Genomic DNA, 55570 nt, shown 5'->3' with positions numbered 1-55570 from the left:
CGACACCGTCCGCGACGCGTGGGGCGGGTCGAGCGGGCAGTCGGCTGACTGACCCGGCCACCCGGCCGCACGCGTCGGCGGAACCGACCGGAACCGACTCCTTTTCGGCGCCGCCGCCCCTCCGGTCGGCCAGTGATAGGAGTCGTCGTCTCGCGCGCCGACCGCGCGTCCGAACACATCGGCGAGCGACTGCTCGCCGCCGACTGGACCGCCCGCGAGGACGAGGACCGCCCCGACGCCGACGGCGGCGGGACGTACCACCGGACGAGCGTCGCGGGCGAGTCGTTCGAACTCCGCGCGTTCGACGACATGCACATCCACCTCGACGACCCGACGCCCGCCTTCTCCGAGCGGCCCGACTACCTCGTGTTCGTCTCGCGGCACTCGGGCGACACCGGGCCGCTCCTCACGTGCCACTTCACGGGCAACTTCGGCGACGCGGAGTACGGCGGCTCCGACCGCTCGTTCGCGCCGGCCTGTCCGGGCGTCCAGCGCGCGCTGGTCGCGGGGTTCGACGAGCACGCGCCCGACGGCTACGGCGTCGCGGTCGAGTGCACCCACCACGGCCCGACGGAACTGTCCGTCCCCTCGCTGTTCGCGGAACTCGGCAGCGACGACGACCAGTGGGACGACCCCGCGGGCGCGGCGGCGGTGGCGCGGGCGGTGCTCGACCTGCCGGAGCGAGGTGCGACCCCGGCGGCGGGCGACCCGGACGACCCGCGCCACCTCGTGGGGCTGGGCGGCGGCCACTACGCCCCGCGGTTCGAGCGCGTGCTCCGCGAGACGGCGTGGGGCGTCGGCCACGTCGCCTCCGACTGGCAGTTGGAGGAACTGGGCCACCCCGGGGAGCACGCCGACGCGCTGGCGGCGGCGTTCGACGCCAGCGACGCCCGGTTCGCGCTCGTGGAGGGGGAGACCGACCGCCCGGCGCTCGAACGCGCGCTCGCCGACCTGGGCTACCGCGTCGTGAGCGAGACGTGGGTCCGCGCGGTCGACGACCGGCCGCTCGACCTGGTTTCGGAGCTAGAGGCCGACCTCCGGCCGGTCGACGAGGGCCTCCGGTTCGGGGCCGTCCGATCCGAGGCGTACGCCGTCGTCGACCTGCCGGACGACCTGCTCGCGGCGGCACACGGCGTCGACCCCGAGCGGGCGCGCGCGGCGGTCGCCGACCGGGCGGTGGCGTTCGAGACGCGCGAGAACGGCACCCAGGCGGTGGGTCGGGCGGCGTTCCCCGACACGGGGACGGACGGCGCGGACGGGACGGGGAGGACCGACGCCCCCGACGCGGCGGGCACGTACGACGACCTGATCGACGCGCTCGCGGCCCTCCTCCGCGAGACGCACGACGAGGTGGAGCGGCGGCCGGACGCGGTGGTGGCGCGGACCGCGGCGTTCGACCCGGAGAAGGCGGCGACGCTGGGCGTCCCGGAGGGACCGGCGTTCGGCGCGCTCGCGGGCGGCGAGTCGGTCGAGGTGAACGGCGAGACGGTGCCGCCGACCGCCGTCGAGAGCGAGCGAGTGGAGGAATTCCCGGTCTGAGGTGCCGACGAGCCGGACGAGTCCGTCTGACGCTCGTCGGACACAATGGGGAACAATAATAACGTCCGGTTCGTTAACGCGGTCATACTATGGACTCTATCGTCGAGGACGCGATCGAGGAGGCCGAGGGGGAGGGCGAGCCACAAACGGCCAACGGGGCCGCGACGAACGCGACGGACGGGCAGTCGGCGGGCGCGTCGGCGCCCGCGGAGTCGGGCAAGATGACGGACGAACAGCTCCGGGACGTCCTCGAGGACCTCCAGACCAACATCACCGTGGTGGGCTGTGGCGGCGCGGGCGGCAACACGGTCAACCGGATGTCCGAGGAGGGGATCCACGGCGCGGCGCTCGTCGCGGCCAACACCGACGTCCAGCACCTCGTCAACATCGAGGCCGACACCAAGATCCTGATGGGCCAAGAGAAGACGAAGGGCCGCGGCGCGGGGTCGCTCCCGCAGGTGGGCGAGGAGGCGGCCATCGAGTCGCAAGACGAGATCCGCGAGTCCATCTCCGGGTCGGACATGGTGTTCGTCACCGCCGGTCTCGGCGGCGGCACCGGCACCGGCTCCGCCCCCGTCGTCGCCAAGGCCGCCCGCGACATCGGCGCGCTCACCATCGCCATCGTCACCACGCCGTTCACCGCGGAGGGGGAGGTCCGCCGGACGAACGCCGAGGCGGGGCTCGAACGCCTCCGCGACGTCGCCGACACGGTGATCGTCGTCCCGAACGACCGCCTCCTCGACGCGGTCGGCAAACTCCCCGTCAAGCAGGCGTTCAAGATCTCCGACGAGGTGTTGATGCGCTCGGTGAAGGGGATCACCGAACTGATCACCAAGCCCGGCCTCGTCAACCTCGACTTCGCCGACGTGCGCACCGTCATGGAGAAGGGGGGCGTCGCGATGATCGGTCTCGGCGAGTCCGACTCCGACACCAAGGCCCAGGAGTCCGTCCAGTCGGCGCTCCGCTCCCCCTTGCTCGACGTGGACATCTCGGGGGCCAACTCCGCGCTCGTCAACGTCACCGGCGGGTCGGACATGAGCATCGAGGAGGCGGAGGGCGTCGTCGAGGAGATCTACGACCGGATCGACCCGGACGCGCGGATCATCTGGGGCACCTCGATCGACGAGGAGCTGGAGGGCCAGATGCGCACGATGATCGTCGTCACGGGCGTCGACTCGCCGCAGATCTACGGCCGGAACGAGGCCGCCCAAGAGCAGGCGGAGGACAACCTCGAAGACATCGACTACGTCAACTGAACTGACCCCGGCCTCCCGGCCGACTCGCGTCCTCGGCGCTCCCGTTTCTCTTATATACTATTACGCACTACTTACCAGGTAGTGATGCCCACGTTCCGGTCGGCAGTCGCGCTCGCCCTCGTCGTGGTGGTGGTCGCGAGCGGCGTCACCGCCGGCGTGACCCCCGCGGCGGTGACCATCCCCGGGGACGACCGCGTCGCCTCGCCCCCGTCGGGCGGGGGGCACGGGAACGGGAACGGTCCCGACGGGACCGGACCGCCCGGTCACGCCGGTTCGGAGGACGGCGACGACGACGACGAGGACGATGAGTCCGGCGAGGACGCGGACGACGGCGGAACCTCCGAGGAGGCCGGAGCGGGAGGGGGGTCCGGCGACGGGGGCGAAGGGAACCCCGACGGCGAGACGAACGGGAAGAGCGCGGAGGAGACGGCCGCGTCATCCGGGGCTGACGGATCCGACGGGGCCGCCGGATCGAGCGGAGCGTCCGCCGGGGTCGGGACCGAGGCGGACGACGGGGAGGGGAGCGACGACTCACCGGGTGGCGGGCCGCCCGCCGACGCGGAACACACCGGCAACGGGGCGAACCCGGAGAGGGGGCCGCCGTCCGACGGAGAGGACGGTGGCGAAGCGGACGGCGACGAGGAGGCCGGAGGGGCGAAGGCCGACGACCGACCGGGTCGGGGACCGCCCGCGAATCCCGGGAACCGGGGGGACGGCGCGCCCGAGAACGGCGAGGACGACGCGGCGGGCGAGGACGACGACCGGCCGGGACGAGGGCCGCCCGCGGACCGCGGTAACGCGTCGGCTGGCCCGCCGGCGCGGGCGAACGCCTCCGGGTCCGCGAACGCGTCGACACCCGGTCGCGGCCCCCCGACGTGGGCAAACGCCTCCGAGTCCGCGAACGCGTCGGTGTCGAACGCCACCGCGGGGACGCCCGCGCGGGTGAACGTCTCGGGCGCGCGGACCGACGACGTGGGCGTGAACGCGCTGACGGTGACCACGCGGACGAACGAGTCGTACGCGCTCAACGTCACGACCAGCGACCGCTCGCCGGCCGACGCGCCGGAGTTCGACGCCTCGCCCGAGGCGCGCGACGGGTCGACCACGACCGTCGGGCACGTCCGCGTGAACCACACGGTGCCGGACACCAACATCTCCGGGGTCGACTTCGACTTCACCGTGAACGCCTCCCGACTCGCGGCGGCGAACGCCTCGCCCGAGAACGTCGCGCTCTACCGGTTCCACGACGGCGAGTGGGCCGAACTGAACACGACACTGGTCGGGGAGGTGGACGAGGGGAACCGGACGGTGTACGCGTTCGTGGCGCACTCGCCCGGCCTCTCGGACTTCGTGATCGGCGCCAAGCGCGCGGAGTTTCGACTCGCGGACGCGCTCGTGAGCGCCGACCGGGTGACCGTCGGCGACACGGTGACGACGCGCGTCCGGATCCGGAACGTCGGCGGGGCGGACGGCACGTTCTCGGCCAACCTGCTGGTGAACGGCACGGTGGTCGACGACCGAACCGTGACCGTCGCCGCCGACGGGACCCGGCAGGTCTCGTTCGAGCGGCCGTTCGCCGCCGCCGGCACGTACGCGGTCCGGGTGAACGACCTCCGCGCGGGCGAGGTGCGCGTGCTCACGGCGGAGTCGCGGACCGAAAGCGAGAACGGAACGACGGCGGTGACCGCCGGGACGCCGACGGGGACGGACCCCGGCACCGACGCCCGCACAGACGGCGCGACGGCGACGACGGCGCCCGGGTTCGGCCCGGCCGTCGCGGTGGTCTCACTCCTCGTCGGCTGTGTCGTCGCCCGCCGCCGGCGGCGGGGGTAGCCGGAGTTCGACGTACCCGCCGTCGGCGGCCCGGGGGAACGCGAGTTCGCCGCCACACCGGTCGGCGACCCAGTGGGCGAGCCAGAGACCCAGGCCACTGCCGTGGTCGAGGTCGGTCTCGTGCCCGCGTTCGATCACGTCGCGTTCGTACTCGGGGATGCCCGGTCCGTCGTCGCGCACCCCGATCCGGACCCGGTCGCGGTCCCCGTCGGCGGCGTCGACAGCGTGAACCGTCACCGTCACGGTCGGCGCGTCGCCCGCGTGGACGCAGGCGTTCTCGACGAGTTCCTCGACCGCCTCGCCGACCGCCGGGCGCGCCATCGCCACCGCCGATTCGGCGTCGACCGCCACCGTCGCGTCCGGGTGGTCGGCGGCGACCGCTTCGGCCGCCGCGCGGACGACGCCGTCGACACGGGTCGGCTCGGGGTCGTCGTCGTCCGCGAGTGCGGCTTGGACCCGCCCGGCCGTCTCGGCGAGTTCCTCCAGCCGCCGACCCGCGGCCGCCCCCCGCTCGGCCCAGTCGGCGGCCGTCGCGTCGCCGGTCTCGCGGACCATGTCGAACGCGCTGAGAACCACGTTCAGTCGGTTGCGGAGGTTGTGTCTGAGCACGCGGTTGAGCACCTCCAGCCGCTGTTCGCTCGCCTGGAGCGCACGCTCGCGCGCCGCGAGATCCGCCGCGAGCGTCCCGAACCCGTCGCCGATCCGCTCCCACTCCTCGCCCGCCGCGAGGTCGAGTCGACGGTCGTACTCGCCGGCCGACAGCGCCTCGAACCCGTCGAGCAGCCGACCGGTCTGTCTGAGGTTGACCGTGTACTCCCAGTAGGCGAACCCGACCGCGATCAGGACCAAGAGGAGGATACTCGCGGCCTGTGTGAGCGCGAGCTGTCGGAGCGTCGCGTTGAGCGCCGCCCGACTCCGCTCGACCCGGACCTCCCACCCCGTGCGCTCGACGGTCGCGGTCGCGACGATGCCGTCGCCCGTGCCGCCGCCGTCGTACAGCGTCCGCTCGCCCGCGGTGACGGTGACCGACAGCGAACTCGTGTCGAGCGGGCGGAGCGCCACGAACGCGCCCCGCTCGGTCAGCGGGTACGTCACAACGACCGCGCCGTCGACCCGGCCGTCGCCGTCGAACACCGGGGCGGTGAGCCTGACGTAGTGGCTGGCCTCGCCGAACACCGACCCGGTCGCCGCCTCCGGTGGGGAGATACACAGGTCGCCGGTCCGGAGGGTCCGTCCGACGCACGCGCCGTCGGAGACGTCCGCGCTGACCATCCGCTCGCGTCCCGTCTCGCTGTACGGTCCCGCGACCATCACCACCGTGCCGGCGTCGTCGACGACCGCGCCGTGTTGGAACTCCCGGCGCGAGGTGAGCGCGTCGAGCGCCCGCCGCGTCGCGTTCGGGTCGTCGAGGCGCATCTCCCCCGCGTAGCTCCCCACGCGGTCCATCTCGCTGAACAGTTCCTCGTCGATCTGTTCGGCGGAGATGGCCGCCGTCTCCGAGACCGACTCGCGCGTGCTCTCGACCTGCTGGTGTTTGTACGCCTCCAGCCCCCCGTACGCCACGAGGCTGAGACCCACCGTCACCACCAGCAGGAGCACCGCGAACTTGGTCCGGAGCTTCACGGCCACCCGTGTCCGACCGACCGGGATAACGGTTCGCCCCCGAGTCTCACGCCTGAATCGCGCGCCGGAGCGCCGGCGTCGCGCGACGACCCGCGACGGCCGGCGTCGGGCCCGACAGCAACAGATATAGAAGGTCCCGCACAGTACCTCCGCCAATATGGACGTCAAGTACGACCTGAACAGCTACGTGCGGGTGCTCAAGCTCGCGAGCACACCGGCGTGGGGGGAGTTCTCGCAGATCGCCAAGATCGCGGGTGCCGGCATCTTCCTCGTCGGATTCCTCGGATTCGTCATCTTCGTCGTCATGACGCTGCTCCAGGGGGTGATCTGAGGTGACCATCTTCTCGGTCAAGACGACAGCGAGCCAAGAGCGGACCGTCGCCGACATGATCGCCAGCAAGGAGGAGCCGACCATCCACGCGGTGCTCGCGCCCGACCAGTTGACGAGCTACGTGATGGTCGAGGCGGACGACGACGCCGCGATCCGGCGCGTACTCGACGAAGTGCCCCACGCCCGGGGGTTGGTCGAGGGCCCCGACGGCGTAGCCGGCCGGTCGTCGATGACCGAGGTGGAGCACTTCCTCTCGCCGACGCCCGACGTGGAGGGGATCGCCGAGGGGGACATCGTCGAACTCATCGCCGGCCCGTTCAAAGGCGAGAAGGCGCAGGTCCAGCGGATCGACGAGGGGAAAGACCAGGTCACGGTCGAACTGTACGAGGCGACCGTCCCCATCCCCGTGACGGTGCGTGGCGACCAGATCCGCGTGCTCGACTCCGAGGAGCGGTGAGCGGGCGACCCGCTCCCCGTTCGCTCCGCTCGCGAGGGTAGCGAAAGCGGCCGTTCGACCCCCGACGGCCGCGGGTCAGCGGTCCGCGTCGACCCGTGCGCGCACCGCGTCGAGGTCGGCTTCAGCCTCCACGGCCGCCCGCACCCGTTCGCGCTCGCGGACCGCGTCCGCGTCGGCGTCGTACGCGCGGACGAACTCCGCGCGGGTGTGTTCGTCGAGCGCGTGACGGATGGCGAAGTAGCCCTCCGGGACGACCGCCCCGCACACCCGACACTCGTGGCCGTCGTGGTCGAGCGTCTGGTGGACGACGGTCTCCTCGACGGCGTCGAACGTCGCGTCACAGCCGGCGATGCCGCAGGCCCACCCGGACACGGACGGGGCAACGGCGGACGCTCGCAAAAGCGTTTCCGCCGTCCGGGGGCTCGGACCGCCGGCGGGCGGCCGGGCCGCCCGACCTCCCGGAAACGCAACCCCTAACAGCGACCTACCACTCGATCAGATCGTGAGTGACGGCCGAACGCGCGTGGACATGCACACGAAGGTACTCGACGAGCGCGTCGTCGACCGGGCGCGCGCGTCGGGCATCGACGTGCTGGTGTACGCGCCCCACTTCACGCGACTGCCCGACATCCGCGAACGCGCCGAGCGGTTCTCGACGGACGACCTGACGGTCGTGCCGGCGCGGGAGGTGTTCACCGGCGACTGGAGCAACCGTAGACACCTGCTCGCGGTCGGACTCTCCGACCCGGTGCCCGACTTCATCACCTTCGAGGGAGCGCTCGCGGAGTTCGAACGCCAGGGGGCGGCGGTGGTCGTCCCCCACCCGGAGTACCTCAACGTGAGTCTCACCCGCGCGGAGGTGGGGGCGTACCGCGATAGACTCCACGGGGTCGAGACACGCAACGCGAAACTGTTCGCCAGACAGAACGACCGGGCGCTCCGGATCGCCGAGGCGTTCGACATCCCGGGGGTCGCCTCGTCGTACGCGCACCTCCGCGGGACCATCGGGGCCGCGTGGACGGAGTTCCCCGGTCTCGACCCGACCGAGAGCGCTCTCGTCGACGCGCTCCGTTCGCGCACGGAGCGCTCCGCGGTCGTCCGGAGCGACCCGGCGACGCGGGTCCGCAGGCTCGCCGAGTTCGGCTACCTCGGCGTCGAGAACACGTACGGCAAACTCGACCGCCTGTTCCTCTCGGGGATGGAGCCGACCCACCCCCGCCACATCGCCTACGACGGTCGGTTCGACCGCGTCGCGGTGTACTGACCCGTCGACTCGCGTACGGTTGTAGCGCCGGTCCCGCCGGTCCGTCCTACCCGCCGAGGAGCCTCGCGAGTCCGGGGTCGAGCGCGCCCGTACTCAGGTCGACGACGTAGACGTGGACCGCCGCGAGGACGGCCACCTCCAGGAGCGTGATCACGACGGTCACCACGTCGGCTAAGTCGCTGCTCGTGGCGACGCCGACGGGGAGGTCGTACTCGCGGCTCGCCACCGGGTAGAACAGCGCGATGCCGCGCTTGCTCCCCACCACGTCGAGGACGTAGTGGGTAGCGACGCCGACCCAGACGAACTGGAGGTTGCCGAAGTAGACGGGGTAGGCGACGAACACGCCGAGCACCGGGAGGTTGTGGAGCGTCTTGCGGTGTCTGCCGAACGCGGTGTCGACGTCGGGGAACAGCGCGCCGAGGACGACCGGTACCGACAGCCGGGCTATCTCGACGAACGTCTCGGCGCCGCCGCTGGGTTCGAGGACGTACCCCAACCCCACCGCCAGAAGCACCGCGTTCAGTACGTGTCCCCGCTTGTTCATGCGCGTCGGCTCACCGCCCGTCGGTCGGCCACGCGCCGCCCAAACGCTTTCGGTTCGGTTACCCGCGGTCCGTCCGCGACGCGACGGCCTCGCGCAGGTCAGACAGCGCCCGCCGGGCGATCCGCTCTTTGATCTCGACTCTGCTCCCGTCGAACTCGTAGCGACTCACGTCCGTCCGGCTCTCGCCGCTACCCCACTCGCCGCGGTAGGCGACGCCGACGTACACCGTCCCGACGGGTTTCTCGTCGCTGCCGCCGTCGGGTCCCGCGACGCCGGTGGTCGCGACGCCCCACGTCGTCCCCGCGGTGTCGCGGACGCCCGACGCCATCGCCCGCGCGACGGGTTCCGACACCGCGCCCGCGGTATCGAGCGTCTCGCGGGGAACCGCGAGTTCCGTCAGCTTCGCGTCGTACGAGTAGGTCACCACCGAGCGGTCGAAGTAGTCGCTCGACCCCGGCACGTCGGTGAGAAGCGACCCGACCAGCCCGCCGGTACACGACTCGGCGACCGCGACCGTTCCGCCCGCCGACCGGAGCGCGTCGCCGACGCGCTCCTCTACCGGCGGGTCCGCGGCGAACTCGCGCATGGTGTGGTCGGGCTACGGCCGCCTCCCGCAAGAACCTGTCCGGTCGCGGCGGCCGCGCTACACATCGGGCGCTCGACGCGCTCGCGCCGTCTCTCGACCGGCTCGCCGTCGGCGCGGTCCGGGTGGGATGACGCGGGTGTGGGTCCGGGACGGGGGAGCGGTCGCTCGGAGGCGTCGAGATCGTTCGTATCGGATAGATCACCTCCTGGTTTCGGTGGCTGTGAGGCCGACTCTCGGGCGGCACGCTCCGTCGCGCGCCCGGACGAAACACCCACGTACCAGCGACCCACGAGACGTGACATGGAGTACGAGCGGCCGCAGTTCTACCACGTGATGCAGTACGCCGCGGACGCCGACGGGGACGTGATCGACATGGTGTCGGGCAACCCCGACTGGGAGCCGCCGGCGGCGCTCCGCGACGGCCTCCGCGAGTACGCCGACGCCGACCCGGCCGACTTCCAGTACCCCCCGAGCGAGGGGCTGGTCGACCTCCGCGCGGAGATAGCCGACCGCCGGAACGTCGACCCCGAGCGGGTGGTCGTCACCAACGGGACGGGCGAGGCCAACTACCTCGCGATGGCGGGCGCGCTCGACCGCGATGCGGGCGACGAGGTGCTGCTCACCGACCCCGTCTACCCGTACTACCCGGGGAAGGCGTCGATGCTCGGTGCCGAGACGACGCTGGTGCCGACCGAACGCGACGGCTCGCTCGACCCCGAGCGGTTCCGCGAGGCGGCGAGCGACGACACCGCGCTGATCGTGGTCAACACGCCGAACAACCCGACGGGAACGGTGTACGACCGGGAGACGATGCGCGCGCTCGCCGACCTGGCCGAGGAGGTGGACGCCACCCTTCTGGCCGACGAGGTGTACGACCACTTCGACTTCACCGGCGGCTTCGAGTCCGCGCTCACCCTCGACTCCGACCGGACCATCGTGACGACGGGCTACTCGAAGTCGATGGCGATCACCGGGTTCCGGGTGGGGTACGCCGTCTTCCCCGAGGACCTCGTGGGGTCGGCGAAGACCCGGCACATGCTCGTCAACGTCGCCACCTCCCGGCCCGCCCAGTACGCCGTGTTGCGGGCGCTCCGGGGGACGGACGCCGACTACTACGCCGGCGCGCGCGAGTTGCTGTCCCAGCGCGTGGAGACGTTCACGGACGCGCTCGACGCCGCGGGCGCGGAGTACACCAGCCCCGACGGCGCGTTCTACGTGCTCGCGCGGTTCGACGGCTTCCCCGGAACGATGGCGAACGCCGAGCGACTGGTCGACGAGGCGGGCGTCGCGGGCATGCCCGGCGAGACGTTCGGCACCACCCGCTCCGAGTGGCTCCGGTTCGCGCTCGTCACGCCCCGCGTGGAGGAGGCGGCCGCGCGGCTGACCGACTACTTCGGCTGAGCCGCCCCGCCGTCCCGACCGCTCGCCTTCCTCTCACGCCGGAGGGCGACCGCGACCAACGGATAGACAAGCGCGCACACCGACCCCCACCTATGAGCGACATCGACGTCGAGGCGGTCGACGACATCGACGACGCTGACGACGCTGACGACGCCGACGACGGCGCGCCGTCCGGCGCCGACCCCGCGGACGACGAGGCGGCGACCGCCCTCGACGTGACGCCGGCGGCGGCCGCGGACGCCCCCGAGTACGTCCTCTACGGCGGGAAGGGCGGCGTCGGCAAGACGACGTGTGCGGCGGCGACCGCGCTCGCGAGCGCCGCCGGGGGGACCGCGACGCTGGTGGTGTCGACCGACCCCGCCCACTCGCTGTCGGACACGCTCGAAGTCGACGTGCCCGCCCACCCCTCGCGGGTCCGCGAGGACGTCCCGCTGTACGCCGCCGAGATAGACCCCGACGAGGCGATGGGCGAGGGGGTGTTCGGCGGGGGCGCGGCCGACACACCCGGCGAGGCGGACGGTCCCGGCGCGGGGGCGGCCGGCGAGAACCCGCTCGGGGGGCTGGGCGGGATGGGCGAGGCGATGGAGGACTCGCCGATGGCCGGGATGCTCGGCGGGACGATGCCCGGCGCGGACGAGGCGGCGGCGATGCGACAGCTGCTCGAACACCTCGACGACCCCCGGTTCGACCGGGTCGTCGTCGACACGGCACCCACGGGACACACCCTGCGGCTGCTCCAGTTGCCCGAGATGCTCGACTCGATGGTCGGCCGGCTGATGTCGATGCGCCAGCGCTTCTCGGGGATGATGGACGGCCTGAAGGGGATGGTCGGGATGGGCGGCGGCGGCGAGGCGGACGTCGACCTCGACGAACTGAAAGACCGGATCGAGCGGCTCCGCGCGACGTTACAGGACCCCGAGCGGACCGACTTCCGCGTGGTGATGGTGCCCGAGGGGATGAGCGTCGTCGAGTCCGAACGGCTGGTCGAACGCCTCGACGAGTTCTCCATCCCCGTCTCGACGCTGGTGGTCAACCGGGTGATGGAGGACCCCGCTGAGGTCGCGGGGTCGGACATCGACGACGAGTGGGTCGTCCGCCCGAACCTCGACGACTGCGAGTTCTGCCGGCGGCGGTGGGAGGTCCAACAGGACGCGCTCTCGCGGGCGACCGACCTGTTCCGCGGGCGCGCGGTGAAACGCGTCCCGCTGCTCGCGGACGACGTGCGGGGCGAACGCGCCCTGCGGGTCGTCGCCGCCTGTCTCGCCTAAGAGCGGAAGAAGCCTCAGGAGTCGTCTTCGCGGCTCGTCGCCTCCGCTCCCGCCAACTCGGCCGCGGTCGCCCGCGCGGACGCGACGCGGCCGTCCGCCGCGTCGTCGCCGGTTCCCTCGATTGAGTCGAGCAGGCGCACGACGTGGCCCGCGCGCTCGCGTACCACCTCGCGGGACGCCGCCCGCTCGTGGAGGTCCCGCGCCACCGCTTCCGCCTCGCCGAGGTACGCGCTCGACTCGCGGTTCACCGGGCGTTCCGCCGTCGCCGCCAGGTCGCGGTACATCGACTCGACCCGCTCGTCGACGCTCGCGTCCCCGTCCGCGCGCTCCGCCCCCGACTCCGCCGCGTCCGCGTCGGACGCCCCGTCCGTCCCGCTGTCGTCGCTCACGGCCGGATCAGGTGAACGTCCGCACCAGCCCCCACACCTTGTCGGAGAGGGAGGCGGGGAGGTGCCGGACGAGTTCCGCCGCCCTCGCCACCGGACCGACCGGGTAGCGGGCGGCGGGTTTGGTCGCGCTCGCGGCGTTGACGACGTCGCTCGCGACGCGCTCGGGCGTCACCGAACCGGGTGCGCCCGCACCGATCGAGTCGTAGTCGTCGTACATGTCGTAGAACGCGTCGTACGCGCCCGAGCGGTCGAGTTCGTCCATCTCGTCGTCCGCGCGCTCGGCGAACGGGGTGTCGACCGGGCCGGGTTCGACCAGCGACACCGTGATGCCGTACTCGCGAACCTCGTTGCGCAGCGCGTCGGTCATGGCTTCGAGCGCGTGTTTCGACCCCGAGTACACCCCCTCGCCGGGCACGGCGAGGCGGCCGACGGCGCTGGAGACGTTGACGATGGCGCCGTTCTCGCGCCGGCGCATCGCGGGCAGCACCGCCCGGGTGAGTCGGTGGGGACCGTACACGTTGGTCTCGAACTGGTCGCGGACCGCCTCCGTGGGTACGTCCTCGATGGGACCCCGCTGGCTGTAGCCCGCGTTGTTGACCAGACAGTCGATCCGCCCCTCCTCGTCGAGGATCCGGTCGACGACCCGCTCGACGTCGCCGTCGTCGGTCACGTCGAGCGTCGCGATCCGACAGCCGTCGCGGTCGCCGAGCGTCTCGACGTCCGCCGGGTTGCGCGCCGTCGCGTACACCGTCCACTCCTCGTCGAGGAACGCCTTCGCCGTCGCGCGGCCGATCCCCGACGAACAACCGGTGATGAGGACAGTCCGTTCCATGGTCGCCCCTCAAGCGCATCGGTGTTAACTCCCGCGTCACGCGACGCCGACCCGGCGTCAGTCGTCGCCGTCGGCTCCCTCGCCGGCCCCGCTGTCGTGTTCGGTCTCGGTCCCGCGGACCGCGGCCTTCGCCTCGTCGGCGTACGCGTCCGCCCGGCGGGTCGGCTCCGGGAGCTTGTACCCCCCGCAGAGCGCGCCGACCAGCCTCACGGTCGTCGCCGCGCTCACCCGGTGGCCGGGACTGACGTACAGCGGGTTGATCACCGGTCGCGAGTCGTACTGCCGCGACTGGTAGGCGTGGCCGATGACGGTCCCCGCGACGCCGTTTCGCTCCTCGGCGGTGCCCGGTCGGGGCTCGACCCGGCCGTCGGCTTCAACGGGGGTGCGCCAGCCCGCCGGCCGGCCGTCCACGTCCTCGCGAGGGGTGCCACAGAGCAGGCTCTTGGCCACCCCGACGGCGGGCGCGTCGAGCGTCGCGCCCATGTGGGTCGCCAGCCCCGCCTGCCGGTAGTGGATCCGTCCGCTGCCGTCGAAGACGTACAGGTCCGGATCCGACTCCAGCGCCGCCAGCGCGTCGAGGATCGGCCCGCCCTCGCGGAAGGAGAGCAGGCCGGGAACGTAGGGGATCGACAGCGGCGAGACGGCGTACGTCCGCTCGACCACCCGGTCGCCGCGAGTGACGACCACCGCCGACACCGCGCGGTCGTCGAGGAACGCCTGGTCGACGCCCGCGACCAGGGGGGCGTCCGCGGGCGGGTCGTCGGCGAGCGTCACCGCCGCGGGGTCGAACGGCAGGTCGTCGTCGAAGACGGCGTCGGCCGCGATCCGGCGCTGGAGCGCCTCCATCTCTCCGCGGTCGAGTTCGGGGTCGGGGACGAACGCCGGGTGGGCGGGTTCGGGCATCTAGAACCGGCCGCGGCCGGGTCCCATCCCGCCGCCCCCGCCGCCCCCGCCGAACCGGAGCGACTCGGGCGCGTTCCGCTCGCCGCTCACGACCACACCGTACGCCATGCCGATGCCCAACCCCGCGAGGTGCGCCCAGTTGGCGGCGTTGCCGCCGCCCGGCGCGACCGAGAAACCCCACAGCACCGAGAAGGCCGCGAACCCGAGCGTGAGCACCCACAGCGGCATCGGGATCACGAAGTAGAGGTACACCTTGAGGTTGGGGCGGAGCACCGTCAACAGCCCCATGATGGCCATGATCGCGCCCGACGCGCCGAGGACGCCCGTCGTGGTTCCGGGCGCGAGGACCGCGCCGGCGCCGACCTGCGCCAGTCCCGCGAGCACGCCCGCGACGAGAAACAGCGCGGTGAAGCGCTTGAACCCGAGGCGACGCTCGACGACCGGGCCGAAGAAGTACAGCGCGACGCTGTTGAACAGGATGTGTGTGAACCCGCCGTGTGAGAACACCGAGGTGAGCCACGTCCAGACGTACAGCGGGTGCTCGCTCGAGAGGACGAACGCCGCGCTCCACAACGGGTCGCGGGTTCCGATCCCGAGGAGGAACGGGAACACCAGCGTCTGAAACAGGAACGTCACCCACATCGCGCCGAGGAAGACGTACGTCATGTTCCCGCGGAAGAAGCCGATGGCGCCGCCGGTCGACGTCTCCCGCTGGATGCGCGACTTCACGCGCGAGGCCGCCCCGCCGTCCGACCCCGACCCCTCGACGGAGTCGTCGAACCCGGAGTCGAACACGCCGCCCGGGTCGTTCCAGTCGCCGAGCCCCGGACAGTCGTGGTTCTCCGGGAGGCGGTGTTCGGCGCAGAACGTCTGGCCGCACCGGCGGCACTGGTACGGCATGTTCTCGTACTCACCGCACTCCGCGCACTTCGCCATTACACGCCCTTACCGCGGGCCGGTTATATGGCTTCGCCCCGCGGGCACGGGGGCTGTCGTGTCGGTTCCGCCGGTCTCACGCCCGGGCGTCGCCCGCGGCGTCGTCGGCGCCGGTCTCGGCGTCGGCGTCGGTCTCCGCGGCGGGGTCGAAGTTGGTCGGCACGACCGTCAGGTGACGTACGCCGAGCGAGGATCCTTTGGCTGCCATACTCGTCCCGTACTCGTCGTCCCACCGACTAAAAATTACCCATGCGCATAATTCATCCCGTGAAGGGTGGAGTATACTCGGCGATAATGTCCGGGACCCGCGTGAGGGCTGGGGCGACTACGCGAACTCCTCGTCGTACAGCTGTTGGGCGTGTTCGATCGCGTCCTTGGCGGACTGGGCGTCCTCCCAGCCCTCGGTGGCGACCTCCTTGCCCTCCTCGAGGTTCTTGTACGTCTCGAAGAACTCCTCGATCTCCGCTTTGGTCTGGTCGGTGAGGTCGCCGACGTCGTGGACGTGGTCGTACCGTGGGTCCTCGACGGGCACCGCGACCACCTTGTCGTCCTGTTCGCCGTCGTCGTCCATCTTCATCATGGCGACGGGGCGGGCCTCGACGATACAGCCCGGGAACGTCTGGTCTTTCACCAGAACGAGCACGTCGAACGGGTCGCCGTCGTCGTAGTAGGTCCGCGGCATGAACCCGTAGTCGGAGGGGTAGTGGACGTTCGAGTGGAGCACCCGGTCGAGGACGACGCCGGGGATGTCCTTGTCGTACTCGTACTTGTTCCGCTCGCCCTTCAGACACTCCACGACCGCGTAAATCTCGTCGGGAGCGTCCGGCCCGGTCTCCAAGTCTTCCCAGAGATTCGTCATGCGTCCGTGAGTTGCCCGAATCCGGGCAAAGTCCTTTCGGCATCGTCCGACGGTGGGTTTATGATCGGGCAGACCGTACGCTATCCGAGGGTAGACGACCGCCCGTCGACGCGGCCGGGCCTCGGCGAACGTCCCGTTCCGGCGGAAACGCGGCTCCGATAGCTCGTTCGACACCTTTTATCTACGAAACGTGAGCGGTCCGTTAACAAGGGTTAAATAGACGGATGACATTCGTCTATACATACCATGTCAGAGGCACAAAGTAAAACGGACGGCGCGGGGGCGGCTCGCGACCTGACGGCGTTCCAGCAGAACATCCTCGTCATCCTCTCGGAGGAGGCGATGTACGGGCTGGCGATCAAACGCGAACTGGAGAGCTACTACGACGCCGAGGTCAACCACGGTCGGCTCTACCCCAACCTCGACGACCTGGTCGAGATGGGACTGGTCGAGAAGAGCGAACTGGACAAGCGGACCAACCAGTACGCGCTGACCGAGGAGGGCCGCCGGACGGTCCTCGACCGCATCGACTGGATGCTCTCGAAGTACGTCACCGACGACGAGCGCGCGAGCGACGTCCGCGAGCGTCTCGACGCGTAAGTCGGCGACGGGGCGAGAGGACCGGGTCGACAACGCCGCCGCGCTCAACTGGGAAACGGGGTGTCGGCGGCCGCGAAGAGGTGTCGGAGCGAGGCGTCGACCGCCTCGCGCTGTTCTTCGGAGGGCCACGCGTTCCGTGGGTAGTACTCCGTCAGGAACTCCGACAGCTCGTCGGCTCTCGCCTCCTCGACCGGGCGCGCGTAGTGGTTGCTCATGAACTCCGCGAACGCGCGCGCGTTCGCCGTGTGGGGTTCGCCGTGTTCCTCCGCGACCCGTTCGACGAGCGCCGCGTTGTGTCGTTCGACCTCGGTCCAGTCGTCGGGGTCGCCCGCCCCCGACAGCGGCCGCTCGACCGCTCGCGCGGTGTCGTCGATGCGGTCGACCCGGGCGGTCCCCCCTTCGACCCACTCCTCGGGGTGGAGGACCAGCGTGTCGTCCGCCTCGCGGACGCGCGCGACGAACCCGTGGTCGGCGAGTCGCTCGTCGCGGTCGGCGCGGTAGGCGGCGGCCTCGCCGTCGTCGACGGCCCGCCGCGCCAGCCGCGTGAGCCGTTCGGCCGCCTCGACGACCGCCTCGGGCAGTTCCGGCTCCGGCTCCGACTCCGAGTCCGAGTCCGATTCTCCCGCCGTACCGGCGTCCGCGCCGGCCGCGGGGTGGTCGTCCGGTCGCGCTCCGTCGGTGTCGATATCGACGTCGGTGTCGTCAGGCGTCATCGAGTGCCTCGTTCGCCAGTTCGTCGGCGCGGTCGTTTATCTCCCTCGGGACGTGTTCGAGGCTCCAGCGGTCGAACCCCTCCAGGAGTTCCCTCGCGCGAACCCGGCGCTCGCGGAGTCGCGGCTCGTTGACGTTCCACTCGCCGCGGACCTGCTTGACGACCAGTTGGGAGTCGCCGCGCACGTCCGCCTCCGAGAGGCCGTAGTCGCGGGCGGCTTCGAGCGCGCGGACGAGCGCCTCGTACTCCGCTTGGTTGTTCGTGGTGCGGCCGAGCGTCTCGTTGCCGTCGGCGACGACGCCGTCGCTGGTGACGATGGCCCACCCGACGGCCGCGGGACCGGGGTTGCCGCGCGAGGCACCGTCGAAGTAGACGTGCCCGCGGCCCCCGCCCTCCCGTATCAGCCCCGTCAGCCGCGTCGGGTCGCCGCCCTGTATCACGACCTTGTCGTCGTACGCGACGGCGACGGCGCCGTCGGACTCCGCGCGCCACCGCTCGTGGTCGGTGTTTCCGTCGCCCACGGCGACCCCCGCGGCCTCCAACCGTTCGCGGGCGGCCGCCGGGTCGCAGTCGATGACCGGCATGCACGCCCGTCGGCAGCGGGGGGGCGAAAGGGTTCCGTTCAGGTGGGGACCGGGCAAACTTTAAAGCATCTACACACAGACATGAGCCCTGCGATGACACGGCCCACCCGCCAGCGGGACGGACGCACGCGACGAGAGGGGGAGCAGTCGGAGTCGGCCGAGGACCTCGACCCCGAGGAGATAGACGAGGAGGAGCTCCGGCGGACCGCGGACGGGGAACTCATTCACGAACCAACCGGGCTGATCCTCGAGGAGGACAACGTCGACCGGGGGCCGGAGTGGCGGGCGTTCAACCACTCCGAGCGCCAGTCGAAGTCCCGCGTCGGCGCTCCGGTGACGGAGACGATGCACGACAAGGGGCTGACCACCACCATCGACTGGAAGGACAAAGACGCCTACGGGCGTTCCCTCTCCTCGGAGAAGCGCTCGCAGATGCACCGCCTGCGGAAGTGGCAGGAACGCATCCGCACCAAGGACGCCGGCGAGCGCAACCTCCAGTTCGCGCTCTCGGAGATCGACCGCATGGCGAGCGCCCTCGGCGTCCCCCGCTCCGTACGCGAGGTCGCCTCCGTGATCTATCGACGCGCGCTCGACGAGGACCTCATCCGCGGCCGCTCCATCGAGGGCGTCGCCACCTCCACGCTGTACGCCGCCTGTCGGAAGGAGGGGATCCCCCGCTCGCTCGAAGAGATCGCCGAAGTGTCGCGCGTCGAGCGCAAGGAGATCGGCCGGACCTACCGCTACGTCTCCCAGGAACTCGGCTTGGAGATGAAGCCGGTCGACCCGAAGAAGTACGTCCCCCGGTTCAGTTCCGAACTCGGTCTCGGCGAGGAGGTCCAGTCGAAGGCCGCGGAGATCATCGAGACCACCGCCGAGCAGGGGCTGTTGTCGGGGAAGTCGCCGACGGGGTTCGCCGCGGCGGCCATCTACGCGGCATCGTTGCTGTGTAACGAGAAGAAGACCCAACGCGAGGTCGCCGACGTCGCGCAGGTGACCGAGGTCACCATCCGCAACCGCTACCAGGAGCAGATCGAGGCGATGGGTATCCACGGGTAGGCGTCTCCTCGGGCCGTACCCCGGTCCCCGCGCCCCGCGACGCCGACAGCCCGTTTTCGCCCTCCAGTACGTCCCGCTCGCGTTCGTCCGTCCGGCCACCCGAGCGTCTCGCGTCCCCAGCGACGGCGGGCGGGAACGCGCGCGTCGGCGCGACCCGTCCCGCCCGGCGACGGGTCGGACCGCGAGAGGCTGACCGCTCCCGGCGGCCGATTCGGCGCGTGGGCCGCTCACGGCGCGTACTCCTCGGCGTCCTCCGGTTCCCGATCGGCGTCGCGAGCGTCGTCGCGGAGTGGCCCGCTGTCGGACCGCCGATTCGCGCGCGCCTGCGACCGCGCGGGGAACGTTCATGGGTCCGTAGCCGCTAGAGACGCCCGATGAAGCTGGACGACTACGTGGAGTTCGAGGAGAACGAGCGGGCCGAGCGCCGCCGTCTCGCCAGCGAGAAGTCCTACGAACTCGTCGACCACCTCGAGTCGTTCCAGCACCGCTTCGAGGAGGCCACCAGCGGCGACGCGCTGTTCGGGTCGGTCTCCCCCTCCATCTTCGTCGGCACGTCGAACTACCCGGACGTGTCGACGGGCATCCTCTCGCCCGTCGGCCGGGAGGGCGACGCCGACCGCTTCGAGACCAGCGCCGCGTGGTACGACGAGCGGGTGTCAATCTCCGACGTGTTCGACCGCCGAACCTCGCTGCTGAACTCCAACCGCCCGGCGGAGGTGACCGAGGTGGCCGACGCGTGGGACGGCTTCCTCGGTACCCAGCGCGAAGTCGCCATCGCCGACCGCCCGGTCGACGTGGAGATCGGACTCGACGACGGGCCGACCCTCGACTTCGACGTGACCGACGACGACGTCGCCACGCCCACGGGTCCGCGGGCGCGCGCCCGGTCGGCCGAACTCGCCGAGAACCCTCACGTTCCGCGACCGATCAAGAAGACGCTGGAGGACGACGACTGGAACGCACAGGGCGCGATGACGTACCTCTACCGCCGCGGGTTCGACGTGTACGACATCAACTCGGTGCTGTCGGCGGGCGCGCTCGGACGCGGCGAGAACCGCCGGCTGGTGCCGACGCGGTGGTCGATCACCGCCGTCGACGACACCGTCGGGAAGTTCCTCCGCGGGACCGTGCGCGACGCCCCCAGCGTGGACTCGGTGGAGGTGTGGCGCAACGAGTATCTCGGCAACGCGTTCTGGGTCGTGCTCGCGCCGGGCGACTGGGAGTACGAACTCGTCGAGATGAAGGCGCCCGGCAGCATCTGGAACCCCGACCCCGAGGTGGGGGTGGCGATGTCGAGCGCCCACGAGAACCGCGAGGGCCGGACGGGCTACGTCGATGAGACCGCGGGAGCGTACTACGCCGCGCGGTTCGGCGCCTTGGAACACCTCTCCGAGCGGGGCCGGCAGGCGAAGGTGCTCGTCCTCCGGCACGTCTCGGACGACTACTGGGGACCGGTGGGCGTCTGGCAGGTGCGGGAGGCGGTCCGCAACGCGTTCGAGGGCGAACACGGCGAGGCGGAGACGCTCGGCGCCGCCGTCCGCGAGGTGGCCGACCACCTCCCCGTCTCGCTCGGCCGCCTCCGGTCGAAGTCGACGATGGTCGCGGGCCTCCAGTCGAGCCTCTCGGACTTCGCGACGGGGCGACCCTGAGACGGGATACGGCGCGGCGGGCCGACCCCGAACGGGCGGGGAGCTAAAGAGCTATACCTCCCCGCCGACTCGCGTCGGGTGTGTCCTCCCCGCTCCTCTTCGGCGCCGTCCCCGGCGGTCCGGAACTGCTGATCATCCTGGTGGTCGTCGTCCTGCTCCTCGGGCTACCCGCCGTCGCCGTCCTCGTGGTGGGCGGCGCGCTCGGCTTCTCGCTCTCGCGCGACCGCGAGGAGCGCACGGACGGCCGGTCGGCGGCGGCCGACCCCGACCGGGTCGACGAACTCGAACGCCAACTCGCCGAGACGCGCGCGGAACTCGAAGAGCTCCGCGAGGAGCGCTCGGCGGACACCGGCGCCGACTCCGACCTCGGGGCGGGGGGAGTCGACGGCGCGGACGACCGCCCCGACCGGCGGTAGGGGCAGGGGCGGGTCGAACTACAGGTCGGCGTACGCGGCGTCGACCATCTCGCCGGTCTCGGCGACGATCCCGTCCATCGCTTCGGCGTCCGTATCGAGTCCGAGCAGTCGCGCGATCCGCATGATGCTGACGTGGTACACCGTCTGGACGCCCGGCTCCTCCTCCCAGACGACGACGTTACACGCGAACAGCGCGCCGATCCGGCCGTCGGTGGCGTCGAGCGCGCGGTCGGCCATCTCCGGGTTGCACGCGCCGAGCACGTAGTAGGGGTCGCGGTCGGCGTCCACCTTCTCGTTGAGCAGTTCGGAGGGGGAGAACTCGACGGGGACGCCGAACCCGTGGTCGAGGAACGTCTCGCGGACGTGTTCGACCGCCTCCTCGTGGTCGAGTTCGAGCGTCGCGCGCTTCTCTCCGTAGTCGCCCGCGGCGACCGCGTCGGGGTCGATGGGGAGCGTCACGACTCGGGGTTCGGGACAGCGAGACAAAAGAGTACGTCCGCGGGGCGGGACGCGCGCCCGGGTCGGCCGCCCCGGCTCACTCCGCGGTCTTCACCGGGCCGGTCCCGACGACGCCCTCGACGGCCTCCGTGAACGACTGGCGGGTGTCGAAGTACGTCTCGTCCACCTCGTCGAGCACCGCGTCGAGGTGGCGGGGACCCTCCGGCGTCCGGATCGTCGCGTCGCCCTCCTTGGCGAGCACGCGTGACTTCTCCTGTGGCCACGTCAGCCGCGAGGCCACGCGGGCGAGCGGGGCGCCCTCGACGGCGGGTCCCTCGCCGAGTTCGACGGCGGGCTCCTCCTCCGCTTCCTCCTCGGATTCGTCGTCGGCCATGCGCGCGGCTTCGAAACCGCCGGGGGTAACGCTTTCGACCGCGCGCGGACGCGCCCGTCCTCCCGCCTGTCACGCCGGCTCGGACGACCCGGCCGACCGCCGACGCGGCCGCGAGCCGGGGCGTCGGGGCGCGACGCGCCGGTGTCTGACGCGCGTCTGACGCACCGTTTTGTGCGTCGGTTCCATACCGCTCCCCATGACCAGTCTCGCGGAGGCGTACGAGGGGCAGATGGGGGAGTACGCGAGCCTCCGGCGGCTGTATCTCGGCGTGGGGCTGTTCCTGTTCGGGACGCTGCTCGTCCTCGTGGGCATCGGCGTCGCGGCGACGGAGGCGGGGACGGAGGCGCTTGGACTCACCCGCGCGCGCGAGGTGGGCATCGCGCTCGGGGGGTTGGGCGTGCCCGCCGTCTTCCTCGGCATCTTCTCGGTGCTCCCCGCCGACCGGCGGACGCGCGCGGCGGCGGTCGTCGGCGCGGGCGTCGGCGTGCTCGGCGTCGCGCTGTTCGTCCACGCGTACCCGTGTCACATCTCCGGGTCGAACTGCGGCGAGCCGTACCTCACGCTCCCGACCATCGGCGTCTACTTCCTCGGCGTCATCACCACCTTCTGGTGTCTGTTCGTCGGCGTCGCCAACTTCAAGTCGCGCAACGACCCCGGCGGCACGGTCAAACTGGAGGTGACCCGCGAGGGCGAGACGCGGGTGGTCGAGGTGCCGGAGTCGTCGCTCGGCGGCGCGAAAGGGGGGCTCGGTGGCATCGGCGGCGTCGGCTTCCTCGGCGGGACGCCCGACGGCGATATCGAGACCCAGACCAACGACGAAAGCGGGGGGTGGCCCGACGCCGACCGGACGCGGGGGGACGCGACGGCGAGCGACGGCGGCGCGACGGCCGACGACGTCCGCCCGCTCCGCGACGAGGGGACCGGCGCGGGGTCGCCGTCCCGCGAGGCTCCCGGGCCGGCCGGGCCTGGCGACCGGCGGAACGACCGCGCGGCCGGCGACGCCGGCGGCGACCGCCCGGCGAACGCCGGCGACGCCTACTGCGGGAGCTGTGCGCACTTCCAGTACGTCCGCACCGACGACGGGATGCAGCCGTACTGCGGTCTCCACGACGAGGTGATGGAGGACATGGACGCGTGCGACGAGTGGACGCCCCGGTAGCGGGAGGCGCATTCTCACCCCGCTCGACGCTCCGATAGCTCACAGCCGCCGGAGCGTCGCTCGCACGTCGTCCCAGTGGCTCCCCGTCCAGAAGCACTGCCCGCAGTCGACGCACCGCCAGACGGGCGCGTCGCCCTCGTCGGGGGCGTAGTCGGGGCGGGGGTCGCCCGCGTCGACCGGTTCGAGCCGTCCGTTACACGCCCCACACCGGGTCGGGCGGGCCGCCGGCGTCAGGTCGAACCCGGCGTCGCGGAGTTCGCGCAACTGGCCCTCGACGTCGCGTTCGGTCACGACCACCGCCCCCGGCGTCGACGCCGCGAGCGCCCGGTCGCGCGTCACCAGCCGCCGGCCCTCCGCGGCCGCCAGGTCCCGCAGGCGGTCGTCGTCCTCCACGCCGTCGTCGAGGGCGTACGCCGCGTCGTAGCCGCAGACCCGGAGGTACGTCGCCAGCTTCCCGAGCATCGCGTCGAGCAACAGCGGCTCCCGGTTGGCCGGGTCGACGGCCCCGCTCATCTCAGCCGTCGACACCGAGGAAGGCGCGAACCCCGTCGGCGTCGCGCGCATTGAGCACGTCCGCGGGTTCGGCCCACCCGCGCCTGGCGGTGTGGACGCCGTAGCGGACGTTGTCGAACTCCGCGGGCGTGTGGGCGTCCGTATTGATCGTTATCGTCGCGCCCGCCTCGACGGCGGCGCGGACGGCCTCGCCGTGCAAGTCGAGGCGCGCGGGGTTGGCGTTCACTTCGAGCGCGGTCCCGGCGTCGGCGGCGGCCGCCGCGAGCCGCTGGAAGTCCACGTCGAGACCGGGCCGTTCGTTGATCAGCCGGCCGGTCGGGTGGCCGAGGACGTCGACCTCGGGGTGTTCGACGGCTCGAACCAGCCGGTCGGTCGCCTCTCCCTGTCCGAGCGCGGCGTGCGGCGACGCGACCACGACGTCGAGCTCCGCGAGCAGGCCGTCGTCGGTGGTGAGGTCGCCGTCGGCGTCGACGTTGGCTTCGACGCCGTGGAACACGGCGATGTCGGCGTCGGCGCGGACCCGTTCGACCTCCTCCATCTGCTCGCGAACCTCCGCGTCCGACAGCCCCGTGTTCCCGAACACGCCCGGTCCTTCGACGTGGTCGGTGACGGCGTGGTAGTCGTAGCCGCGTTCGGCGGCGGCGGCGACCATCTCCGCGGCGGTGTTCGCGCCGTCGGACCACTCGGTGTGGGTGTGGAGGTCGCCGCGTATCTCGTCCTCCTCGAGAAGGTCCGGGAGGGAACCCTCGTCCGCGGCCGCCAGTTCGCCGGCGTCCTCGCGTATCTCCGGGGGGAACACCGGCAGGTCGAGCGGCTCGTACATCTCCGCCTCCGTGGCGCCGCCGAGGCGCTCGCCCGCGCGCTGGTCGGCGTCCGCCTCGTCGACGCCCGAAACGTCGAAGATGCCGTACTCGTTGAGCTTGAGTCCGCGGTCGATGGCGCGGTTGCGCACCGCGAGGTTGTGCGCCTTCGACCCCGTGAAGTACTGGAGGGCGGCGCCGAACTCCTCGGGGACGACCACCCGGAGGTCGACGCGGACGCCGCTCGCGCGGACGCTCGCCTTCTGGTCGCCCGCCTCGATGGTGTCGTCGGCGGCCGGCCAGTCGGTGAACGCGTCGACGACCGCCGCGCCCTCGTCGCTGGCGGCGAGTACGTCCACGTCGCCGATCGTGTCGCGCCACCGCCGGATCGACCCGGCGACCTCCGCGCGTTCGACGGCGTCGACCCCCCGCACCAGCCCCAGCGCGTCGTCCGCGAGCGGGAGCGCGTCGCCCAGCCGCTGTCGCTCGCCCGCCTGCTGGGCGAACGCGACGTTCTCGCGGATGCTCTCCTCGGTCTTCTCGCCGAACCCCTTCACCTCGCGGATCCGGCCCGCCTCGGCGGCCTCGCGCAACTCGTCGAGCGTCGTCACCCCGAGCTCCTCGTACAGCGTCCCGGCGGTCTTCGGGCCGACGCCCTCGACGCGCGTGAGCGCCGCCATGTCGACCGGCAGTTCCGCCCGTAGCTCCTCCAACTCCGCGATCTCGCCGGTCTCGACGTACTCGACGATCTTCACGGCGATCGCCTCGCCCACGCGGTCGATCCGCTCGACGGCCTCGCTCCCCTCGGCCGCGAGGCCCTCGACCGCGCCGGGGTACTCGCGGACGTTCTCGGCCGCGCGACGGTACGTGTTCGGTTTGTACTCCTCGCCGTTCGCCTCCAGCAGGTCGGCGTACTCCTCCAAGAGGGCGGCGACCTCGGCGTTCTGCATCGTCCGACCGAACGGGTGCGGGCGACTTAGAAGGAACGCCCGTTCGGTTCGCGCGCCGGCCCGTCGTCGGTCGTCCGGGTCGCGCCGCCCCGTGACCGTCCGACTGGCGGTCCCTGTCGAGGGCACGCCCTCGGCGTCGGTCACCACGGGGTGAGCCGGTGAGCCGGCGGGTCAGCGCCCGCCGCGCCCCCGGCCGCCGGACTCCTCCCGCCCGAGCGCCTTCTTGAGGAAGTTCATCCAGCGCTTCTGGTCCATCGCCTCCTGTCGAGTGGCCTCGTCCTCGACGCTGGCGGACCCGAGCTGTTCGAGCGCGTCGAGCGCCCGGTCGATGCCGATGATGCTGTCGGCCAGCCGCTCGCCCTCCGCGAACGCCACCTCGTTCTCCTCGATGCGTTCGAGCCGCTCGCGCCGCTCGCGCCGGAGGTTGCGCTTGGCCCGCTCGACCCGGTCGCGCTCGCCCTCGGGTACGGTGTCGCGGCGCTTGATCTCGAAGACGAACTCCCGGAGGTCGATCTCCTCGCCCTGCACCGTGATCCGGTCGGGGATGTCCGCGCCGATGGTCGCACCCTCCTTGTTGACGCGTTCGAGGAGCTGCTTGCGCTGGTACTCTCGCACGCTCGTCCGCGGGTACGTCCGGGACCGCCTTGCCTCCTTCGTTGCGCCGGTCGCCCCGTGGTCGCGCGACCGACGGACAGCCACGCACGCCGGCGTCCCCCGCGCGTTCGCGTCCGGCGCGCCCCGCAGAACCATTATAATCGTTCGTTACCTTTACGCCGGCATGTACGACGAGGACGACCTCGCGTCGATCCGGGAGGCGCACGACGCGTGGGAGACCGGGACGGCCGCCGGCGCGTCCGACGACCCCGACGAGCGGAAGGGGCGGTTCGCCACCGTCTCGGGGCTGGAGGTCGACCGCCTGTACACGCCCGCCGACGTGGCGGACCTCGACTACGAGGCGGACCTGGGGTTCCCGGGCGAGGAGCCGTACACCCGCGGCCCGTACCCGACGATGTACCGCGGGCGGGCGTGGACGATGCGCCAGTTCGCGGGGTTCGGCACGGCCGAGGAGACGAACGAGCGCTTCCGGTACCTGGTCGAGGAGGGCCAGACCGGTCTCTCGACGGCGTTCGACATGCCCAGCCTGATGGGGCTGGACTCGGACGACCCGCTCGCGGACGGCGAGGTGGGGCGGGAGGGGGTCGCCGTCGACAGCCTGCGCGACGTGGAGATCCTGTTCGACGGCATCGACATCGCGGAGGTGTCCACTTCGTTTACGATCAACCCGAGCGCGCCCGTGATCTACGCGATGTACGTCGCGCTCGCGGACGAACGGGGCGTCCCGCGCGAGCGACTCCGCGGCACCCTCCAGAACGACATGCTCAAGGAGTTCATCGCCCAGAAGGAGTGGGTGATCCCCCCCGAACCGTCGCTCGACCTGGTGACCGACACCGTCGAGTTCGCGGTCCGGGAGACGCCGAAGTTCTACCCCGTCTCGGTGTCGGGCTACCACATCCGCGAGGCGGGGTCGACCGCGGTACAGGAGCTCGCGTTCACGCTCGCCGACGGGTTCGCGTACGTCGAGGACGCCCGCGAGCGGGGGCTGGCGGTCGACGAGGTGGCGCCGCAGCTCTCCTTCTTCTTCAACTCGCACAACTCGCTGCTCGAGGAGGTAGCGAAGTTCCGCGCCGCCCGCCGCGTGTACGCCCGGCTGATGGGCGAGTGGTACGGCGCCGAGCGGCCCGCCTCGAAGCGGCTCAAGTTCCACACCCAGACCGCGGGCCAGTCGCTGACCGCCCAGCAGCCGCTCAACAACGTCGTTCGGGTGACGATCCAGGCGCTCGCGGGCGTCCTCGGCGGCACCCAGAGCCTCCACACCAACTCGTTCGACGAGGCGCTCGCGCTCCCGAGCGAGGAGGCGGTCCGGGTGGCGCTACGGACCCAGCAGATCATCGCCGAGGAGTCGGGCGTCGCCGACACGGTCGACCCGCTCGCGGGGTCGTTCGCGGTGGAGGCGCTGACCGACGAGGTGGACGAGAAGGCGACGGCGTACCTCGAAACGATCCGGGAGATGGGCGACGGCTCCGTGCGGGCGGGCGTGCTCGCCGGCATCGAGGACGGCTACTTCGACCGCGAGATACGCGGGGCCGCCTACGACTACCAGCGGCGCGTCGAGTCGGGCGAGGAGGTGGTCGTCGGCGTCAACCGGTACGCGGTCGACGACGACCCCGAGCGGGAGCTTCACCGGGTCGACGAGACGGCCCAACGGCGGCAGCGCGAGCGGCTGGCGGCGGTGAAGGCGGAGCGGGACGACGCGGCGGTCGAGGCGGCGCTGTCGGAGCTCGCGGCCGCCGTCGAGGCGGGGGAGAACGCCGTCCCCGCTCTCGTCGACGCCGCGAAGGCGTACGCCACCATGGGCGAGATGATGGACGTGTTCGCCTCGCGGTTCGGCACGTACCGCGAGCGGGCCGGGACGGCGCTGTGACCGGCTCGCGACCCCGGGGAGCGCGTGGCGCCGTCGGTCCCGGTCCCCCGGCGGTCTCGGGGACGTCGACGGGTCCCGGTGGACTTACGTTCGTGGTGGCTGTCTTCCGCACGACGATGGAGGGGGTGTTGTGGTACGTACTGACCGGGACCCGCGGCGGTGCCAACCGGGTCCGAATCTTGCGTGCCATCGACGACCGTCCCCGGAACGCCAACCGACTGGCGGACGAGCTCGACCTCGATTACACCACCGTCAGACACCACCTCGACGTCCTCTGTGACAACGACGTCCTCGCGAAGCAGGGCGACGACTACGGCGCGGTCTACCTCCCGACCGACCGCGCCAGACACCACTGGGAGACGGTCGAGGAGATCATGGAGGCGCTCGAGTGAACGGAGACGAAGTTCGGAGAGAGTTTGGAAAGGCTATAAGCGACCCCGCGGGCTACCGGAGGGTGAGCACAGACGCATGGTGGTGAGTTCGTGGCTGTACGTGACGTGGGCGGCGGCCGCCGTCAACATCGCCCTCCTGTCGAGTCTCACGTACGTCTGGGGGCGCAACTGGCTCCAGTTCCACTCGAAACACACGCTGGGGCTGGCCGGCTTCGCGGTCTGTCTGCTCGCGGAGAACGCCACCGCGCTCTACCTCTTCTACTGGCACCCGCTGGTCAGCGAGTGGATCGCGGCGCAGGCGCCGGTCGCGCACCTCGTCATCGGGGGACTGCGCGTCCTCGAACTCGTCGCGCTCGCCTTCCTCGTCTGGGTGACGTGGGACTGAGTCTCGATCGGCAACAATCGTTATCTTTCGCGAGCCAGTAGCCGTCTCCCGGTCGATGCTACGGAACACGGAGACGACGAGTCGCGCGGGTCGCGCTGCATGGTCGACAGTCCCGTTGCCGGTCCCGTCGGACGGCGAGGTGAGCGCCGGTGGCTGACCGGACGGCGGTCGCTAACCCGGCTCCGCTGGGGCTGGTCGGCTTCGGGCTGACGACGGTGCTGTTGAGCCTGGTCAACGCCGGCGTGTTCGGCGCCGACCTGGAGATGCTGGTGATCCCGATGGCCATCGCGTTCGGCGGGACGATCCAACTGATGGCGGGCGCGATGGAGTTCCGCACGGGCAACACGTTCGGGATGACGGCGTTCACGAGCTACGGCGCGTTCTGGTGGTGGTTCGCGCTCCTGCTCCTCTTCCAGAACAACGGCTGGATACCCGAGGTGAGCGCGCAGGCGCTCGGGGTCGCGCTGATCATGTGGGGCGTGTTCACGACGTACATGTGGGTCGGCACGTTCAAACTCAACTGGGGGCTGTTCAGCGTGTTCCTCACGCTGGCGCTCACGTTCTTCCTGCTCGGGTTCGGCGACTTCCTGGGTGTCGGCGTCGTCGTCACGCTCGGCGGGTGGGTCGGTATCCTCACCGGCCTGCTCGCGATGTACGTGAGTTTCGCCGAGGTGACGAACTGGACGTGGGGACGGGACGTGCTCCCGTTGGGCGGGACGCCGTACGAGGGCTGACCCGCTCGGACCGCCCCGCGGTCGAACCCCCCGGGTCGACGCTCGCGAGCGAGCGCGGACGACACCGCGGCGTCCGGCGGGCCGGGTCACACACCGCCGCCGGTCGCCGCGAACCGACGCGCACCCGGTCGGTCTGCGGCCGCCCGACTCCCCGGATGGCCGCCGAACAGCGGCGGCGAACCCCAGCGAGAATCGCAAGACGGGGCGGCGTCGCCCGGAGTTGAAAGATTTATGATGCAGGATCGGGATACCGTAGACGAGCTATGTCTGATGATAACGGGGAGCTAGAGGCACGGCTGGAGGAGCAGGAGGAGTTCGAGCCGCCGGCCGCGTTCGTCGAGCAGGCGAACGTCTCGGATTCGGACATCTACGACGAGTTCGAGGAGAACTGGCCCGACTGCTGGGAGCGGGCCGCCTCGATGCTCGACTGGACCGACGACTACGACCAAGTGCTCGACGCCGAGAACCCGCCCTTCTACGAGTGGTTCACCGGCGGCGAGTTGAACGCCTCCGCCAACTGCCTCGACCGGCACCTCGAAGAGCGCGGCGACCAGCCCGCCATCGAGTGGGTCGGCGAACCCACCGACGAGGAGAACGTCACCCTCACCTACCGCGACCTGTACGAACGGGTCAACGAGTGTGCGGCGGCGCTCCGCGAGATGGGCGTCGGCGAGGACGACGTGGTGACGATGTACATGCCGATGATCCCCCAACTCCCCGTCGCCATGCTCGCGTGCGCCCGCATCGGCGCCCCCCACAGCGTCGTCTTCGCGGGCTTCTCCGCGGAGGCGCTCGCCACCCGCATGAACGCGGCCGACTCGGAGTACCTCGTCACCTGCGACGGCTACTACCGCCGCGGCGACCCCCTCGACCACCTCTCGAAAGCAAACGAGGGGCTCGATTCCGTGGAGCACGAGACGACGACCGTCGTGGTCGACCGCCTCGGCGACGACGGCCACGGCCACGAGTTGGACGACTCCCAACACGACTGGGACGACCTGTTGGCCGACCACGAGGGCGCGGAGATAGACCCCGTCGACCGCGACGCCGAGGACATGCTGTTCTTGATGTACACGTCCGGTACCACCGGCGAACCCAAGGGGGTGAAACACACCACGGCGGGGTATCTCTCGTGGGTGACGTGGACCTCACACTCGGTGCTCGACATCAAGCCCGAGGACACGTACTTCTGTTCGGCGGACATCGGCTGGATCACCGGCCACAGCTACATCGTCTACGGGCCGCTCTCACTGGGGACGACGACGATGATGTACGAGGGGACGCCCGACCACCCCGACCGCAACCGGCTGTGGGAGATCATCGAGGAGTACGAGGCGACCCAACTGTACACGGCACCCACGGCGATCCGGTCGTTCATGAAGTGGGGCCACCAGTACCCCGACGACCACGACCTGTCGAGTCTCCGTCTGCTCGGCACCGTGGGCGAACCGATCAACCCGCGGGCGTGGAAGTGGTACTACCAGCACATCGGCGACGAGGAGTGTCCCGTCGTCGACACCTGGTGGCAGACCGAAACCGGCGGGCACATGATCACGACGCTCCCCGGGGTCGGGAAGATGAAGCCCGGGTCCGCGGGACCGGCGCTCCCCGGACTCGACGCACAGATCGTCGACACGAACGGCGAGGCGGTCGACCCGGGTCGGGCGGGTCACCTCACGGTCCAGAAGCCGTGGCCGGGGATGTTGCGGACGCTGTACAACAACGACGAACGGTTCGTCGACGAGTACTGGCGGGAGTACTCCGACACGGACTCCGAGGACATGGCCGACTGGGTGTACTTCCCCGAGGACGGCGCGAAGGTCGACGACGACGGCTACATCACGGTATTGGGTCGCGTCGACGACGTGCTCAACGTCTCGGGCCACCGCCTCGGCACCATGGAGATCGAATCGGCCATCGTCGGCGTCGAGGGCGTCGCGGAGGCGGCCGTGGTCGGCGGCGACCACGAGGTGAAAGGCGAAGCCGTCTACGCGTACGTCATCGTCGAGGACGGCCAGGCGGAGTCCGACGAGTTCCGCGACGAGATCGTCACCGCAGTCGAAGACGCGATCGGACCGATCGCACGGCCGGAAGCGGTCGTGTTCACCCCTGAACTGCCGAAGACGCGCTCGGGAAAGATCATGCGCCGGCTCCTGGAGGACATCGCCAACGGCGACGACATCGGCGACACCTCCACGCTGCGCAACCCCGAAGTCGTCGAGGACATCAAGACGACGCTCGACGAGGAGTAGCCGCCGCGGCCGTCCTCCCCGCCCCGTTCGCGTCGCCTTCCCGTTCGGGCACGGTCGGCGCCGGTCAGAGGTACGCCGCGTCCCACCGGGTGGGTTTGCGCCGGTTGTCGCACGACTCACACTGGACGCGGTCCATCGAGTCGACGCTGACGGTCAGCGACTCGCAGTTGCCGCAGGCGTAGCCGTACCGCTCGGTTCGGTCCGTGTCGAGGTACGTCGCGTAGAAGGGGGCGAGCGACGCGCGTTGCCCCTCGTCGTACGCCACGTACACCGTCGTCCCGTCGTCGCCGGTCCGCGTCTCGGTTGCCGGCCGTCCGTCGCCCCCGGGGAGTTTCGTGTACGTGCGCTCGCGGAACGCCTCGCCGCCGATGTCGACCTCGCGTTCGCGCGTCCGTTCGAACCCCTCCTCCTCGTAGAAGCCGGTGCCGCTCTCGTTCGCGACCAGGACGCGCCCCTCGATGCGGTCGACCCCCCTGTCGAGCAGGTCGGTCTCCGCCCGGCCGAGCAGGTCCGTCCCGGTCCCCCGCCCGCGGGCGTCGGGGGCGACGTGGAGCCAGTCGATGGTGCCGGTCGGCCGCTCGCCGTCGACGTAGTACGCCTGGACGAACCCCACCGCGTCGCCGTCGTCGGCAGCGACCAGGAACACCGCGTCGTCGTCCGCGAGGTCGTCGGCGAGTCCGTCCGCGTCGTACCACGACTCCACGGCGTCGTCGATCAGGTCGGCCGAGAGCACGTGGCCGTACGACGCGTCGAGCGACGCGCGCGCTACCTCGCGGATCCCGACGACGTCGTCCGTCGTGGCCGTTCGGATCTCCATACCCCCCGTTGGCGTCGAGACCCCTAAATCGTGAGGGTTGTTCACAGTGACCAAGACAGGCGTTTCCGCGTCGGTGCCCGAGCGGGACCGTGACCGAGACGCTCTGTTTCGACATGTACGGGACGCTGTGTGACACGAGCAGCGTGCGGGACGCGCTACGCCGGGAACTCGACGCGTCGGAGGCGCTCGTCGGGAAACTCGACGGAACGTGGCGGGACAAACAGCTCCAGTACTCGTATCAGGCCGCGCTGATGGACGCCTACCGGCCGTTCGGCGAGGTCACCGCGGACGCACTCGCGTACGCGCTTGACCAGTGGGGTGTGGCGACCGACGAGTCGACGCGCGGGACGCTGCTGGCCGCGTACGACCGCCTCGACCCGTATCCGGACGCCGTCGAGACGCTCGACCGACTCTCGGAGGCGGGCCACGAGGTGACCGTGCTGTCGAACGGCGACCCGGAGATGCTGTCGGCGCTCGCGTCGAACGCCGGGCTGGACGACCACCTCGACCGGATCGTCAGCGCCGACGAGGCGTCGACGTTCAAGCCGGACCCCGCGGTGTACGACGCCGCCGCCGAGCGGGCGGACCGCCCGCTCGGGGACTGTCGGCTCGTCTCGGGTAACGCGTGGGACGTGGCGGGCGCGAGCGCCGCAGGGATGGCGACGGCGTGGGTGAACCGCGGCGGCGACCCCTTCGAGCGTGTCGGGGGCGAGCCGTCGCTCGAAGTCGACGCGCTCGCGGGCGTCGCGGACGAACTCGCCTGACCCGCCCGCGTCGTTCCGCCCTGCCGCGGCCGTCGCCCCGCCACCCGTCCGTCAAGTCGAAGACCACCGAGAACGGTACCCTTCGTATGAGCCACGAGCCCGACCCCGAACGGACCCCCGACGACCCGCAGGCGCTCGTCAACCAGCTGGTCGAACTACAGGTCCTCCGCGAGCGGGCGGACGGCCAACTCCGCAGGCGACCGGAGTTCCAGCGCGCGTACGACACCTACTGTGACGTCTACCTCGACGCCGACGACGAGGAGTTCCGCGACGGCGTCGCCGACGCGTTCTGGCTCGACCCCGAGGAGGCGGAAGCGCGCATCGAGGAGTTCGGCGCCACCCGCGAGGAACTCGCCGCGTTCCTCGCGCTCCGGTCGTTCCTCGACGACGACCCCGACCAGGTCGAACTCGCGACGATGGCGAACCTCGTCGTCGGCGCGCACCCGCCGTCGCCCGTCCCCGACGTGTTGACCGAACTCGACGACGAGACGTACGAACCGTACCTCGACGCCCACCCCGACGCCGTCGTCTTCGCGTGGAAGCGCAACTGCGCGCCGTGTGACGTGATGAAGGAGGAACTCGACGACGTGCTCGCCGCCGTCCCGGACGGACACGACGTCGCCGGCGTCGACGGCGAACTCTCGGCGGGCTTCCGTTCGACGTACGAACTCACGGCCGCGCCGTCGGTGCTCTGTTTCCGCGGCGGCGAGTTGGCCGAGAGCGCCGAGGGCCGACAGCGACCGGACGACGTGGCGGCGCTCGTCGACCGGGTGTACGGCGGCGACGCCGCGGAGTAAGGCGGGACGCTCGTCGCGTCGACGGGGCGGGGTCGTCGCGTGGGGGAGCCGCGCGCTACTCGTCGACCGCGTGCGGGTCGTCCAGCCGGCGCGAGAGGTACACCACGCCCGCGAGCGGCACGCCGAGCATCGTCGCTACGGTCACGCCGCCGTACGCCGCAAAGCCGACGGGCGTCGGGGGGAGCGCGAGCACGCCGAACAGGTGCGGCGCGGTCATCCCCTCGACGAACACGCCGACCAGCGCGCCGCCGACGACGCCGACGCCGACGAGCAAGCAGTACAGCGCCACCACCAGCCGCGGTCCGTCGAAGCCGCGCTCCGCCTCCCGGCCGGGACCGCCGTCGGTGTCGCTCACGTCCCGGGTTCGGCAGGTCCGCGAATATGGCTTGCGATGGCGCCGTTCGACCGCTCCCCGCTTGCCGCTCCCGCCCGCCGGCGCGCGGCGGAGCGACGGGCCTTTGCCGTTCGGGTGCCGAGCGTCCACATGGACGACACTGACCTCCTCGGTCTCATCCTCGGCGGGGTCGCGATGTTGATGTTCACGACGGGTCTCGTCCTCGTCCTCCAGTAGCGCGGCCCGCGCTCGCCGGCTCACCGCCCCCGCTCGGGGTCGGTTCCCGCCTCCGAACGGGTCGAGTAGTCGGCCGGCGGCGAGCGGCGTGGTCCCGCCGAGCGGCTACGCGGACAGCGTGTACGGCGTCTCGCCGGCCGTCGGAACGCGGCGGGTGGACCGAAACGTGCGTCACACGAACGAACGCGCTTCACGAGCCGCGCCCGTCGCGGACCGGTGACGAGTCGGGAGGCAGAAACGAGAACGAAGACGGAACGGGAACGGGGAGCGCGTCGGGCCGGTCGGACTACTCGTCGTCGGCGTCGACTTTGCCGCCGTCGGTCACGGCGTCGCCCTCCTCGCCGCCGTCGGCGAGGGCGGTCTCGCGCCGCTGTTCGAACCAGGCCCACTCGGCCGTGTTGAGGTTCTTCTCGGCGAGGTTCCACGGGTCGCCGGAGCTGACGCGGGTGCCCTCGACCCACGAGGTGGCGATGTTGTAGACGAAGATGAGCCCGCCGACGAACAGCAGCGCGGCGCCGACGGTGGCGATCCGGTGGAGGGTGGCGAACTCCGGCAGGTACGTCGCGTACCGCCGGGGCATGCCGCCGTAGCCGAGCAACACCATCGCGAAGAACGTCAGGTTGGTGCCGACCATCCACAGCCAGAAGTGCGCCTTCGCCAGCCGGCGCTGGTACCAGCGGCCGGTGACCAGCGGGAACCAGTAGTAGATGCCCGCCATCCCGGCGAACGTGATGGCGCCCATCACGATGTAGTGGAAGTGGCCGACCACGTAGTAGGTGTCGTGGAGCACCAGGTCGACGGGGACCGACGCGAGGAACACGCCCGTCACCCCGCCGATGATGAAGTTGGAGACGAAGCCGATACAGTACAGCATCGGCGTCGTCAGCCTGAGCTTCCCGTTCCACATCGTCGTGATCCAGTTGAACGTCTTGACGGCGCTGGGGATCGCGATCGCCAGCGACACCGCCATGAAGCTCGCGCGCAGCCGCGGGTCGATCCCCGTCGAGAACATGTGGTGTGCCCAGACGCCGAACGAGAGCACGCCGATCGCGAGCGTCGAGTAGACGACGAACTTGAAGCCGAACAGTTTCCGGCCGGCGAACCGCGGGAGGACGTAGCTGACGATCCCCATCGGCGGCAACACGAGGATGTACACCTCGGGGTGGCCGAAGAACCAAAACAGGTGCTGCCAGAGGATGGGGTCGCCCCCGCCGACGACGAAGAACGTGGTGCCGAGGTTCCGGTCGAGCAGCAGCATCACCAGCGCGCTCCCCAGCAGGGGGAACGCGAACAAGATTAGTCCCGACTGGGTGAGGATCGTCCACGAGAAGATGTCGAGGTTCGCCCAGGTGACGTCCTCGGAGCGTTCGGTGAAGATGGTCGCGATGAAGTTGATCGCACCCATCGTCGCGGAGACGCCCGTGAGGTGAAGTCCCAGGAGCATCAGGTCGACGCCGACGTTCGACTGGTTACCCGCGCCGACCCCCGCCGACAGCGGGGTGTACATCGTCCACGCCGTCTGGGCGGGGATGACGTCCGGGAGGGGGAAGAAGCCCGCCCAGATGAGCAGCGCGCCCGGCGGGAGCAGCCAGAAGGCGATGGCGTTGATCCGCGGGAACGCCATGTCGTCGGCGTCGATGATCAGCGGGACCAGGTAGTTCGCGAACGCCGCGATGATCGGCGTCCCGAACAGGAACAGCATCGTGATCCCGTGGCTGGTGAGAAGCGAGTTGTAGAACGTCGCCGACCCCAGCAGGTCGAGCGAGGCGTCGTTGCTGGGGGTCCACAGTTCCGCACGCATCAACATCACCATCGTCCCGCCGACCACGAACGCTATCAGGGCGTACGTCCCGTAGAGGAGACCGATGTCCTTGTGGTCGACCGTCGTGAACCACCGGATGATCCCGGACGGTTTCTCCTGGGAGACGTAGCCGGACTCGCCCGCCGTCCCGCCGGCGCCCAGCGGGGTGTACGACCGCCAGTCCTCGACTCGAGCGAGGAAGACGGCCACGCCCAACAGGAGTGCCCCCATGAGCACCGTGAGCAGTAGTTGACCGGTTACCTGCATGGCTGATGGTTCGGGCGTGGAAGCACAAGAAAGGTTCGGGTTGCCGGCCCGGCGAAATCGCTACTCGGCGCGGCTGTCGTCGTCGGTCTCGTCGTCGCTCGGAGCCTCGCCCTCCTCGCCGACCGCCGTCTCGTCCGTCTCCTCGGAGCCGTCCTCGCCGCTCCCCGCCTCCGTCTCGGTCGGGGTTCCCGCGTCCGCGTCCTCGGTGGGCGCCTCGCCGTCGCCGTCGTCGGCCTCGGCGCCGTCGTCCGCCGAGACGTCCTTCGCCGCTTCGGTCTCCTCGGTCGCCTCGTCTTGGACCGTCCCCTCGGCCGCCTCGCCGAGTTCGGCCGCCGACTCGTCGCGGTCGGACGCCTCGCCGTCGACCTGTTCGTCGAGCGTCTCGGCCGTGTCGGCGTCCGTCTCCGTCTCCTCCTCGCCGGCGTCCTTCGGGGGGGCCGGCTCGACCGTCTCGTCCGCTCCCCGGCCGTAGTCGGCGGGCTCCTCCTCCTGTTCGGCCGTGGCGGACTCGTCGTCCTCGACCGTCTCCTCGGCGGGTTCGCTCTCGCGCTCCTCCTGTTCGACGTGACGGTCGAAGCTCGACCGCGCCTCCTCGCGGGTCGGCGCGTTGTCCATCGCCGCCTGCCCCTGGAAGAACACCTCCGAGCGCTGCTCGTCGCCCGCGATGGCCTTCCCGGAGACGTACGTCAACAGCGCCAGCGCGACGAACGGCATGAGGTGGAGCCCGAGCGTGATGAGGAAACCCAACCTGTCGAGACCGGGGAACGGCTCGGCGATCACGAACACCCCGACGAAGATGAGGATGATCACCAACGGGATGACGTTGACAGTCAGGTCGAGGAGCGTCTCCCTGTCGAAGATCTGCGCCATTGGGCGATCCTCGGACGGGCCGGGCAAAATACCTTGTTGATCCGTCCCGTTCCGCCCGTCTCGCCCGTCTCGCCCGCCGCGGGGCCTGCCTCGCCCGCCGCGGGCGGCGACCGTCGCGTCCGGCCGCCCGCGACGACGGCCCGCTCAGGCCGCCACGTCGGTGTCGAACGCGAACAGTTCGCCGCCCACGCCCACCACCAGCATGACGACGGCGGCGGCGACGGTGGCGTACCCCCGGAGGGTCAGACTCACCGTCGTCATCGGGTCGGCGTACAGCAGCGCGCCGCCGACCACGAACGTGAGCGCCGAGATGGCGACGAGCGCCCGCCACGGCGTCGACACGTACCCCGACTCGCGGAGCATGCCCGCGACGCTCCCGCCGAACAGCAGCAGTCCGCCGACCGCCAGCGGCACGAGTCCGAACAGCAGCCCCAACTCCGCGATCGGGAGTCCGAGCGCCACGAACAGCGGCCACGGGCTGACCATGCGGTACTGGTCGCTCAGCCCTGGGGTCTCGTCCATACCCCCCGTAGCCGTCGAGTCCATCAAAGACTGTCGGTGTTCCCTGGGGCGGCCGACGCTCACACGGTGCGTTCTACCGGGCCGTCCCGCCTCAGGGGACGGTCACGCCGTGCCGCGTCAGGTACTCCGAGACGGCCTTGATCTCGACCGGACTCCCGATGATGCGACAGCAGGTCCCCTCGGGCGAGAAGACGGTGACGGTGAACTCCGCCTCCAACTCTCGCTTGACGCCGGCGAGTGCGTCACACGGGACGACGATCTGCGTACTGTCTCGGAGGCGCGACGGATCCGGCATCTCGTTCGTACTCGTCTCGTAACCAGCACGACCTATAACCGTATCGAAGTACTCTCCAGGGCTTCTATCGGCCGATTTCCGGCGTATCAACCTCTCTGTCTCCGCACATCTGTCCCGAAAGTAGCTGCGGGTTTCCGCGGCCACCGCGAGCGCCGCCCGGCCCGACGGCGTCGGGCGGCCACCGCCCCGAAGGAAAGCGTTTAGGCGGCCGCACGGCGGAGACGATGGTGATGGGACTGGAGGAGGAGATCGAAGAGCTCCGCGATGAGATCGCCGAGACGCCGTACAACAAGTCGACCGAGGCGCACATCGGTCGGCTGAAGGCGAAGCTCGCGGAGAAGAAGGAGAAACTGGAGAACCAGTCCTCCGCCGGCGGCGGCCAGGGGTACGCCGTCGAGAAGACGGGCGACGCGACGGTGGCGCTCGTCGGCTTCCCCTCCGTCGGCAAGTCCACGCTGATCAACGCGATCACGAACGCGGACAGCGAGACCGGCGAGTACGAGTTCACCACGCTGAACGTCAACCCCGGCATGCTGCAGTACCGCGGCGCGAACATCCAGATCCTCGACGTACCGGGACTGATCGAGGGGGCGGCGGGCGGCCGCGGCGGCGGCAAGGAGGTGCTGTCGGTCGTCCGGACCGCGGACCTGGTCGTGTTCATGCTGTCGGTGTTCGAGATCGACCAGTACGAGCGGCTCCGCACGGAGTTGTACGCCAACAAGATCCGTCTCGACACCGACCCGCCCAACATCTCGATCCGGAAGACGCACAAGGACGGCATCCGGGTGACGATGGGCGACGACGTCTCGCTCGACGAGGGGACGGTCAAGAGCGTCCTCCGCGAGCACGGGTTCGTCAACGCCGCGGTCACCATCCCCCACGACCTCACGATCGACGAACTCATCGACGGCGTGATGGACAACCGCGAGTACGTCCCCTCGATCGTCGCGGTCAACAAGGCCGACCTGATCGACGAGGAGTACCTCCCCACCGTGAAGGAGGACCTCCGCGCGCACGACCTCGACCCGGAGGAGGTGACGTTCATCTCCGCCGTCGAGGAGAAGGGACTCGACGGTCTCCGCGACCGGATCTGGGACCGACTCGGACTCATCCGGGTGTACATGGACAAGCCCGGCCGCGGCGTCGACTACGACGAGCCGCTGGTGATCCGTCGGGGCGACACCGTCGAGGACGCCTGCGAGCGGCTGGGGGGCAACCTCAAGGACCGGTTCAAGTTCGCCCGCGTCAGCGGCGACAGCGCCAAACACGACGAACAGCAGGTCGGACTGAGCCACGAACTCGCGGACGAGGACGTGCTCCGGATCGTCGCGCGGAAGTAGGGGGGCGAGTCGTGACCACGCCTACTCCCCCGGACCCGTCCCCCCGCTCGGCCCCCGCCGGCGGTACCGAACCGTCGGAGAGCGGCCCGACCGCCCGCCGGGTCGCCCTCGCCGTCCTCCTCTGCGGTGTCGTTCCCTGGTCCGTCCAACTGCCGCCCGGGTCGCTCCCGTTCTTCCGTTTCGCGTGGGGCGGCGTGAGCCTCGCGCCCGTCCTGTTCGTCCGTCCGCTGCCGACGTACCTCGGGCTGTCGGGGTCGCCGCTGCTGTGGCGGTGGATGCTCGCGTCCGCCTGCTGGCTGGTCGCGCTCGGGTCGGCGGCGCTCGGCCGGGTCGGCCGCGAGGACGCCCGCGTGACCGCGGGGCTGCTCTCGCTCGCGGGCGCGGTCAACGCCTCGGTCGCGCTCTCGTTTCGGCCGTCGCGGCTCGCCGTCCCCGTCGGCTCGCTCGTCCTCTGGGGCGTCGCGGCGTGGCGCTACCGGGCGTGGCGCTACCGGACGGCGCGCTAATCAGCCCCCGCGGGCGACCGCGAGCACGTCCGCGTGGTACGTCTCCAGCCGCCACACGTCCCACAGGAGGTCACACAGCAGGTGGGCGTACAGCACGACCGCGAGCGCGAGCGCCGCCGCGTCGGAGACGGTCCACGCGGCGAGTACGGCGGCCGGCGCGATCAGGACGTGACTCAGCAGGCGCTGGAGCGGCCAGACGTCGCCGGCTTCGAAGATGGCCGACTGGTCGCCGACGACGAGTCGCGGGTCGTCGAGACACCGCCGCGCGTTCGCCCAGTCGCCGCGGACCAGGCGGGCGACGAGGAAGTGGTCGACGTCTATCAGCACGCCCGCGGCGGTGAGCGTTCCCCACGCGACGACCACGCCCGAGGGTGTCGACGCCAGCGGGAGCGCGGCCACGAGACCCGCGGCGACGGCCGCGGAGACGACGAGGTGGTGACGCGAGTACACACGTGTGCGTGCGCCGACGAGGTCGGAAACCGTTTTCGCGGGTCCCCGTCCCGACCCCCGTGGTCGGCGGGCGACCCGACCGTAGGTCGCGCGCCACAGTTTCGCCGTCCCGTTCAGTCGCCCGCGGCCGACTCCGGGCGGTAGCCGCGGCTGATCGACTTCCACCGCCCGGTCGAGAAGCGGTAGTAGTTGATCGCGGCGGGCACGCTCGTCTCGGCGACGAACGCGAGGTACACCCCCCAGAGACCGAGCGACGTGGTCGCGCCGAGGTAGGTGAGCGGGATGGAGACGCCGAACATCCCGAGCGCCTGGCTGTAGAACGGCCACCGCGTGTCGCCGCTGGCGTCGAGCGGACCCGCGGCGCCGCCCGACACGCCTTGGAGGACGACCGCGACGCAGGCGGCGTACACCAGCGAGACGGCGATCGGAACCACCGGGTCGGCCGGGTCGCCGACGAACTGGTGGACGATGGGGCGGGCGAAGGCGGCGACGAGCACCGCCGACACGAGGTAGGTGGCGACCGCGTAGCGGATGATATCCCTCCCGTACGCCTCAGCGGTCGCCTCGTCGCCGACGCCGAGCGACTGGCCCACCAGGCTCGACGAGGCGAGACCGAACCCCCACCCGGGGGTGTTCATCAGCCCCCAGATCCGCCGGGCGATGACGAACGCGGCGACCACGTCCGGCCCCCGGAGCGCGAGGATGGCGAGCATCGGGAACTCCGCGACGGTCCAGACCATGTTCCGTCCGAGCACCGGCAGGCCGATACCGACCAAGTCGCGGGCGGTGTCGGCGTCGAACAGCGGGCCGAACGGGTCGATCCGGACCGGGAAGGCGCCGACGCCGGGGAGGTGCCCCCGGCCCAGACCGGCCGCGAACGCGGCCGTCACGACGGCGTTCGAGAGCACGGTGCCGACCGCCGCCCCCTCGACGCCCATGTCGAGACCGAAGATGAACACGGCGTTGGCTGCGATGTTGACGACGGCGCCGCTCGCGCGGAGCAACATCGCGGTGTAGGCGTCGTCGCTCCCGACGAGCACCCGGCTCCCGACGAGGTTGAGCGCCGCGAACGGGACGCCCAGCCCCACGACCCGGAGGTAGGTCGCGCCCGCCTCGACGGCCGCGGGGGTGTCGCTGAGGAGCGCCACGAGCGGGGTCGCGAACAGCCAGAAGACGGCGGTGACGGGCAGGGTGGCGGCGACGACGACGGTCACGCTCGTGCGCACGGCGACGCCGAGTTCCTCCGTCTCGTCGGCGCCGAACCGCTGGGAGACGAGCGCGATGGTGCCCGCGGCGAGACCGGCGCCGATGGCGAACGCCAGCCCCCAGTAGGGGGCGGCGAAGCCGACGCCGGTGATGGCGACGGTGCCGGCGGCGACGCCGACCATCGCCACGTCGACGGCGTTCTTCGACATCCGGGCGACCCCGGTGACGATCCGGGGCCACGCCAGGTCGGCGGTGCGGACGGCGCGCGCCCGGTCGACGACGCCGACGCGCGCGAGGAGGAGACCGACGCCGACGATGGCGAGGCGGAACGGGTTCGGGGGCGAGAACACGTAGTGAGCGACGGTTCCGACGGAGCGGTAATGGTCGTGTCGTCTTCGGCCGTCTCACCCGGCTTTCGACCACCCCGACCGGCGTACACTATCCACCGCGTTCGCCTTACCCGGCCCGGTGGACACTCCGCGTCTCCCCGTTGGTACTTTCATCGCGCCCACGCGTCCGCGGTCGGTAGCCTTTTCGAGCGAGCGACCGAGACACCGTCCGCATGACGTACACTCTCGACCACGTGATGATGCGGGTGGAAGACGACGAGGCGGCGATAGACTGGTACACCGACCACCTCGACTACGAGGTGAAAGGCGAGATGGAGGCGGAGACGTTCACGAACTACTTCCTCGGTCCCGAGGACGTCCACGACGAGGGGGCGCTCCTCGAACTCACGTACAACCACGACGGCCGGTCGTACGAGATGGGCGACGCGTGGGGCCACATCGCGGTCCGCGTTGAGGACGTCGAGGAGGCGTACGCGGAACTGATGGACGAGGGCGTCGAGGACTACCGACCGCCCGAGGAGAACCCCGGGTACGCGTTCGTCAAGGACCCCGACGGCCACGAGATCGAGATCGTCGAGCGCGATCACGGCGCCCGGTGGTCGATCGACCACACGATGGTCCGCGTCGAGGACGCCACCGAGGCGCTCGGCTACTGGACGCGCACGTTCGAGTACCAGCCCGCCGGCCGCTGGGAGGCGGACTCGTTCGCCAACTACTTCCTGAAGCCGGAGGGAGCCGCCGAGGAGGCGATGACGATGGAACTCACGTACAACTACGACGGCCGGTCGTACGAGATGGGTGACGCGTGGGGGCACGTGGCCGCACGCGTGGACGACCTCGACGACGCGTGGGACGCGATGCTCGAACGCGACTCGGAGGACTACCGAGACCCCGAGTCGTGCGACTACAACTACGCGTTCACCAAGGACCCCGACGGCCACGAGGTCGAACTCGTCACGAAGTAGTCAAACCCGTCACGCGGTAGTCGCGCGGTCGGGTCACGCGCGTCCGACGGGCGTCCGACCGCGCGCGAGCGCTCGACCTCCGAACCGACCGACCGCCGACCCCTCCGATCGCTTTTATCTCGTGAATCGGTGACACGCCTGCACACAAAGTACTTAACCCGTGATCGACCGAGAGCCCGTCTCGCGGGCGTTTTCGGGTGTGTGAAGGGTTGTCTACCCCCGCGAATCACCACAAGACATTTATAACGAGCGGTGTTGGATTACATCGTACCCCTACCCATGGTGACAGCAGTTAGTACCCCTCGCCGAGTCCGCTTCGCGGGCGCTCTGGCTCAGGCTCGGGGGAAGGCGCTCGTCGCCGATTGCGATTGCGGATCCAACCAACCATGACAGAAAACTCAGACAAACTTCGCGCGGTGGTTCTCGCTGCGCTGATGGTGTTCTCCGTGTTCGCGGGCACCGTGGCCCTCTCCGGGTCCGCGGCCGCGATTTCGGGGAATAACCTCACCGTTGGGAACAACGAAGCTGGCGAAGAATCGTATTACCAATACAACGGCACCCTCGCAGACAGTGTCGGGACTGACACAGCGGTCGAAGAGATCACTCTCGAACTCCCGGAGACGACTATGACGGGAGCTGCGGTACAAGATCTCTCGATCGCTGGATCTACCGTTCCTGAGGGCAACTACAGCACGTCACTCACGAACAGTGACTCTACGCTCGTAATCACGTTCACTGAGACGCAAAACGTCACTAACGGCAACGACATCGGGCTCAACGTCTCGAATGTTGATAATGCTGGCTCGGCGGACACGTACACCGCTGAGTTGACCCTTCTGGACTCGTCGGATACGGAGATCGACTCGGGTACAAGTGACTACACGATTGTCGCCCCGAGCACCGAAGACGGCGCGCTCCTATTCGCCGGTCAGGAAGTTAACTACAACACGAACGGCGACGGATACAGCAATTACATCCTGCGCTCCGGTGACCCGGACGACGACGACTCCGACCAAGCACTCCGGACCCTCAACGCGGGAGAGGATGGGCTAATCTCTATCGACACGGAGTCGCTCGACACTGGTAGCTACTACATCACCGGTGACGGTAACGACGTTCTGGAGTTCGAGGTCATCGTTCAGGACTTCAGCGCCGAGTTCGACGACGACTCCGTGGGTAACACCGGTGACGTCGCGAACACGACGCTCGAATTCAGCTCGGACAACCGCGCCAGTCAGTTCGACGTTAACATCACCGAGGAGGACACGGCTCTCGACGACGACGAGCTGATGGACATCTTCGGCTCGGACGGCGCGAACGGCTCGGGTTACACCGCGGTCGACGCTGACCTCGACGACGACGAGGACGAGGACGGCATCCGCCTCCTCAACGTCGGCGACGGTGAGGAAATCGAGACGACGTTCGACGACGTCGACGCGGGCGAGTACAACTTCACCTTCCAGGTCAACGACACGGAGGTCTCGGACAGTGACAGCATCGAAGTCACCGAGACCGACGACGGCGAACTCAGCTTCAACGACTCGACGATCACCGAGGAGCAGGGTGACATCGCGGCCATCAACGTCACCTTCAACGAGGCGACCGACGAGGGTCACCTGATCATCGGTGACTTCGCCGACAGCGGTTACCAGGCGAATATCTCCGTCGTCGACGACAACGACGACGGCGTGGTGCAGGTCATGTTCAACACCTACACGGCTGGGACGGCGGACGGCGCTCCCATCGTGTGGGCCGACGGCGACGACGACGAGGCGACGCTGGAGAACCGCGACGCGGACTCGCAGACCATCGGCGATCTCCTCGATACGACCAACGACGGTTACCAGCTCGCGACGAGCACGAACACCGGAACCAGCTCCGATGCGTTCACGGAGACGCTCGAAAACCCGGACGAACTGGGTACGCTCTTCCTCGAAGAGCGTAGCACGGACAACATCACGACGTGGGTCGCTCCCGACGAGGTCTTCGACGAGTACGACGACCTCGACTCGGCTAGCGACGTGACCGAGGCCATCGAAGGTGGCTACGTCACCGAGTCCAACTCGCTCGCCGAGGGCGACGTGGCAGTCTTCCAGGTCCAGGCGTCGGGTCTGGCCGGTATCATCGAGGACAACACGAGCGACCTCCTCACGTTCTTCCAGAACGAGGATAGCGTTCCGTTCAACCTCGAAGGTCCCGACCGTGCGAACCAAGAGCAGCGCACGGTCGACCTGAGCAGCACCTCGAGCGTCGACGTCATCACGACGAACGACAACAACGTCTTCATCGTGATGGACACGACCGACGGCGGTCTCGAGTGGCAGGGCGACGCTGGTGACGTCGACGACGACACCAGCCTGACCGCCAACCTCACCGTCACGGACAACCGTCTGCTCGACTCGGACGACGCGGACGACGACCAGACGGTCGAGACGGACTTCACCAGCGTCGAACCCGACGCTGAGTTCGACGGTGACGAGCCGATCGAGGTCCCCGCGAACGAGGACGCGACCATCTCGGGCACGACGAACGTCGCACCCGGCACGGAGGTCACGGTCCGCGTTCAGAGCGACGAGGCCGAGGCTCGGTTCATCAAGACCAACGAGAGCGTCATGGTCCAGCCGGACGGTACGTTCTCGGCGATGTTCGACTTCACGGACGACGCCACGGTTGACGACACCTTCGAGGCCACCATCCGCGACTACGGTGGCGACCAGGTGAGCATCGACGGTGTCGTGGTCGAGGCGACCAACACGTCGACGTCTGCCGACACGACGACGGAGGGCGACACGACCACCTCCGAGGGTACCACGACGGAGGGCGACACGACCACCTCCGAGGGTACCACGACCATGGGCGACGAGACGACGTCCGAAGAGCCCGCCACGGAGGGCGGTGAGACGACCACGACGACGCCCGGCTTCACGGGTGTCCTCGCGCTCGTCGCGCTCATCGGCGCCGCGCTCGTCGCGCTCCGCCGCGACAACTAAGTCGAACCACGACTGACCGGCGATACCGGTCATCCGACGCGGTCCATTCTTTCGGCGTCCCGCTCTACCAGCGACGCGGCCGTCACGCCGGCCGATTCTCGCCCGGTGATTCGAGACGACAAGGGCTTTACCGCCCCGTCACCTGCACCCGGCCATGCAGTCCGCCCTCCTCAGCGCGGCCGACGCGGTCCTCGGCGCGCCGAACGTCTACTCGGACCTGTTCGCGTGGGTGGTCGTGGCGACGTTCCTGACGGGGGCCGGCATCGAGTGGGCGGCCCGCAGCGGGCGGCTCGACGGCGGGTACGGCTCGACCGCCCGGGGCGTGATGGCCGCGGGCTGGGGGCTGTTCGCCGGCTTCTGGCTGTGGATGTTCCCCCACTTCGCGTTCACCCAGAAGAGCTACGTTGAGGGTATCCTCGCGGTCGCGGCCGTCCCGGCGTGTCTGTACGCCGGGTGGCTGCTGTGGAACGGCCGCGACTCGCTGTTCGTCCTCTCGCGGGCGGTCGGCGCGATGGGCGTCGTCTACCTCCCGTTCGAGACCATCCCGGCGTTCACGCTGTTCGGCGCGGAGCTACCGGCGCCGAAACAGCTCCTGATTCGGACGGTCACGCTCCAGACGGGGTTCCTGATCGAGGCGCTCGGCTACCACCCCGAACTGGTGACGGGACCGGTGCTCGGCTACGAGAACGCCTACCGGTTCACGACCGCCGACGGCCACAGCCTCCTCTTCGAGATTCTGCTGGCGTGTACCGGGTTGGGGAGTATCGCCATCTTCGTCGGCCTGATCGTTGCCGTCCGGGCGCCGCTCGGCCGGAAACTCAGGGCGCTCGCGGTGTCGGTACCGGTCATCTGGTGTCTGAACCTCGTCCGCACCACGTTCATCGGCGTCACCTTCGGCAACCAGTACCTCCAGGTGTTCGTCGACGAGGTCCTCTTCCTGTTCGGCTCGTCGGACCCGTACATGGTCTCCTTCTTCGTCTCCGACCGCATCCTCAGTCAGGTGCTCGCGGTGGTCGCGCTCGTGGGCGTCACCTACCTCGTCGTCCGCCAGCTTCCCGAACTGCTCACGGTCGTCGAGGACGTCCTCTACGTGGTGACCGACGAGGAGTACGACCTCTCGGGGTCGCTCGACCTGCCGCGCGAGCCGCGCCGCGGGTCGGGGCTATAATCCGGTCGTCGGCGCGCTCCCCGGTCCCGATCCTAGGTCCGGATTCGCGCTCCGCTACCCCCTTTCACTCGTCGGGGAGTAGTGCGGCCGGACAGCCCGCGAGCCGTTCGAGCGCCTCGGCTTCGAGGTGGTGGAGGTCGCCGGGGACGACCAGGGTGTGCAGCGGGCCGCCGAACTCGCGGTCCGCCAGCGCCGACAGCGCGTCCGCCGCGACCACGGGGTCGGGGCTCCCCGCGCGCGCGACGACGACGCCGAGCGCGTCGGGGTCCCAGTCGTCGGCGAGCATCCCCGCGGCTTCGTCTGCGGTCATGAACTCGTCGTCCTCGCCAGCCTGCGGCCCGGCGGGCGACGACCCGGCGACCTTGATATCGAGATAGACCAGCGTGTGGAGACCGCGCTCGCGGTTCGCCTCGACGCCGTCGACGACGCTCGCCGGCACGCCGTCGGCGCCGTGGGCGTACGGGAACGGCAGCGTGACCGCCTTGCCGAACCGGTAGTTCTGTAGCCCCGTGAGCGACGAAGCGGCCGACTGGGCGGTGACGCCGTGGACCACGCGCGTGTCGACTCCGCGTTCGGCGGCGCGAACCCGCAGGTCGACGTGTGTCGTCGAGATCATCGTATCGCCCGCGGTGAGGAACGCCACCTCGTCCGTCTCGGCCGCCTCCAGAATCGTCTCGGGGTCCCGCTCGACGCCCGCCCGGTCGCGGACCTCGATATCGACGCCGTGGTGCGATTCCAGCTCCGCGACGCTCGCGCCGACGAGCCGGCTGGTGTAGAACTCCGCGAACACCCGGTCGGCCGCCCGGAGGGCGTCGCGGCCCTCGACGGTGACGGAGCGCTCGTCGTAGAGGCCGAGGCCGATGAACGTGAGCATACCGACGGTGCGGCGCGGCGGCGCTTCCCGGTTTCGCTTGGCGGTCGCCGCGGCCGGTCGGCCGGCCGTGGCTGGTCGATGACGTAGACACGTCGTGGAGACGACCGACGGATCTGGGAGTACGGCGTCAGCGAGTCGAAAGCCCGGCCGCGGGCGGCCGCCCGCCCAGAAAAGGAGCGGGCGCGCCCGGAGCCGTATGACTCCCCCTGTTGACGACCCGTCGTCACCCCACGTCGGGTCGTCACTTTCGACCAGACGAACCGGAGACAAAAGGGTACCCCTCCGTGTATCAGCCGGGAGAGGCGGGACGTCACCATTCGGTAAGTACCCGTCCGGCTTCCGGCGACCGGGGAACTTCCCCGCCCGTCGGTCGGGCGATTCACGGCGGCGTTCGTATACGACGTGGGAACCGTTCGGGTGGGCGCCCCCGACTCACCGGTCGCCGGACGAGTCACGGACGATGGGACCGGACACCGGGCGGTCGGGAGCGGAGACACACCGACGCGGCTCCGTCAGAAGCTTCGCCGCGACGCGCTGCGGGGGCGGGCTGACGAGCCTGCTCACCGAACACGACGTAGCCCGACGGTCGGCCCGAGCGTCGCGGCCGGTCGATTCGAGGGGGAGCGAGGTGGGAGAGGCGACGAGGGAACGCGACGACGACGTCCGTTCGGGGGCGCTGGGCGAACGGCACTGCGAGGAGTGCGGGCTGGTGAGACACGCCCACGCGTACATGGTCCCGGCCATCGACGACGGGTTCGCGGTCGAGGCGGTCGAACTCGCGTGCGATCACGACCTCGACCCGACCGACGAGACGATCACGACCGCGGAGAAACGCGACTTGGACGCACGCGGCGACGTCCGTCTCGAACTCCTCGGCGCCGACGAGTAGGGCGAGAGCGGTCCCGTCTCGGTCGTCTGCGCGGGACGCGAACGCACTCGCGAGGAACGGTCCGAAATTATCAGTGTCGATTCCGGAGCCGGTGGGTTTATCAGTCGTTCCGCCCCCAGATCGAGTGCCGACCGGGCACCGCCGGTCTGCAGGTGACATGCCACGGGTCGGGCGCCGCGCGACCTGATTCACCGCGCGCCCGCGCCGACCCACCTCTTACTCGCGTCGTGATCCCCTACCAGTAGCTTCATGTTCGTGGTGTCCCGCGCATGTACATGGCAATTGATGATAGAAGTGGTGGCGATGCGGGCGCCGACGCCGAAACAGTCGGAGGGACCGACCGGGAGCGGGTCGAGACCCGCGAACGGCTGGAGACGACGAAGACCGTCACCGACGAGTACGTGACGATCACGCGGCGCGTCGTCCGAGTCGACCCGAGCGCGGACGACTGAGTCGGGTCGGTCGCCGGGTTCGGGCGCGCCCGGCGGAGCGACACGTTCTCGTAGCCGGCGTCCGCGGTTGTCGGTGTGCGAATCACCCTCATCGGCGGCACCGGCCACGTCGGTACCTACCTCGTCCCGCGGCTGGTCGCCGCGGGCCACGACGTGAGCGTCGTCAGCCGCGGCGAACGCGACCCGTACCACGACGACGCCGCGTGGGAGGCGGTGGAGACGCTCACCCTCGACCGCGAGGCCGCGGAGGAGCGCGGCGAGTTCGGCGAGCGGATCCTCGACACCGACCCCGACGCGGTGATCGACCTCATCTGTTTCGACGTCGAGAGCGCGCGGTCGCTCGTCGAGTCGCTCCGCGGCGAGGTCCAGCAGTTGCTCCACTGCGGGACGATATGGGTCCACGGTCCGAGCGTCGCCGTCCCCACGACCGAGGACGAACCCCGGCGGCCGTTCGGCGACTACGGCGTCCAGAAGGCCGAGATAGAGTCGTACTTACTCGACGAGGCGCGCCGGACCGGCTTCCCGGCGACGGTGCTCCACCCGGGGCACATCTCCGGGCCGGGGTGGACGCCGATCAACCCGCAGGGGAATCTGAACCACGACGTGTTCGAGCGTCTCGCCGCGGGCGAGGAGGTGACGCTCCCGAACCTCGGGATGGAGACGCTCCACCACGTCCACGCCGACGACGTGGCGCAGGCGTTCGAGCGCGCGCTGGACAACTGGAGCGCCGCGGTGGGCGAGAGCTTCCACGTCGTCTCGCCGAAAGCGCTCACCCTCCGGGGGTACGCCGAGGCGGTGGCGGGGTGGTTCGGCGAGGAGGCGAACCTGGAGTTCCTGGGGTGGGCGGAGTGGAGAGAGACGGTGTCGGCCGAGGACGCCGAGGCGACGGAGGACCACGTCCGGCACAGCCCGAACTGTAGCATCGCGAAGGCGCGCGAGCGGTTGGGGTACGAGCCGCGGTACACGTCCGAGCGGACGCTGAAGGAGGCCGTCGACTGGTTGGTGGAGGAAGGGGAGATCGAGGTACCCGAGTGAGAACGGGTCTCGTCTCCTTCGTCGGGCGGGTCGTCCACCGTCGCACCTCACCCGCTTCTGTATAAACGAACTCACCGTACGATGCAAACGGCCCGTGGGCCGTCTGTCGGTCGCTATCGCCTACGGAATACTCGTCGGGAGGTACGTCACCGGGTAGGTCCTCCTCCGCCATCGACCCGGGTCACCGCGCGGGAACCTCGTCGGCGCTACACGGAAACTCGGAACCGACTCCGATGGGGTGGAATCGTCGCAGAAGCAAGCCGGTGGAGGGATTTGAACCACGGTCGTTCCGCTCACTTCGCTCGCTCCACTCCCTGCTTCGAATCCCTCCACAGAAGGCTCTCCACCCTCACTTCGTTCGGCAGGAGAGCCGGTGGAGGGATTTGAACCCTCGGCCTATTCCTTACGAAGGAATCGCTCTGCCAGCTGAGCTACACCGGCGCGCACCCACACCTACCCCAGTAACGAAAATAAGGATTCCGGAACCGCGGCGCCGTGCCCCCCTCTCACACTCGCTCGCTCACACTCGTTCCAGCCGCGCGTCGAGACAGACGTTCACCTCGTGGGGGGCGTACGACCGCACGACGTGCTCCGTCTCCACGGTCACGGCGTACTCGTCGCCCGCGGCCGCCCGGAGCGCCTCGGTCGCGGGTCCGAACGGGTCGTCCTCGTGTTGGATGTCGTAGACGTGGAGGGTACACGACTCGCCCGCGAGCGCCACCGCGGTGTCGAGGAAGTCGGAGGCGGTGTGCGGCAAGTTCATCACGACGCGGTCGGCCCACCCCTCGTACTCCCGCGCGGCCTCGCGTACGTCGCCCTCGACGGCGGTGAGTCGCGCTTCGACCGAGTTCCGGCGGGCGTTCTCGCGGAGGTACTCGACGGCGCGCGGGTTGAGGTCGCAGGCGACCACCTCCGCGCCGCGGGCGGCCATCGGCACCGCGAACGGACCGACGCCCGCGAACATGTCAAACGCGCGTTCGCCCGCCGCCACCTGTTCGACGACGCGGTGGCGCTCGGTGGCGAGCCGCGGCGAGAAGTACACCTCCGCGATGTCGAGGCGGAACTCGTGGCCGTACTCGCGGTGGACCGTCTCGGTGCCGTCCCCGGCGAGCACCTCCCAGTCGCGGACGCGGTACTCCCCGCGCACCTTCGACGCGCGGTTGACAACCGTCTCGCAGGGGATGTCCGACTCCACCAGCGCGTCGGCGAGTTCGCGCGCCCGCTCGGGGTCGTCCTCGTCGACGACGATCACCCGCCCGAGCCGCTCGTACGTCGGCTCGTACCCCAGGATGTCGGCGGGCGTGCGGTGCTGGCGGCGCGTCTCGGGGTCGCGTTCGACCACCGCGAACTCCGCTGGCACCGCGGCGGCGTCCGTGACGGGCAGGTAGATCCGACCGTCGTCCACCTCTATCTCGCGGTCGCCCGCGAGCAGGCCGCGGTCGGCGAGCGCCTGTCTGGTCTCCTCGCCGCGTTCGACGGGCACGCGAACGCAGGGGACGGGGTCGACACCGGAGCCGCTCATGCGTGAAGCGGCGTCCGCCCCGCGCGGCGAAAGGGCTACCGATCCGACCGGCGGTCGGCGCGGTCGGACCCGCCGTCGCCGCCGGCGTCGGTGTCGCCACCGCCGCCGCGGTCCGCCTCGACGCGCGTGCCCGCGTCGTCGCCGTTCCCGTCCCCATCGTCGCCGTCTTCGTTGTCACCGCCCCCGTCGCCGTCGTCATCGCCTCCGTCGTCGCGGTCACCGTCCCTCTCACCACCGCCCCCGTCCTCTTCGTCCCCGCTCGCGCGTTCGGCGCCCCGGGCGTCCACGCCCGCAGTCGTCCGGTCGCCCTCGCCGTCTTCGAGCGCCGTCACGAGCGGCGAGCCGACCGCGGGGTCGCGGTTGAGCGCGACCCGGACGCCGAACGCCTCGGCGAGCGCGGGGTCGCCGAGCACCGCCTCGGGGTCGCCCTCGGCGCGCACCCGCCCGTCGGCGAGTAAGATCAGTCGGTCGCAGAAGCGCGCCGCGAGGTTGAGGTCGTGGATGGCGGCGAGCGCCGCCTTCCCCGCCCCGTCCGCGCCGCCGCCCTCGACCGCGTCGCGCACCAGCCGCAGGGTCCGCACCTGGTGGTTGATGTCGAGGCTGGCGGTGGGTTCGTCGAGCAACAGCGCGGGCGTCTCCTGTGCGAGCGCGCGCGCGAACAGGACGCGCTGGCGCTCGCCGCCCGACAGCGTCGTGACGCTCCGGTCGGCGAAGCCGGCGACGCCCGCCCGCTCCATCGCCGCCCGCACCGCGTCGGCGTCGTCGCGGTCGGTCCGGCCGAACCGCGAGACGTACGGCGTCCGGCCCATCTCGACGGCCGCCTCGACGGTGAACTCGAACGAGAACGTCGCCTCCTGGGGGACGGTGGCGACGCGGCGCGCGACCGCCCGCCGGGAGAGGCCCGCCACCCGGTCGCCGTCGAGTTCCCGCTCGCCCGCCCCGGGGTCGAGCGTGCCGTTGAGCGCGCGGACCAGCGTGGTCTTCCCGGCGCCGTTCGGGCCGACCAGCCCCACCAACTCCCCGGCGTCGACCGACAGCGAGACGCCGTCGAGTACGCGCTCGCCGCCCAGCGCGACCCCGAGGTCGCGGGCGCCGATCACAGTTCGTACACCTCCCGCGTCCGCAGGAGGTAGAGGAAGAACGGCGCGCCCGCGGCGGCGGTGACGATGCCGACGGGCACCTCCGCGGCGCCCGACCGCGCGAGCGTGTCGGCGGCGACGAGGAACGACCCGCCCGCGAGCGCGCTCGTCGGCAGGAGTATCCGGTGGTCGGGGCCGACGACGAGCCTGAGCGCGTGCGGGACCACCAGCCCGACGAAGCCGATGACGCCCGAGACGGCGACGGCCGCCGCCGTCAACACCGACGACACCGCGAGCAGGCCGCGCTTGCTCCGCGCGACGTTCACCCCGAGCGCGCCCGCGTCCGACTCGCCCAACAGGAGCACGTTCAGGTCGCGCGCGTACGCGAACAGCACGACGACGAGCACCGGTACCACGAGCGCGAGGCCGGTCACGTCGCCCCACGACGCGCCGTCGAGGTGGCCCATCAGCCAGTAGACGATACGACGCATCGACTCGCCCGACCGCAACAGCAGAAACGAGACGGCGGCGCCGAGGAGCGTCTGGACCGCGACGCCCGCGAGCAGCAGCGTCGCCACGGGCGTCCGGCCGTCGCGGGTGGCGATCAGGTAGACGCCGAACCCGGCCGCGAGCGCGCCGGCGAACGCGGCGCCCTGCAGCCCCAGCCCGAACGGGAGCGCCAGCGGCGAGACGATGGCGAACACCGCGCCGACGGCGGCGCCCGACGAGACGCCGACGATGGAGGGGTCGGCCATCGGGTTGCGGAAGAACCCCTGCATCACCGTCCCGGCGGCCGCGAGCGCCGTCCCCACGAGCGCTCCGAGTAGGATCCGGGGGAGTCGCACCCGCATCACGATGGTCCGCTCGACGTCCGAGACGGGGAACGCGAACGGGTGGACGTAGCGGACGCTCACCCCGCCCGCGAGGCTCGTCACCCCGGCCCGCGCGGCGTCGGCGGTCCCGGCGTCGACGCCGACGGGGACGGCGACGGCGTTCGCCAGGACCGACAGCACCGTCCGCGCGGGGATCGACACGGGTCCGATCCCCGCGCTGACCGTCACGACGGCCGCGAGGACGGCCGCGAGGGCCGCGGAGTACCACCCGGCCCGGCGCCAGACGCGCATCGACACAACTGTCCTTGCTTTAGGTAAATACTTATTGTCCTCGGCACACGGTCGGTCCGTGAGACGATCGACAGCGGTACTCGCGGTCGTGGTGGTCGTTCTCGCGGGCGTCGCACCCGCGGTCGGAACGGCGGCGCTCGCGCCGGTAGACGGGGCGGACGGGACGAACGGCGCAACCCTCGCGGGTGAGGCGTCCCCCGCCCTCGACGGACCGGTTGCCCAGCAGGCGCGGACGGCGAACTGTACGTTCCCGGTGACGGTGACCGACGCCACCGGGACCGAAGTGACGCTCGATGAACGTCCCGAGCGGGTGACGACGCTGGGTCCGAGCGCGGCCCAGACGATGTGGGAGATCGGCGGCCGCGAGCAGGTGGTCGGCGTCACGGCGGACGCGAGCTACCTCGACGGCGCCGACGAGCGCACGAACGTCTCCGGGTCGGGACTGTACCCGAGTACGGAGACGGTGGTCGGGACGGACCCGGACCTCGTGCTCGCGCCCAACATCATCCCGAACGAGGTCGTAGCGAACATGCGTGAGGCGGACCTGACGGTGTACCGCGCGCGGATCTCGACGAGCATCGAGGACGTACGCGAGAAGACCACCCGGATCGGCCGGATCACGGGCAACTGCGCGGGCGCGGCCGAGGCGAACGCGTGGATGACCGCCAACGTCGAGGCGGCCACGGACGCCACCGCGGACCTCGACCGCCCGACCGCGCTCTACCCGCTCGGCGGGGCCTACGTCGCCAACACCGGCACGTTCATCTCCGCGATGATCGAGGCGGCGGGCGCGGACAACGCCATCGCGGACGCGAACACCAGTTCGAACATCACGGGTCCGTACCCCGAGGTGAACCCGGAGATCGTCGTCCAAATCGCCCCCGAGTACCTCGTGTTGACGGACGCGTCGGCGTACCTCACGGCCGAGTATCCGTACGCGAGCACGCCCGCCGTCGAGGCGAACAACACGGTGGTGGTGAACTCGAACTACATGAGTCAGGCCGCGCCGCGGTCGGTGGTGTACGCGGTGCGGAACCTGACGGTCGGGTTCCACCCCGACGCCGACCCGGCGTTCGTGAGCCGCGCGGAAGTCGACGTGACGGGAGAGACGCCGGAGTCAACCCCGACGCCGACGGCCGCACCGTCCGACGGCGACGGTGACGACGGTGACGACGGCGCCGACGGCGAGGTGACGACCCGGCCCACGCCGACGCCGACCGCGACGCCCGCGTCGACGCCGGCGACCGCGACGACGGCGACGACCGAGTCGTCGACCGCGACGCAGACGGCCGCGGCGACTGAGACCGACGCGGCGGCGACCGCGGCGGCCGAGCCGACGACCGCCGCCGCGACCGAAACGGCCGACGGGGCCACGACCG

The 55570-nt window shown here is 70.6% G+C and carries 59 protein-coding genes and 1 tRNA gene (1 of these 60 cut by a window edge); 30 read left to right on the top strand and 30 right to left on the bottom strand.

What is annotated here, in order from left to right:
- From K933_RS01775 to K933_RS01760, 4 genes are all read left to right on the top strand, one after another.
- Window positions 1-52 carry the final stretch of a sodium:calcium antiporter gene (locus K933_RS01775; RefSeq protein ID WP_049947476.1) on the top strand. It extends 1268 nt beyond the left edge of the window, so 52 of the gene's 1320 nt are visible here — the last part of the coding sequence; the start codon falls outside the window, past its left edge; it ends in the stop codon at window positions 50-52.
- Window positions 53-132: 80 nt separating this feature from the next.
- Window positions 133-1539 carry a D-aminoacyl-tRNA deacylase gene (locus K933_RS01770; protein ID WP_023392957.1) on the top strand — a complete coding sequence of 469 codons (1407 nt, stop codon included), beginning with the start codon at window positions 133-135 and terminating at the stop codon, window positions 1537-1539.
- Window positions 1540-1628: 89 nt separating this feature from the next.
- Complete coding sequence (gene ftsZ, locus K933_RS01765) at window positions 1629-2795, top strand: cell division protein FtsZ (protein ID WP_023392956.1); 1167 nt, start codon at window positions 1629-1631, stop codon at window positions 2793-2795.
- Between the two features lie 84 nt (window positions 2796-2879).
- On the top strand, window positions 2880-4628 hold the full coding sequence (locus K933_RS01760) for a PGF-pre-PGF domain-containing protein (protein WP_023392955.1): 1749 nt from the start codon (window positions 2880-2882) through the stop codon (window positions 4626-4628).
- On the opposite strand, the gene K933_RS01755 is transcribed toward K933_RS01760, so the two are convergent.
- On the bottom strand, window positions 4581-6251 hold the full coding sequence (locus tag K933_RS01755; RefSeq protein WP_049947473.1) for a sensor histidine kinase: 1671 nt from the start codon (window positions 6249-6251) through the stop codon (window positions 4581-4583). The genes K933_RS01760 and K933_RS01755 overlap by 48 nt on opposite strands.
- Window positions 6252-6408: 157 nt before the next feature.
- On the opposite strand from K933_RS01755, the gene K933_RS01750 reads away from it, so the two are divergent.
- Complete coding sequence (locus K933_RS01750) at window positions 6409-6582, top strand: protein translocase SEC61 complex subunit gamma (protein ID WP_023392953.1); 174 nt, start codon at window positions 6409-6411, stop codon at window positions 6580-6582.
- A 1-nt stretch (window position 6583) separates the two neighbouring features.
- Window positions 6584-7039, top strand: a complete 456-nt coding sequence (locus K933_RS01745) for a transcription elongation factor Spt5 (protein ID WP_023392952.1) — start codon at window positions 6584-6586, stop codon at window positions 7037-7039.
- Window positions 7040-7114: 75 nt separating this feature from the next.
- On the opposite strand, the gene K933_RS01740 is transcribed toward K933_RS01745, so the two are convergent.
- On the bottom strand, window positions 7115-7411 hold the full coding sequence (locus K933_RS01740; RefSeq protein WP_023392951.1) for a DUF7565 family protein: 297 nt from the start codon (window positions 7409-7411) through the stop codon (window positions 7115-7117).
- A 157-nt stretch (window positions 7412-7568) separates the two neighbouring features.
- Between K933_RS01740 and K933_RS01735 the strand changes: the two genes are divergently transcribed.
- On the top strand, window positions 7569-8303 hold the full coding sequence (locus K933_RS01735) for a PHP-associated domain-containing protein (RefSeq protein ID WP_023392950.1): 735 nt from the start codon (window positions 7569-7571) through the stop codon (window positions 8301-8303).
- A gap of 46 nt (window positions 8304-8349) precedes the next feature.
- On the opposite strand, the gene K933_RS01730 is transcribed toward K933_RS01735, so the two are convergent.
- Together K933_RS01730 and K933_RS01725 are read right to left on the bottom strand one after the other, a co-directional pair.
- Window positions 8350-8847 carry a metal-dependent hydrolase gene (locus K933_RS01730; RefSeq protein WP_023392949.1) on the bottom strand — a complete coding sequence of 166 codons (498 nt, stop codon included), beginning with the start codon at window positions 8845-8847 and terminating at the stop codon, window positions 8350-8352.
- A 58-nt stretch (window positions 8848-8905) separates the two neighbouring features.
- Complete coding sequence (locus K933_RS01725) at window positions 8906-9433, bottom strand: CinA family protein (RefSeq protein WP_023392948.1); 528 nt, start codon at window positions 9431-9433, stop codon at window positions 8906-8908.
- Between the two features lie 300 nt (window positions 9434-9733).
- Here K933_RS01725 and K933_RS01720 point away from each other — a divergent pair, with 300 nt between their 5' ends.
- Window positions 9734-10834, top strand: a complete 1101-nt coding sequence (locus tag K933_RS01720) for a pyridoxal phosphate-dependent aminotransferase (protein WP_023392947.1) — start codon at window positions 9734-9736, stop codon at window positions 10832-10834.
- A 92-nt stretch (window positions 10835-10926) separates the two neighbouring features.
- Window positions 10927-12102 (top strand): ArsA family ATPase, encoded by a 1176-nt coding sequence (locus tag K933_RS01715; RefSeq protein ID WP_023392946.1) that lies wholly within the window; start codon window positions 10927-10929, stop codon window positions 12100-12102.
- Between the two features lie 14 nt (window positions 12103-12116).
- On the opposite strand, the gene K933_RS01710 is transcribed toward K933_RS01715, so the two are convergent.
- From K933_RS01710 to K933_RS01690, 6 genes are all read right to left on the bottom strand, one after another.
- Window positions 12117-12491 (bottom strand): hypothetical protein, encoded by a 375-nt coding sequence (locus K933_RS01710; RefSeq protein WP_023392945.1) that lies wholly within the window; start codon window positions 12489-12491, stop codon window positions 12117-12119.
- A gap of 7 nt (window positions 12492-12498) precedes the next feature.
- Complete coding sequence (locus tag K933_RS01705; RefSeq protein WP_023392944.1) at window positions 12499-13323, bottom strand: SDR family oxidoreductase; 825 nt, start codon at window positions 13321-13323, stop codon at window positions 12499-12501.
- 57 nt (window positions 13324-13380) lie between these two features.
- Window positions 13381-14226, bottom strand: coding sequence for an endonuclease V (locus K933_RS01700; RefSeq protein WP_023392943.1), 846 nt, complete (start codon window positions 14224-14226; stop codon window positions 13381-13383).
- Entirely contained in the window at window positions 14227-15162 is a 936-nt protein-coding gene (locus K933_RS01695; RefSeq protein WP_023392942.1) for a rhomboid family intramembrane serine protease, read from the bottom strand.
- 76 nt (window positions 15163-15238) lie between these two features.
- Window positions 15239-15370 (bottom strand): hypothetical protein, encoded by a 132-nt coding sequence (locus K933_RS19150; RefSeq protein ID WP_268744613.1) that lies wholly within the window; start codon window positions 15368-15370, stop codon window positions 15239-15241.
- Between the two features lie 117 nt (window positions 15371-15487).
- Entirely contained in the window at window positions 15488-16021 is a 534-nt protein-coding gene (locus K933_RS01690) for an inorganic diphosphatase (RefSeq protein ID WP_023392941.1), read from the bottom strand.
- A gap of 246 nt (window positions 16022-16267) precedes the next feature.
- On the opposite strand from K933_RS01690, the gene K933_RS01685 reads away from it, so the two are divergent.
- The gene (locus tag K933_RS01685) at window positions 16268-16621 is read left to right on the top strand and encodes a PadR family transcriptional regulator (protein WP_023392940.1); all 354 of its coding nucleotides are present in this window, start codon (window positions 16268-16270) and stop codon (window positions 16619-16621) included.
- 44 nt (window positions 16622-16665) lie between these two features.
- Here the strand turns inward: K933_RS01685 and K933_RS01680 are convergent, their stop codons facing one another.
- Both K933_RS01680 and rnhA read right to left on the bottom strand, forming a co-directional pair.
- On the bottom strand, window positions 16666-17334 hold the full coding sequence (locus tag K933_RS01680) for a DUF7108 family protein (protein WP_023392939.1): 669 nt from the start codon (window positions 17332-17334) through the stop codon (window positions 16666-16668).
- Window positions 17324-17917 (bottom strand): ribonuclease HI, encoded by a 594-nt coding sequence (rnhA, locus tag K933_RS01675; RefSeq protein ID WP_023392938.1) that lies wholly within the window; start codon window positions 17915-17917, stop codon window positions 17324-17326. Before rnhA ends, K933_RS01680 begins: the two co-directional genes overlap by 11 nt.
- A gap of 93 nt (window positions 17918-18010) precedes the next feature.
- Between rnhA and K933_RS01670 the strand changes: the two genes are divergently transcribed.
- The 3 genes from K933_RS01670 (at window position 18011) to K933_RS01660 (ending at window position 21038) form a co-directional block, all read left to right on the top strand.
- A complete protein-coding gene (locus K933_RS01670; RefSeq protein WP_023392937.1) occupies window positions 18011-18973 on the top strand; it encodes a transcription initiation factor IIB in 963 nt (320 codons plus the stop codon).
- 374 nt (window positions 18974-19347) lie between these two features.
- A complete protein-coding gene (nreA, locus tag K933_RS01665; RefSeq protein ID WP_023392936.1) occupies window positions 19348-20622 on the top strand; it encodes a DNA repair protein NreA in 1275 nt (424 codons plus the stop codon).
- A gap of 80 nt (window positions 20623-20702) precedes the next feature.
- Window positions 20703-21038 (top strand): hypothetical protein, encoded by a 336-nt coding sequence (locus K933_RS01660; RefSeq protein ID WP_023392935.1) that lies wholly within the window; start codon window positions 20703-20705, stop codon window positions 21036-21038.
- An 18-nt stretch (window positions 21039-21056) separates the two neighbouring features.
- Here K933_RS01660 and K933_RS01655 read toward each other — a convergent pair whose 3' ends face one another.
- Together K933_RS01655 and K933_RS01650 are read right to left on the bottom strand one after the other, a co-directional pair.
- Window positions 21057-21497 carry a DUF302 domain-containing protein gene (locus K933_RS01655; protein WP_023392934.1) on the bottom strand — a complete coding sequence of 147 codons (441 nt, stop codon included), beginning with the start codon at window positions 21495-21497 and terminating at the stop codon, window positions 21057-21059.
- Between the two features lie 76 nt (window positions 21498-21573).
- Complete coding sequence (locus K933_RS01650; protein WP_023392933.1) at window positions 21574-21870, bottom strand: DUF5789 family protein; 297 nt, start codon at window positions 21868-21870, stop codon at window positions 21574-21576.
- Window positions 21871-22066: 196 nt separating this feature from the next.
- Here K933_RS01650 and K933_RS01645 point away from each other — a divergent pair, with 196 nt between their 5' ends.
- Entirely contained in the window at window positions 22067-23029 is a 963-nt protein-coding gene (locus tag K933_RS01645; RefSeq protein WP_023392932.1) for a DUF7139 domain-containing protein, read from the top strand.
- 39 nt (window positions 23030-23068) lie between these two features.
- Here the strand turns inward: K933_RS01645 and K933_RS01640 are convergent, their stop codons facing one another.
- From K933_RS01640 to K933_RS01630, 3 genes are all read right to left on the bottom strand, one after another.
- The gene (locus K933_RS01640) at window positions 23069-23542 is read right to left on the bottom strand and encodes a Mut7-C RNAse domain-containing protein (protein ID WP_049947472.1); all 474 of its coding nucleotides are present in this window, start codon (window positions 23540-23542) and stop codon (window positions 23069-23071) included.
- Window position 23543: 1 nt separating this feature from the next.
- Window positions 23544-25292, bottom strand: a complete 1749-nt coding sequence (gene polX / locus K933_RS01635; RefSeq protein ID WP_049947481.1) for a DNA polymerase/3'-5' exonuclease PolX — start codon at window positions 25290-25292, stop codon at window positions 23544-23546.
- Window positions 25293-25463: 171 nt separating this feature from the next.
- Window positions 25464-25907, bottom strand: a complete 444-nt coding sequence (locus tag K933_RS01630) for a DUF5788 family protein (RefSeq protein ID WP_023392929.1) — start codon at window positions 25905-25907, stop codon at window positions 25464-25466.
- A gap of 163 nt (window positions 25908-26070) precedes the next feature.
- Between K933_RS01630 and K933_RS01625 the strand changes: the two genes are divergently transcribed.
- The 5 genes from K933_RS01625 (at window position 26071) to acs (ending at window position 31537) form a co-directional block, all read left to right on the top strand.
- Window positions 26071-27774 (top strand): acyl-CoA mutase large subunit family protein, encoded by a 1704-nt coding sequence (locus K933_RS01625; RefSeq protein WP_023392928.1) that lies wholly within the window; start codon window positions 26071-26073, stop codon window positions 27772-27774.
- A gap of 116 nt (window positions 27775-27890) precedes the next feature.
- Window positions 27891-28166 carry a winged helix-turn-helix domain-containing protein gene (locus K933_RS01620; RefSeq protein ID WP_023392927.1) on the top strand — a complete coding sequence of 92 codons (276 nt, stop codon included), beginning with the start codon at window positions 27891-27893 and terminating at the stop codon, window positions 28164-28166.
- Window positions 28167-28242: 76 nt separating this feature from the next.
- Window positions 28243-28551 (top strand): hypothetical protein, encoded by a 309-nt coding sequence (locus K933_RS01615; RefSeq protein ID WP_023392926.1) that lies wholly within the window; start codon window positions 28243-28245, stop codon window positions 28549-28551.
- 149 nt (window positions 28552-28700) lie between these two features.
- Entirely contained in the window at window positions 28701-29285 is a 585-nt protein-coding gene (locus K933_RS01610; RefSeq protein ID WP_023392925.1) for an acetate uptake transporter, read from the top strand.
- Window positions 29286-29548: 263 nt separating this feature from the next.
- Window positions 29549-31537, top strand: a complete 1989-nt coding sequence (gene acs / locus K933_RS01605) for an acetate--CoA ligase (RefSeq protein WP_023392924.1) — start codon at window positions 29549-29551, stop codon at window positions 31535-31537.
- A gap of 64 nt (window positions 31538-31601) precedes the next feature.
- Here the strand turns inward: acs and K933_RS01600 are convergent, their stop codons facing one another.
- Window positions 31602-32354 (bottom strand): GNAT family N-acetyltransferase, encoded by a 753-nt coding sequence (locus tag K933_RS01600; RefSeq protein WP_023392923.1) that lies wholly within the window; start codon window positions 32352-32354, stop codon window positions 31602-31604.
- An 89-nt stretch (window positions 32355-32443) separates the two neighbouring features.
- Between K933_RS01600 and K933_RS01595 the strand changes: the two genes are divergently transcribed.
- Both K933_RS01595 and K933_RS01590 read left to right on the top strand, forming a co-directional pair.
- Window positions 32444-33118: a haloacid dehalogenase type II gene (locus K933_RS01595; protein WP_023392922.1), complete on the top strand. Its 675-nt coding sequence runs from the start codon at window positions 32444-32446 to the stop codon at window positions 33116-33118.
- An 86-nt stretch (window positions 33119-33204) separates the two neighbouring features.
- Window positions 33205-33915 (top strand): thioredoxin family protein, encoded by a 711-nt coding sequence (locus tag K933_RS01590; RefSeq protein ID WP_023392921.1) that lies wholly within the window; start codon window positions 33205-33207, stop codon window positions 33913-33915.
- Between the two features lie 55 nt (window positions 33916-33970).
- Here the strand turns inward: K933_RS01590 and K933_RS01585 are convergent, their stop codons facing one another.
- The 5 genes from K933_RS01585 to K933_RS01565 form a co-directional block, all read right to left on the bottom strand.
- Window positions 33971-34270, bottom strand: coding sequence for a DUF7520 family protein (locus K933_RS01585; protein WP_023392920.1), 300 nt, complete (start codon window positions 34268-34270; stop codon window positions 33971-33973).
- 502 nt (window positions 34271-34772) lie between these two features.
- A complete protein-coding gene (locus K933_RS01580) occupies window positions 34773-36518 on the bottom strand; it encodes a cbb3-type cytochrome c oxidase subunit I (protein WP_049947480.1) in 1746 nt (581 codons plus the stop codon).
- A 96-nt stretch (window positions 36519-36614) separates the two neighbouring features.
- Complete coding sequence (locus K933_RS18510) at window positions 36615-37424, bottom strand: DUF6684 family protein (RefSeq protein WP_023392918.1); 810 nt, start codon at window positions 37422-37424, stop codon at window positions 36615-36617.
- Between the two features lie 144 nt (window positions 37425-37568).
- The gene (locus K933_RS01570) at window positions 37569-37946 is read right to left on the bottom strand and encodes a DUF7541 family protein (protein WP_023392917.1); all 378 of its coding nucleotides are present in this window, start codon (window positions 37944-37946) and stop codon (window positions 37569-37571) included.
- Window positions 37947-38037: 91 nt separating this feature from the next.
- Window positions 38038-38241 carry a VNG_1110C family protein gene (locus K933_RS01565; RefSeq protein ID WP_023392916.1) on the bottom strand — a complete coding sequence of 68 codons (204 nt, stop codon included), beginning with the start codon at window positions 38239-38241 and terminating at the stop codon, window positions 38038-38040.
- A 230-nt stretch (window positions 38242-38471) separates the two neighbouring features.
- Here K933_RS01565 and K933_RS01560 point away from each other — a divergent pair, with 230 nt between their 5' ends.
- Window positions 38472-39581 carry an OBG GTPase family GTP-binding protein gene (locus K933_RS01560; protein WP_023392915.1) on the top strand — a complete coding sequence of 370 codons (1110 nt, stop codon included), beginning with the start codon at window positions 38472-38474 and terminating at the stop codon, window positions 39579-39581.
- Between the two features lie 194 nt (window positions 39582-39775).
- Window positions 39776-40087, top strand: a complete 312-nt coding sequence (locus tag K933_RS01555) for a hypothetical protein (RefSeq protein WP_049947471.1) — start codon at window positions 39776-39778, stop codon at window positions 40085-40087.
- On the opposite strand, the gene K933_RS01550 is transcribed toward K933_RS01555, so the two are convergent.
- Entirely contained in the window at window positions 40088-40537 is a 450-nt protein-coding gene (locus K933_RS01550) for a hypothetical protein (RefSeq protein WP_023392913.1), read from the bottom strand. It abuts the gene before it with no gap.
- A 113-nt stretch (window positions 40538-40650) separates the two neighbouring features.
- Entirely contained in the window at window positions 40651-42093 is a 1443-nt protein-coding gene (locus K933_RS01545) for an MATE family efflux transporter (protein ID WP_023392912.1), read from the bottom strand.
- A gap of 212 nt (window positions 42094-42305) precedes the next feature.
- Here K933_RS01545 and K933_RS01540 point away from each other — a divergent pair, with 212 nt between their 5' ends.
- The 3 genes from K933_RS01540 to artA all read left to right on the top strand — a co-directional run bounded on the left by K933_RS01540 (window position 42306) and on the right by artA (window position 47216).
- Window positions 42306-43058 (top strand): VOC family protein, encoded by a 753-nt coding sequence (locus K933_RS01540; RefSeq protein WP_023392911.1) that lies wholly within the window; start codon window positions 42306-42308, stop codon window positions 43056-43058.
- A gap of 386 nt (window positions 43059-43444) precedes the next feature.
- Window positions 43445-46048, top strand: coding sequence for a DUF7827 domain-containing protein (locus tag K933_RS01535; protein WP_080509163.1), 2604 nt, complete (start codon window positions 43445-43447; stop codon window positions 46046-46048).
- Window positions 46049-46202: 154 nt separating this feature from the next.
- Window positions 46203-47216, top strand: a complete 1014-nt coding sequence (gene artA, locus K933_RS01530) for an archaeosortase A (RefSeq protein WP_023392909.1) — start codon at window positions 46203-46205, stop codon at window positions 47214-47216.
- Between the two features lie 64 nt (window positions 47217-47280).
- Here artA and dph5 read toward each other — a convergent pair whose 3' ends face one another.
- The gene (gene dph5, locus K933_RS01525) at window positions 47281-48090 is read right to left on the bottom strand and encodes a diphthine synthase (protein ID WP_023392908.1); all 810 of its coding nucleotides are present in this window, start codon (window positions 48088-48090) and stop codon (window positions 47281-47283) included.
- 628 nt (window positions 48091-48718) lie between these two features.
- Between dph5 and K933_RS17715 the strand changes: the two genes are divergently transcribed.
- The 3 genes from K933_RS17715 (at window position 48719) to K933_RS01515 (ending at window position 50466) form a co-directional block, all read left to right on the top strand.
- The gene (locus tag K933_RS17715) at window positions 48719-48979 is read left to right on the top strand and encodes a hypothetical protein (protein ID WP_152529723.1); all 261 of its coding nucleotides are present in this window, start codon (window positions 48719-48721) and stop codon (window positions 48977-48979) included.
- Window positions 48980-49254: 275 nt separating this feature from the next.
- The gene (locus K933_RS18210; RefSeq protein WP_161631395.1) at window positions 49255-49431 is read left to right on the top strand and encodes a hypothetical protein; all 177 of its coding nucleotides are present in this window, start codon (window positions 49255-49257) and stop codon (window positions 49429-49431) included.
- Window positions 49432-49506: 75 nt separating this feature from the next.
- A complete protein-coding gene (locus K933_RS01515; RefSeq protein ID WP_023392905.1) occupies window positions 49507-50466 on the top strand; it encodes an NAD-dependent epimerase/dehydratase family protein in 960 nt (319 codons plus the stop codon).
- Between the two features lie 368 nt (window positions 50467-50834).
- Here the strand turns inward: K933_RS01515 and K933_RS01510 are convergent.
- The 4 genes from K933_RS01510 to btuC form a co-directional block, all read right to left on the bottom strand.
- Window positions 50835-50907, bottom strand: a tRNA-Thr gene (locus tag K933_RS01510).
- A 79-nt stretch (window positions 50908-50986) separates the two neighbouring features.
- Window positions 50987-51988 (bottom strand): class I SAM-dependent methyltransferase, encoded by a 1002-nt coding sequence (locus K933_RS01505; protein ID WP_023392904.1) that lies wholly within the window; start codon window positions 51986-51988, stop codon window positions 50987-50989.
- Between the two features lie 35 nt (window positions 51989-52023).
- The gene (locus K933_RS01500; RefSeq protein WP_023392903.1) at window positions 52024-53088 is read right to left on the bottom strand and encodes an ABC transporter ATP-binding protein; all 1065 of its coding nucleotides are present in this window, start codon (window positions 53086-53088) and stop codon (window positions 52024-52026) included.
- A complete protein-coding gene (gene btuC / locus K933_RS01495) occupies window positions 53085-54191 on the bottom strand; it encodes a vitamin B12 ABC transporter permease BtuC (protein ID WP_023392902.1) in 1107 nt (368 codons plus the stop codon). Before btuC ends, K933_RS01500 begins: the two co-directional genes overlap by 4 nt.
- Window positions 54192-54249: 58 nt before the next feature.
- Between btuC and K933_RS01490 the strand changes: the two genes are divergently transcribed.
- Window positions 54250-55570: PGF-CTERM-anchored ABC transporter substrate-binding protein (locus tag K933_RS01490; protein WP_049947470.1), on the top strand; the 1321-nt coding region annotated here is incomplete at its 3' end.

The sequence above is a fragment of the Candidatus Halobonum tyrrellensis G22 genome, from assembly GCF_000495475.1.
Classification (GTDB): Archaea; Halobacteriota; Halobacteria; order Halobacteriales; family Haloferacaceae; genus Halobonum; species Halobonum tyrrellense.
This window is presented reverse-complemented; position numbering and strand designations above follow the sequence as displayed.

Excerpts from the sequence above, each read along its gene's own strand:
- K933_RS01505 (WP_023392904.1), bottom strand. The coding sequence starts at position 51,988 with ATGAGCGGCTCCGGTGTCGACCCCGTCCCCTGCGTTCGCGTGCCCGTC.
- K933_RS01650 (WP_023392933.1), bottom strand. The coding sequence starts at position 21,870 with ATGGCCGACGACGAATCCGAGGAGGAAGCGGAGGAGGAGCCCGCCGTC.
- K933_RS01565 (WP_023392916.1), bottom strand. The coding sequence starts at position 38,241 with ATGCCGGATCCGTCGCGCCTCCGAGACAGTACGCAGATCGTCGTCCCG.
- K933_RS18510 (WP_023392918.1), bottom strand. The coding sequence starts at position 37,424 with ATGGCGCAGATCTTCGACAGGGAGACGCTCCTCGACCTGACTGTCAAC.
- K933_RS01700 (WP_023392943.1), bottom strand. The coding sequence starts at position 14,226 with ATGCCCGAACCCGCCCACCCGGCGTTCGTCCCCGACCCCGAACTCGAC.
- btuC (WP_023392902.1), bottom strand. The coding sequence starts at position 54,191 with ATGCGCGTCTGGCGCCGGGCCGGGTGGTACTCCGCGGCCCTCGCGGCC.
- K933_RS01640 (WP_049947472.1), bottom strand. The coding sequence starts at position 23,542 with ATGAGCGGGGCCGTCGACCCGGCCAACCGGGAGCCGCTGTTGCTCGAC.
- K933_RS01760 (WP_023392955.1), top strand. The coding sequence starts at position 2,880 with ATGCCCACGTTCCGGTCGGCAGTCGCGCTCGCCCTCGTCGTGGTGGTG.
- K933_RS01715 (WP_023392946.1), top strand. The coding sequence starts at position 10,927 with ATGAGCGACATCGACGTCGAGGCGGTCGACGACATCGACGACGCTGAC.
- artA (WP_023392909.1), top strand. The coding sequence starts at position 46,203 with ATGCAGTCCGCCCTCCTCAGCGCGGCCGACGCGGTCCTCGGCGCGCCG.
- K933_RS01560 (WP_023392915.1), top strand. The coding sequence starts at position 38,472 with ATGGGACTGGAGGAGGAGATCGAAGAGCTCCGCGATGAGATCGCCGAG.
- K933_RS01590 (WP_023392921.1), top strand. The coding sequence starts at position 33,205 with ATGAGCCACGAGCCCGACCCCGAACGGACCCCCGACGACCCGCAGGCG.
- K933_RS01625 (WP_023392928.1), top strand. The coding sequence starts at position 26,071 with ATGTACGACGAGGACGACCTCGCGTCGATCCGGGAGGCGCACGACGCG.
- K933_RS01705 (WP_023392944.1), bottom strand. The coding sequence starts at position 13,323 with ATGGAACGGACTGTCCTCATCACCGGTTGTTCGTCGGGGATCGGCCGC.
- polX (WP_049947481.1), bottom strand. The coding sequence starts at position 25,292 with ATGCAGAACGCCGAGGTCGCCGCCCTCTTGGAGGAGTACGCCGACCTG.
- K933_RS01735 (WP_023392950.1), top strand. The coding sequence starts at position 7,569 with ATGCACACGAAGGTACTCGACGAGCGCGTCGTCGACCGGGCGCGCGCG.
- K933_RS01730 (WP_023392949.1), bottom strand. The coding sequence starts at position 8,847 with ATGAACAAGCGGGGACACGTACTGAACGCGGTGCTTCTGGCGGTGGGG.
- K933_RS01535 (WP_080509163.1), top strand. The coding sequence starts at position 43,445 with ATGACAGAAAACTCAGACAAACTTCGCGCGGTGGTTCTCGCTGCGCTG.
- dph5 (WP_023392908.1), bottom strand. The coding sequence starts at position 48,090 with ATGCTCACGTTCATCGGCCTCGGCCTCTACGACGAGCGCTCCGTCACC.
- K933_RS01750 (WP_023392953.1), top strand. The coding sequence starts at position 6,409 with ATGGACGTCAAGTACGACCTGAACAGCTACGTGCGGGTGCTCAAGCTC.
- K933_RS01690 (WP_023392941.1), bottom strand. The coding sequence starts at position 16,021 with ATGACGAATCTCTGGGAAGACTTGGAGACCGGGCCGGACGCTCCCGAC.
- K933_RS01620 (WP_023392927.1), top strand. The coding sequence starts at position 27,891 with ATGGAGGGGGTGTTGTGGTACGTACTGACCGGGACCCGCGGCGGTGCC.
- K933_RS01685 (WP_023392940.1), top strand. The coding sequence starts at position 16,268 with ATGTCAGAGGCACAAAGTAAAACGGACGGCGCGGGGGCGGCTCGCGAC.
- K933_RS01680 (WP_023392939.1), bottom strand. The coding sequence starts at position 17,334 with ATGACGCCTGACGACACCGACGTCGATATCGACACCGACGGAGCGCGA.
- K933_RS01540 (WP_023392911.1), top strand. The coding sequence starts at position 42,306 with ATGACGTACACTCTCGACCACGTGATGATGCGGGTGGAAGACGACGAG.
- K933_RS01695 (WP_023392942.1), bottom strand. The coding sequence starts at position 15,162 with ATGGCGAAGTGCGCGGAGTGCGGTGAGTACGAGAACATGCCGTACCAG.
- acs (WP_023392924.1), top strand. The coding sequence starts at position 29,549 with ATGTCTGATGATAACGGGGAGCTAGAGGCACGGCTGGAGGAGCAGGAG.
- rnhA (WP_023392938.1), bottom strand. The coding sequence starts at position 17,917 with ATGCCGGTCATCGACTGCGACCCGGCGGCCGCCCGCGAACGGTTGGAG.
- K933_RS18210 (WP_161631395.1), top strand. The coding sequence starts at position 49,255 with ATGGCAATTGATGATAGAAGTGGTGGCGATGCGGGCGCCGACGCCGAA.
- K933_RS01670 (WP_023392937.1), top strand. The coding sequence starts at position 18,011 with ATGACACGGCCCACCCGCCAGCGGGACGGACGCACGCGACGAGAGGGG.
- K933_RS01720 (WP_023392947.1), top strand. The coding sequence starts at position 9,734 with ATGGAGTACGAGCGGCCGCAGTTCTACCACGTGATGCAGTACGCCGCG.
- K933_RS19150 (WP_268744613.1), bottom strand. The coding sequence starts at position 15,370 with ATGGCAGCCAAAGGATCCTCGCTCGGCGTACGTCACCTGACGGTCGTG.
- nreA (WP_023392936.1), top strand. The coding sequence starts at position 19,348 with ATGAAGCTGGACGACTACGTGGAGTTCGAGGAGAACGAGCGGGCCGAG.
- K933_RS01615 (WP_023392926.1), top strand. The coding sequence starts at position 28,243 with ATGGTGGTGAGTTCGTGGCTGTACGTGACGTGGGCGGCGGCCGCCGTC.
- ftsZ (WP_023392956.1), top strand. The coding sequence starts at position 1,629 with ATGGACTCTATCGTCGAGGACGCGATCGAGGAGGCCGAGGGGGAGGGC.
- K933_RS01570 (WP_023392917.1), bottom strand. The coding sequence starts at position 37,946 with ATGGACGAGACCCCAGGGCTGAGCGACCAGTACCGCATGGTCAGCCCG.
- K933_RS01645 (WP_023392932.1), top strand. The coding sequence starts at position 22,067 with ATGACCAGTCTCGCGGAGGCGTACGAGGGGCAGATGGGGGAGTACGCG.
- K933_RS01725 (WP_023392948.1), bottom strand. The coding sequence starts at position 9,433 with ATGCGCGAGTTCGCCGCGGACCCGCCGGTAGAGGAGCGCGTCGGCGAC.
- K933_RS01580 (WP_049947480.1), bottom strand. The coding sequence starts at position 36,518 with ATGGGGGCACTCCTGTTGGGCGTGGCCGTCTTCCTCGCTCGAGTCGAG.
- K933_RS01600 (WP_023392923.1), bottom strand. The coding sequence starts at position 32,354 with ATGGAGATCCGAACGGCCACGACGGACGACGTCGTCGGGATCCGCGAG.